The organism is Roseateles sp. FW305-36, from assembly GCF_058787015.1.
This window is the reverse complement of sequence record NZ_JBYSZK010000008.1, coordinates 16178-71722: the sequence shown is the minus strand read 5'-3', so window position 1 is coordinate 71722 and position 55545 is coordinate 16178. Positions and strand designations below refer to the sequence as shown.

At 69.2% G+C, this 55545-nt stretch carries 52 protein-coding genes, 2 tRNA genes and 2 pseudogenes (1 of these 56 running past the window's edge); 19 read left to right on the top strand and 37 right to left on the bottom strand.

The window, feature by feature from the left end; all coding sequences use genetic code 11:
• Positions 1-1326, bottom strand: the start of a protein-coding gene (locus AC3WOE_RS16025; RefSeq protein ID WP_492691765.1) for a protein kinase domain-containing protein. Its footprint begins 1575 nt before the window's first position; only the first 1326 of its 2901 coding nucleotides appear in the window; the start codon lies at positions 1324-1326; the stop codon falls past the left edge of the window.
• Positions 1327-1442: 116 nt separating this feature from the next.
• On the opposite strand from AC3WOE_RS16025, the gene AC3WOE_RS16020 reads away from it, so the two are divergent.
• The 3 genes from AC3WOE_RS16020 to acs all read left to right on the top strand — a co-directional run bounded on the left by AC3WOE_RS16020 (position 1443) and on the right by acs (position 6239).
• Entirely contained in the window at positions 1443-2003 is a 561-nt protein-coding gene (locus tag AC3WOE_RS16020) for an ECF-type sigma factor (protein WP_492691763.1), read from the top strand.
• A 69-nt stretch (positions 2004-2072) separates the two neighbouring features.
• Positions 2073-4100 carry an amidohydrolase family protein gene (locus AC3WOE_RS16015; RefSeq protein WP_492691762.1) on the top strand — a complete coding sequence of 676 codons (2028 nt, stop codon included), beginning with the start codon at positions 2073-2075 and terminating at the stop codon, positions 4098-4100.
• Positions 4101-4277: 177 nt separating this feature from the next.
• On the top strand, positions 4278-6239 hold the full coding sequence (gene acs / locus AC3WOE_RS16010) for an acetate--CoA ligase (RefSeq protein ID WP_492691761.1): 1962 nt from the start codon (positions 4278-4280) through the stop codon (positions 6237-6239).
• 184 nt (positions 6240-6423) lie between these two features.
• Here acs and AC3WOE_RS16005 read toward each other — a convergent pair.
• The 3 genes and pseudogenes from AC3WOE_RS16005 to AC3WOE_RS15995 form a co-directional block, all read right to left on the bottom strand.
• Positions 6424-6516: pseudogene (locus AC3WOE_RS16005) on the bottom strand (PEP-CTERM sorting domain-containing protein); the annotation flags it as partial.
• Between the two features lie 81 nt (positions 6517-6597).
• Positions 6598-7683 (bottom strand): annotated as a pseudogene (locus AC3WOE_RS16000) (esterase-like activity of phytase family protein); the annotation flags it as partial.
• A 277-nt stretch (positions 7684-7960) separates the two neighbouring features.
• Positions 7961-8263, bottom strand: coding sequence for a c-type cytochrome (locus tag AC3WOE_RS15995; RefSeq protein ID WP_492691760.1), 303 nt, complete (start codon positions 8261-8263; stop codon positions 7961-7963).
• 59 nt (positions 8264-8322) lie between these two features.
• On the opposite strand from AC3WOE_RS15995, the gene AC3WOE_RS15990 reads away from it, so the two are divergent.
• Positions 8323-8583: a TIGR04438 family Trp-rich protein gene (locus AC3WOE_RS15990; protein ID WP_492691759.1), complete on the top strand. Its 261-nt coding sequence runs from the start codon at positions 8323-8325 to the stop codon at positions 8581-8583.
• 298 nt (positions 8584-8881) lie between these two features.
• Here AC3WOE_RS15990 and ilvD read toward each other — a convergent pair whose 3' ends face one another.
• On the bottom strand, positions 8882-10552 hold the full coding sequence (gene ilvD / locus AC3WOE_RS15985; protein WP_492691758.1) for a dihydroxy-acid dehydratase: 1671 nt from the start codon (positions 10550-10552) through the stop codon (positions 8882-8884).
• Positions 10553-10643: 91 nt separating this feature from the next.
• Between ilvD and AC3WOE_RS15980 the strand changes: the two genes are divergently transcribed.
• From AC3WOE_RS15980 to AC3WOE_RS15955, 6 genes are all read left to right on the top strand, one after another.
• Positions 10644-11528 (top strand): LysR family transcriptional regulator, encoded by an 885-nt coding sequence (locus tag AC3WOE_RS15980; RefSeq protein WP_492691757.1) that lies wholly within the window; start codon positions 10644-10646, stop codon positions 11526-11528.
• Between the two features lie 44 nt (positions 11529-11572).
• Positions 11573-12544: a tetratricopeptide repeat protein gene (locus AC3WOE_RS15975; RefSeq protein WP_492691756.1), complete on the top strand. Its 972-nt coding sequence runs from the start codon at positions 11573-11575 to the stop codon at positions 12542-12544.
• A 55-nt stretch (positions 12545-12599) separates the two neighbouring features.
• Positions 12600-13409 carry a prolipoprotein diacylglyceryl transferase gene (gene lgt, locus AC3WOE_RS15970; protein ID WP_492691755.1) on the top strand — a complete coding sequence of 270 codons (810 nt, stop codon included), beginning with the start codon at positions 12600-12602 and terminating at the stop codon, positions 13407-13409.
• On the top strand, positions 13406-14134 hold the full coding sequence (gene dnaQ, locus AC3WOE_RS15965) for a DNA polymerase III subunit epsilon (protein WP_492691753.1): 729 nt from the start codon (positions 13406-13408) through the stop codon (positions 14132-14134). Before lgt ends, dnaQ begins: the two co-directional genes overlap by 4 nt.
• Positions 14135-14168: 34 nt before the next feature.
• Positions 14169-14243, top strand: a tRNA-Val gene (locus AC3WOE_RS15960).
• 40 nt (positions 14244-14283) lie between these two features.
• Positions 14284-14358: transfer RNA gene (locus tag AC3WOE_RS15955), tRNA-Val, on the top strand.
• Between the two features lie 11 nt (positions 14359-14369).
• On the opposite strand, the gene AC3WOE_RS15950 is transcribed toward AC3WOE_RS15955, so the two are convergent.
• Positions 14370-14633 carry a hypothetical protein gene (locus AC3WOE_RS15950; RefSeq protein WP_492691752.1) on the bottom strand — a complete coding sequence of 88 codons (264 nt, stop codon included), beginning with the start codon at positions 14631-14633 and terminating at the stop codon, positions 14370-14372.
• A 108-nt stretch (positions 14634-14741) separates the two neighbouring features.
• Positions 14742-15830, bottom strand: a complete 1089-nt coding sequence (locus AC3WOE_RS15945) for a hypothetical protein (RefSeq protein WP_492691750.1) — start codon at positions 15828-15830, stop codon at positions 14742-14744.
• A 203-nt stretch (positions 15831-16033) separates the two neighbouring features.
• Here AC3WOE_RS15945 and AC3WOE_RS15940 point away from each other — a divergent pair, with 203 nt between their 5' ends.
• Positions 16034-16333 (top strand): antibiotic biosynthesis monooxygenase, encoded by a 300-nt coding sequence (locus AC3WOE_RS15940; protein ID WP_492691749.1) that lies wholly within the window; start codon positions 16034-16036, stop codon positions 16331-16333.
• 24 nt (positions 16334-16357) lie between these two features.
• Here the strand turns inward: AC3WOE_RS15940 and AC3WOE_RS15935 are convergent, their stop codons facing one another.
• From AC3WOE_RS15935 to AC3WOE_RS15915, 5 genes are read right to left on the bottom strand one after another with little or no spacing between them, the layout of a single operon-like run.
• Positions 16358-17329 carry a YeeE/YedE thiosulfate transporter family protein gene (locus AC3WOE_RS15935; RefSeq protein ID WP_492691747.1) on the bottom strand — a complete coding sequence of 324 codons (972 nt, stop codon included), beginning with the start codon at positions 17327-17329 and terminating at the stop codon, positions 16358-16360.
• Between the two features lie 7 nt (positions 17330-17336).
• Positions 17337-18476: a patatin-like phospholipase family protein gene (locus AC3WOE_RS15930; RefSeq protein WP_492691746.1), complete on the bottom strand. Its 1140-nt coding sequence runs from the start codon at positions 18474-18476 to the stop codon at positions 17337-17339.
• A 53-nt stretch (positions 18477-18529) separates the two neighbouring features.
• Positions 18530-19006, bottom strand: a complete 477-nt coding sequence (locus AC3WOE_RS15925; protein ID WP_492691745.1) for a cupin domain-containing protein — start codon at positions 19004-19006, stop codon at positions 18530-18532.
• 47 nt (positions 19007-19053) lie between these two features.
• Positions 19054-19836, bottom strand: a complete 783-nt coding sequence (locus tag AC3WOE_RS15920) for a 3-hydroxybutyrate dehydrogenase (protein ID WP_492691743.1) — start codon at positions 19834-19836, stop codon at positions 19054-19056.
• A 12-nt stretch (positions 19837-19848) separates the two neighbouring features.
• Complete coding sequence (locus AC3WOE_RS15915) at positions 19849-21180, bottom strand: NAD(P)/FAD-dependent oxidoreductase (RefSeq protein ID WP_492691742.1); 1332 nt, start codon at positions 21178-21180, stop codon at positions 19849-19851.
• A 143-nt stretch (positions 21181-21323) separates the two neighbouring features.
• Between AC3WOE_RS15915 and AC3WOE_RS15910 the strand changes: the two genes are divergently transcribed.
• From AC3WOE_RS15910 to AC3WOE_RS15900, 3 genes are all read left to right on the top strand, one after another.
• Positions 21324-22220, top strand: a complete 897-nt coding sequence (locus AC3WOE_RS15910) for a LysR family transcriptional regulator (protein ID WP_492691740.1) — start codon at positions 21324-21326, stop codon at positions 22218-22220.
• Positions 22221-22290: 70 nt separating this feature from the next.
• Positions 22291-22857: a sigma-70 family RNA polymerase sigma factor gene (locus AC3WOE_RS15905; RefSeq protein ID WP_492691738.1), complete on the top strand. Its 567-nt coding sequence runs from the start codon at positions 22291-22293 to the stop codon at positions 22855-22857.
• Positions 22854-23069 carry a zf-HC2 domain-containing protein gene (locus tag AC3WOE_RS15900; protein ID WP_492691737.1) on the top strand — a complete coding sequence of 72 codons (216 nt, stop codon included), beginning with the start codon at positions 22854-22856 and terminating at the stop codon, positions 23067-23069. Before AC3WOE_RS15905 ends, AC3WOE_RS15900 begins: the two co-directional genes overlap by 4 nt.
• 23 nt (positions 23070-23092) lie before the next feature.
• On the opposite strand, the gene AC3WOE_RS15895 is transcribed toward AC3WOE_RS15900, so the two are convergent.
• The 24 genes from AC3WOE_RS15895 to mutL form a co-directional block, all read right to left on the bottom strand.
• A complete protein-coding gene (locus AC3WOE_RS15895; protein ID WP_492691735.1) occupies positions 23093-24067 on the bottom strand; it encodes an ACP S-malonyltransferase in 975 nt (324 codons plus the stop codon).
• Between the two features lie 86 nt (positions 24068-24153).
• The gene (locus AC3WOE_RS15890; protein WP_492691733.1) at positions 24154-24975 is read right to left on the bottom strand and encodes a triphosphoribosyl-dephospho-CoA synthase; all 822 of its coding nucleotides are present in this window, start codon (positions 24973-24975) and stop codon (positions 24154-24156) included.
• Positions 24972-25607, bottom strand: a complete 636-nt coding sequence (mdcG, locus tag AC3WOE_RS15885) for a malonate decarboxylase holo-[acyl-carrier-protein] synthase (protein ID WP_492691731.1) — start codon at positions 25605-25607, stop codon at positions 24972-24974. Before mdcG ends, AC3WOE_RS15890 begins: the two co-directional genes overlap by 4 nt.
• Positions 25604-26305, bottom strand: a complete 702-nt coding sequence (locus tag AC3WOE_RS15880) for a biotin-independent malonate decarboxylase subunit gamma (RefSeq protein ID WP_492691730.1) — start codon at positions 26303-26305, stop codon at positions 25604-25606. Before AC3WOE_RS15880 ends, mdcG begins: the two co-directional genes overlap by 4 nt.
• A complete protein-coding gene (locus AC3WOE_RS15875) occupies positions 26305-27168 on the bottom strand; it encodes a biotin-independent malonate decarboxylase subunit beta (RefSeq protein WP_492691729.1) in 864 nt (287 codons plus the stop codon). Before AC3WOE_RS15875 ends, AC3WOE_RS15880 begins: the two co-directional genes overlap by 1 nt.
• A complete protein-coding gene (mdcC, locus tag AC3WOE_RS15870) occupies positions 27165-27485 on the bottom strand; it encodes a malonate decarboxylase acyl carrier protein (protein ID WP_492691728.1) in 321 nt (106 codons plus the stop codon). Before mdcC ends, AC3WOE_RS15875 begins: the two co-directional genes overlap by 4 nt.
• 4 nt (positions 27486-27489) lie before the next feature.
• A complete protein-coding gene (gene mdcA, locus AC3WOE_RS15865) occupies positions 27490-29154 on the bottom strand; it encodes a malonate decarboxylase subunit alpha (protein WP_492691725.1) in 1665 nt (554 codons plus the stop codon).
• A 10-nt stretch (positions 29155-29164) separates the two neighbouring features.
• The gene (locus AC3WOE_RS15860; RefSeq protein ID WP_492691724.1) at positions 29165-30526 is read right to left on the bottom strand and encodes a TRAP transporter large permease; all 1362 of its coding nucleotides are present in this window, start codon (positions 30524-30526) and stop codon (positions 29165-29167) included.
• A complete protein-coding gene (locus tag AC3WOE_RS15855) occupies positions 30523-31095 on the bottom strand; it encodes a TRAP transporter small permease (protein ID WP_492691723.1) in 573 nt (190 codons plus the stop codon). Before AC3WOE_RS15855 ends, AC3WOE_RS15860 begins: the two co-directional genes overlap by 4 nt.
• A gap of 7 nt (positions 31096-31102) precedes the next feature.
• A complete protein-coding gene (gene dctP, locus AC3WOE_RS15850) occupies positions 31103-32122 on the bottom strand; it encodes a TRAP transporter substrate-binding protein DctP (protein ID WP_492691722.1) in 1020 nt (339 codons plus the stop codon).
• Positions 32123-32241: 119 nt separating this feature from the next.
• A complete protein-coding gene (locus AC3WOE_RS15845) occupies positions 32242-33159 on the bottom strand; it encodes a LysR family transcriptional regulator (RefSeq protein ID WP_492691720.1) in 918 nt (305 codons plus the stop codon).
• Positions 33160-33193: 34 nt separating this feature from the next.
• On the bottom strand, positions 33194-33772 hold the full coding sequence (locus AC3WOE_RS15840; protein WP_492691719.1) for a DUF4337 domain-containing protein: 579 nt from the start codon (positions 33770-33772) through the stop codon (positions 33194-33196).
• Between the two features lie 4 nt (positions 33773-33776).
• Positions 33777-34271, bottom strand: a complete 495-nt coding sequence (locus tag AC3WOE_RS15835) for a dihydrofolate reductase (RefSeq protein WP_492691718.1) — start codon at positions 34269-34271, stop codon at positions 33777-33779.
• Positions 34268-35083 (bottom strand): thymidylate synthase, encoded by an 816-nt coding sequence (locus AC3WOE_RS15830; RefSeq protein ID WP_492691717.1) that lies wholly within the window; start codon positions 35081-35083, stop codon positions 34268-34270. Before AC3WOE_RS15830 ends, AC3WOE_RS15835 begins: the two co-directional genes overlap by 4 nt.
• 47 nt (positions 35084-35130) lie before the next feature.
• On the bottom strand, positions 35131-35268 hold the full coding sequence (locus tag AC3WOE_RS15825; protein ID WP_492691716.1) for a hypothetical protein: 138 nt from the start codon (positions 35266-35268) through the stop codon (positions 35131-35133).
• 10 nt (positions 35269-35278) lie between these two features.
• Positions 35279-37108, bottom strand: coding sequence for an ABC transporter transmembrane domain-containing protein (locus AC3WOE_RS15820; RefSeq protein WP_492691715.1), 1830 nt, complete (start codon positions 37106-37108; stop codon positions 35279-35281).
• A gap of 49 nt (positions 37109-37157) precedes the next feature.
• Complete coding sequence (locus AC3WOE_RS15815; RefSeq protein ID WP_492691714.1) at positions 37158-38192, bottom strand: lipocalin-like domain-containing protein; 1035 nt, start codon at positions 38190-38192, stop codon at positions 37158-37160.
• Positions 38193-38194: 2 nt separating this feature from the next.
• Positions 38195-40738: an ABC transporter permease gene (locus AC3WOE_RS15810; protein WP_492691713.1), complete on the bottom strand. Its 2544-nt coding sequence runs from the start codon at positions 40736-40738 to the stop codon at positions 38195-38197.
• The gene (locus tag AC3WOE_RS15805) at positions 40735-41388 is read right to left on the bottom strand and encodes an ABC transporter ATP-binding protein (protein WP_492691712.1); all 654 of its coding nucleotides are present in this window, start codon (positions 41386-41388) and stop codon (positions 40735-40737) included. The genes AC3WOE_RS15810 and AC3WOE_RS15805 overlap by 4 nt, the downstream gene beginning before the upstream one ends.
• Complete coding sequence (locus AC3WOE_RS15800; RefSeq protein ID WP_492691711.1) at positions 41385-41594, bottom strand: type II toxin-antitoxin system antitoxin; 210 nt, start codon at positions 41592-41594, stop codon at positions 41385-41387. Before AC3WOE_RS15800 ends, AC3WOE_RS15805 begins: the two co-directional genes overlap by 4 nt.
• 10 nt (positions 41595-41604) lie before the next feature.
• Entirely contained in the window at positions 41605-42486 is an 882-nt protein-coding gene (locus AC3WOE_RS15795; RefSeq protein ID WP_492691710.1) for an SPFH domain-containing protein, read from the bottom strand.
• Positions 42487-42565: 79 nt separating this feature from the next.
• On the bottom strand, positions 42566-43495 hold the full coding sequence (gene miaA / locus AC3WOE_RS15790) for a tRNA (adenosine(37)-N6)-dimethylallyltransferase MiaA (protein ID WP_492691709.1): 930 nt from the start codon (positions 43493-43495) through the stop codon (positions 42566-42568).
• On the bottom strand, positions 43480-44748 hold the full coding sequence (locus AC3WOE_RS15785) for a pseudouridine synthase (protein WP_492691707.1): 1269 nt from the start codon (positions 44746-44748) through the stop codon (positions 43480-43482). Before AC3WOE_RS15785 ends, miaA begins: the two co-directional genes overlap by 16 nt.
• 12 nt (positions 44749-44760) lie before the next feature.
• Entirely contained in the window at positions 44761-46620 is a 1860-nt protein-coding gene (mutL, locus tag AC3WOE_RS15780) for a DNA mismatch repair endonuclease MutL (protein ID WP_492691705.1), read from the bottom strand.
• A 57-nt stretch (positions 46621-46677) separates the two neighbouring features.
• Here mutL and AC3WOE_RS15775 point away from each other — a divergent pair, with 57 nt between their 5' ends.
• Positions 46678-47325 carry a DedA family protein gene (locus tag AC3WOE_RS15775; RefSeq protein ID WP_492691704.1) on the top strand — a complete coding sequence of 216 codons (648 nt, stop codon included), beginning with the start codon at positions 46678-46680 and terminating at the stop codon, positions 47323-47325.
• 11 nt (positions 47326-47336) lie between these two features.
• Here the strand turns inward: AC3WOE_RS15775 and AC3WOE_RS15770 are convergent, their stop codons facing one another.
• Complete coding sequence (locus AC3WOE_RS15770; protein WP_492691702.1) at positions 47337-48011, bottom strand: glycosyltransferase; 675 nt, start codon at positions 48009-48011, stop codon at positions 47337-47339.
• Positions 48012-48138: 127 nt separating this feature from the next.
• Here AC3WOE_RS15770 and AC3WOE_RS15765 point away from each other — a divergent pair, with 127 nt between their 5' ends.
• The 4 genes from AC3WOE_RS15765 to AC3WOE_RS15750 form a co-directional block, all read left to right on the top strand.
• The gene (locus AC3WOE_RS15765; RefSeq protein WP_492691700.1) at positions 48139-51486 is read left to right on the top strand and encodes a S41 family peptidase; all 3348 of its coding nucleotides are present in this window, start codon (positions 48139-48141) and stop codon (positions 51484-51486) included.
• Positions 51486-52829 carry a cache domain-containing protein gene (locus AC3WOE_RS15760; RefSeq protein WP_492691698.1) on the top strand — a complete coding sequence of 448 codons (1344 nt, stop codon included), beginning with the start codon at positions 51486-51488 and terminating at the stop codon, positions 52827-52829. The genes AC3WOE_RS15765 and AC3WOE_RS15760 overlap by 1 nt, the downstream gene beginning before the upstream one ends.
• Entirely contained in the window at positions 52826-53464 is a 639-nt protein-coding gene (locus AC3WOE_RS15755) for a response regulator transcription factor (RefSeq protein WP_492691697.1), read from the top strand. The genes AC3WOE_RS15760 and AC3WOE_RS15755 overlap by 4 nt, the downstream gene beginning before the upstream one ends.
• A 191-nt stretch (positions 53465-53655) precedes the next feature.
• The coding region (locus AC3WOE_RS15750) for a HAMP domain-containing protein (RefSeq protein WP_492691696.1) at positions 53656-55545 on the top strand (1890 nt) is incomplete at its 3' end.

Genomic DNA, 55545 nt, shown 5'->3' with positions numbered 1-55545 from the left:
GGGCGTCGGGCGGCGTGCGTCGGTGCGGGCGAAGAAGGCCGCCTGGTCGGCGCGCAGCAGGGCCGCCGCGAAGCTGGTGGCCATCTGCTGGCGCTGTGCGGCCAACTCAGCGCGCTGGTTCTGGCGCAGGGCCAGGCCGCCACCGACGGTGAGCGCGGCGGCGATGGCGGCCGAACTTGCAAAGGCCAGCCGGTGGCGGCGTACGGTGCGCCCCAGGCGATACCAGGCGCTGGCCGGCTTGGCCAGCACGGGCTCGCCGCGCAGATGGCGCTCCAGGTCCTGGGCGAAGGCGTCGACGCTGGCATAGCGCTGGGCGGGGTCGCGCCTCAGGGCCTTGGCGAGGATGGCGTCGAGGTCGCCACGCAGGGCCCGGGCCGTCGCGCGGTCCTCACAGCGGCTGCTGGCCCGCTCGGGCTCGTCGGCCAGCACGGCCTCCTCCCAGGCGGCGCGACTGGGACGGGCCAGGCGGTAGGGCGTCTGGCCGGCCAGCAGCTCGAAGGCCAGCACGCCCAGGCTGTAGACGTCGGTGGCCACGGTCACCGGCTCGCCGCGCAGCTGCTCGGGCGAGGCGTAGTGGGGCGTCAGGCGGCGGGCGCCGTCCTCGGTCACGCCGGCGGAGGCGTCGCTCAGCAGCCTGGCGATGCCAAAGTCCAGCAGATGGGCCTGGCCGTCGGGCGTCACCAGCACATTGGAGGGCTTGATGTCGCGGTGCACGATGAGGCGGCCGTGGGCATAGCCGACGGCGCGCATGATCTGCAGCAGCAGCTCGAGCCGCTCCGCCACGCTGGCGTTGCGCTCCCGGCACCAGATGTCGACGGGCTGTCCGGCAACCAGCTCCAGCGCCAGATAAGGCCAGCCGCGCGCATCGATGCCGGCGTCGTAGAGCCGGGCGATGTTGGGGTGCTCCAGCATCGCGCCGATGTCGCGCTCCTGGGCCATCAGCCGGGCCAGGCCCTCGCCCCAGGTCAGGCGCGGCAGCTTCAGGGCCACCTCGCGCTGGTAGCTGCCGTCGGCGCGCTCGGCCCGCCAGACGCTGCCCATGCCGCCGCGGCCGATCTCCTCGAGGAGGCGGTAGGGGCCGATGCGGTCGCCGGCCTGGATGGCGGCGCTGTCGTCGCCTTCCCACGCACCGATGCGGGGCAGGGTGCGCAGGCGGCCGTCGTGGGTCAGGCCGGCTTCGCGGGCCAGCATCTCGCGCAGCGGGTCGGCCAGGTGGGCGTTCTCGGGCGGCAGGCCGGCCAGCCAGGCCTCGCGTTGCGCGGGCGCCAGGGCCAAGGCTTCGTCGAGCAGGCGGCTCAGGCGGATCAGGTGGTCCGCAGACAGCATGGAAGGATTCTCGTCATCGGGTCGACACGCTAGGTCAGACGCGAAGCTGTCGCCAGACCGGACATCCCCAGTCTGAATGATTTGCGCCGGCCGGACTGCTGGCAGCATGCGAGCCCGTGAGCACCGACACCATCGATGGCCTGATCGAGCAGGTCAATTCCGGCGCCCCCGGCGCCCAGGATCGTCTCTTCGCCGCCGCCTACGACGAGCTGCGCAAGCTGGCGCGTTCACGGTTGCGTGACGGCGGCCGCAACACGGTGCTGGACACCACGGCCCTGGTACACGAGAGCTATCTGCGCCTGCTGGGCAGCGGCCGGCTGCGGCCCGACAGCCGGCGCGCCTTCTTCGCCTATGCCTCCCAGGTGATGCGCTCGGTCATCATCGACGCGGTGCGCGAGCGCCAGGCCCAGCGCCGCGGCGGCGACCTGGCCCGGCTGACGCTGGACACCCATATCGCCGACAGCACGCCGGCCGAAGAGGAAGAGGTGCTGCAGGTGCACGAGGCCCTGGACGCCCTGGCCGCCGCCGAGCCGCGCCTGGCCAAGGTCGTCGAGATGCGCTATTTCGGCGGCTACAGCGAGACCGAGATCGCCGAGGCCCTGCAGATCACCGATCGCACCGTGCGAAGGGACTGGGACAAGGCGAGGCTGCTGCTGGGCGTGCTGCTGGGGCAATAGATGTCCGGATAGGCGGTTGCATTGCGTCCGTTCTGGCGTGGGCAGGTGGCCCACGGATCGGAGCCCACCATGCGCCTGCCTTGCCTGCCGACCCTGCTGCTGTGCGCAGCCTTGGTGCCCGCCCTGGCCCGGGCTGCCGACTACACCGTGCTGGCCCAGGACCATGTGGCCGGCCATCTGAGTGTCCAGACGACCGCCGATGGCAGCATCGAGACGGACTACAGCTACCGCGACAACGGTCGCGGGCCGGACCTGAAGGAGAGCTTTCGCCTCGCCGCCAACGGTGCGCCGCGCGACTACCGCGGTCGCGGGCGCAGCACCATGGGCGCCGAGATCGCCGAGGACTTCGACGTGGCCGACGCGCGGGCACGGTGGCACTCGCGGGCCGACAGCGGCGAAGCGCCGGCGGCGGAGGACTTCGTCTTCATCCCGCTCGAGGCCTCCCCGGGCTATTACGGCGCCTTGGTGAGCATGCTGCTGGCCCGGGCCGACGGCAGCGCGGCGACGCTCGGGGGGCTGCGCATCCGCGCCGAGATCCTGACCCGCCTCACACCCGATGCCGCGACCGGTCCGCTCGCCCTGGTGGCCGTGACCGGCGCCGACGCCCAGCCCTGGTATTACTGGGTGCGCGACGACGCGACGCATGCGCTGGTCGCCATCACCTGGCCATCCTGGGCCGTCCTGCTCAAGGGCAGCGAGGCCATCGCGCCGGCGCTGTTGGCGCGTCAGCAGCAGGCCGCCGACGAGCGCCTGATGCAGCTGCGCCAGCGCCTGGCCCGGCCGCTGGACGGTGTGACGCTGATCCGCAATGTGCGCTGGTTCGACGCCCCGGCGGCGCGCATGCGCGGGCCCAGCGACGTGTGGATCTCGCAGGGGCGCATCGACGCCATCACCGAACCCGGCGCCCTGCGCGTGCTGCCCGAGCGCGCCATCGATGGCCGCGGCCAGACCCTGCTGCCCGGGCTGTGGGACATGCATGCCCATCTGTGGAGCGAGGACGGCCTGGCCCATCTGGCGGCGGGCGTGACCAGCGTCCGTGACCCCGGCAACGACAACGTCGAACTGCAGCGCCTGCGCACTCGCATCGAGCGCGGCGAGGTCATCGGCCCGCGCGTCCATGCCGCCGGCTTCATCGAGGGCAAGAGCCCGTATTCGTCGCGCAACGGCATCGTCGCCGACACGCTGGAGGAGGCGCTGGACGCGGTCAGTTGGTATGCCTGCCACGGCTATGTCGGCGTCAAGCTCTACAACTCCGTCAAGCCCGAATGGGTCAGGCCGCTGACCGACAAGGCGCACCGCCTGGGCCTGCACGTGAACGGGCATGTGCCGGCCTTCATGCTGGCCGAGCAGGCGGTGCGGAGCGGCTATGACGAGCTGACCCACATCAACCAGGTCATGCTGAACTTCGTCACCCAGCCCGGCGACGACAGCCGCACCCTGCTGCGTTTCCAGCGTGTCGGCAGCGACGCCCGGGCCGTGGACTTGGCCAGCCCGGCCGTGAAACGCTTCATCGCGCTGCTGCGCGAACGCCACACCGTCGTCGATCCGACCCTCGCCGCCTTCGAGGCCATGTTCACCCAGGCCCAGGGCGAGCTCGACCCGACGCTGGGCAGCGTCGCTGGGCATCTGCCGGTGCTGTGGCAGCGCCAGATGCGCTCGGCGCCGATGGACTTGGGCGGTGACAAGCTGGCCAGCTACCGCGCCTCCTACGCCAAGATGCTGGCCCTGACCCGCGACATGCACCGCGGCGGCGCCACCCTGGTGGCCGGCACCGACACGACGGCCGGCCTGGGCCTGCACCGCGAGCTGGCCCTCTATGTGAAGGCCGGCATCCCGGCGCCCGAGGTGCTGCGCATCGCCACCTGGAACGGCGCTCGTGTCGCGAAGGCCTCCGAGCAACGCGGCCGCATCGCGCGCGGCCAGTCGGCCGACCTGGTGCTGGTGGACGGCGACCCCAGCGTCGACATCGAGCAGCTGCGCCGCGCCAGCCTCGTCATCCAGGGGCAGGTGGCCTATGTGCCGGCCGAACTCTACGAGGCCATGGGCTTCAAGCCCTTTGTCGGCGGCCCACGCATGCTGCTGCGGCCCGTCGACTGAAAGCCCCCGGCGCGCAGGCATCGTTTCTGGCGAACCGAGCATGCGCAGGCGCCGGCGACCTGCGGGCCGGGGCTGCGCCGCCCCTCTAGACTCCGATGATCGGACGGACACGCCGTCAGGGCATCGTCAGATGCCCCAAGCACAGTCCGCGCCGAGCAACATCAGGAGACACAGGTCATGAGCACGCTGAACACCTATCCGCCCAGCCCCGAGTGGGTCGCCAATGCCCACGTCAAGGGCGAGGCCGGCTACGCGGCGCTGGTGGCGGAGGCCGAAAAGGACTACGCCGGCTACTGGGCCCGCCTGGCCCGTGAGCTGCTGAGCTGGCAGACGCCCTTCACCAAGACGCTGAACGACAGCGATGCGCCGTTCTTCAAGTGGTTCGAGGACGGCAAGCTCAATGTCTCCTACAACTGCCTGGACCGCCATGTCGAGGCCGGCAAGGGGGGCAAGACGGCCCTGATCTTCGAAGCCGACGACGGCACCGTCACCCACGTCACCTATGCCCAGCTGCTGGACAAGGTCGGCCAGCTGGCCAATGCGCTGAAGGCCCGCGGCATCAAGAAGGGCGACCGCGTCGTCATCTACATGCCGATGTCCATCGAAGGCGTGGTGGCCATGCAGGCCTGCGCCCGCATCGGCGCGACGCATTCGGTGGTGTTCGGCGGCTTCTCGGCCCAGTCGCTGCGCGACCGCGTGCAGGACGCCGGGGCCGTGGCCATCCTCTGTGCCGATGAGCAGGCACGCGGCGGCAAGGCCCTGCCGCTGAAGGCCATCGTCGACGAGGCCCTGGACGGCGGTTCCTGCCCGACGCTGAAGGACGTCATCGTCTACAAGCGCACCGGCGGCAAGATCGCCTGGGTCGAAGGCCGCGACCTCTGGCTGCACGAGCTGATGGCGGCGCAGTCCGCCACCTGCCCGCCGGAATGGGTCGAAGCCGAGCACCCGCTGTTCCTGCTCTACACCTCCGGGTCCACCGGCAAGCCCAAGGGCGTGCAGCACAGCACCGGCGGCTATCTGCTGCATGCAGCGCTGACCACCAAGTGGACCTTCGACCTGAAGGACAACGACGTCTTCTGGTGCACGGCCGACATCGGCTGGGTCACCGGTCATACCTACATCACCTATGGCCCCCTGGCCCTGGGCGGTACCGAGATCGTCTTCGAGGGCGTGCCCACCTACCCGGACGCCGGCCGCTTCTGGCAGATGATCCAGAAGCACAAGGTCACCATCTTCTACACGGCGCCCACTGCCATCCGTTCGCTGATCAAGGCAGCCGAGAGCAACGAGGCCGTGCACCCGAAGAAGTACGACCTCTCCAGCCTGCGCCTGCTGGGCTCGGTGGGTGAACCCATCAACCCGGCCGCCTGGGAGTGGTACCACCAGCACGTGGGCGGCAGCCGCTGCCCCATCGTCGACACCTTCTGGCAGACCGAGACCGGCGGTCACATGATCACGCCGCTGCCCGGCGTGACGACGCTGGTGCCTGGCTCCTGCACGCTGCCCTTCCCGGGCATCACGGCGGCCATCGTCGACGAGACCGGCAACGACGTGCCCAACGGCCAGGGCGGCATCCTGGTCGTCAAGAAGCCCTGGCCGTCGATGATCCGCACGATCTACGGCGACCCCGAGCGCTTCAAGAAGAGCTACTACCCGTCCGAGCTCAAGGGCTATTACCTGGCCGGCGACGGCGCCATCCGTGACGCCGAGACGGGCTACTTCACCATCACGGGCCGCATCGACGACGTGCTGAACGTGTCCGGCCACCGCATGGGCACGATGGAAATCGAATCGGCCCTGGTCAGCTGCACCGAGCTGGTGGCCGAGGCCGCCGTGGTGGGCCGCCCCGACGACACCACCGGCGAGGCCATCTGTGCCTTCGTCGTGCTGAAGCGCCCCCGCCCCACGGGCGACGAGGCCAAGGCCATCGCCAAGCAGCTGCGCGACCATGTGGCCAAGGAGATCGGCCCCATCGCCAAGCCCAAGGACATCCGCTTCGGCGACAACCTGCCCAAGACCCGCTCGGGCAAGATCATGCGGCGGCTGCTGAGGTCGGTGGCCAAGGGAGAGAGCGTCACTCAGGACACGAGTACGTTGGAGAACCCAGCCATCCTGGAACAGTTGGGCCAGGCTTACTAGCCTGGACTGGCTGTTGCGGGCCGCGCCGTGCGCGGTCGGCGCAGCCGAGGGGCGGGGTTCGGGGCTCGCTCATATCGCTTGCGATGTGAGCGAGCACCAGAATCCCGCAATCCTCGAACAGTTGGGTCAGGCTTACTGACGTCCTGCCTCGCAGAGAAAGGCCGCCTTCGGGCGGCCTTTTGTCTTACTGGCGACGACGCAGCTTGAAACCGATCAGCCCCAGTCCGCCCAGCAGCAGCGCGTAACTGCCGGGCTCCGGCACGGCTGACACGTTCAGCGCCTGGTCCAGATGGATCTTCAGGAACTCGGTGTTGTCCGAGCCGAGGTTGCGGCCGCCGGTACCGGGATAGTTGTTGTCGTTGGCCACCAGCAGCGTGTGCGAGTCCAGCACCAGCACGCTCTCGATGGTCACGAAGGGGAAGGTGAATTTGGCGCTGCCGTCGCCATTCAGGTCATGCGGGTCGGCGATGTTCATCAGGTCGACCACCTCGGTCTTGCTGACGTTGCCGCTGGCATCCAGCTGGTTCAGGTCGATCTTGAAGATCTTCTTGAACGGCGTGCCGCCGCCGGTGGCCGTGGCGCCATTGCGTTCGATGACGAGGAACTCGTGGTCGTTGATGGCCGTCATGTCGCCGATGTTGGTGCCGGCGGCGTCGAGCTTGTAGTGCCACTGCTGGCCCGTGTAGGCCTCGGTGTCCACGTTGAAGGCATTGATGCGCAGGGTGCCGGCCGGATCGCCGTTGACAGTGCCTTCCAGCAGCGTGTACAGGCGGTCGCCGTTCTGGTTGATGGCCATGCCTTCGAAGCCGCGCGAACTGCCCAGTGTCGCGCTGGCGCTGCCGTTGATGACAGCCTCGTTCTGCGGCGACAGCACGCCCAGCATGCCGATCTCGCGGCGCATCACCTGGCCCTGGGCGTTGGTCTTGACGAGATAGGGGCCGAACTCGTCGCCGAACCACAGATTGCCGTTCTTGTCCTTGCGCACCGACTCGATGTCGAGGTCGGCGCCGGTCAGCAGCCGGTTGCTGCGGATGCTGGAATCGACCAGCGGGTTTGCGGCGCTGTTGTAGTAGCGGCTGTAGTCGGCCTGGATCTTGATGGACAGCAGGTTGTTGGGGTCGGACAAGCCCAGATAGCTGCCGGCCGTGAAGCCGGGCATGGCGGCGCCGGTCTTGAAGTTGGCGGCCGAGACCGTGCCGCTGCCCCCCAGGGCGGTCTTGAAGTCCGGCGTGACGGCATACATGCGCAGCAGGGCGTCGGCCGAGTTCTCCTTGGTGCCGAAGCCGTTGTCGGGCATGAAGAGATAGCTCCCCGCCGTCGGGCCGGCCAGCACGGCGGAGAAGCCCTGCACCGACTGCTTGTCCAGCAGGGGCAGGGGGTTGCCGCCGGCGCCGCTGGCGAACTGGCCGGTCGTCGGGCCTTCGGCAAAGGTGTTGGCCGGCATCAGGGCCCAGCCTTCCAGCGTGGCCGAGGCGGCCTGAGCGGCGCCCGCGGCGAACACGGCAGCGACGGTTGCCGCGATGGCGGAGAGTTTCGGGATGCGGTCGTGGGTCATGGGCAGCGCCGGCAGAGCGCGCAGACAGCCTGCGCGCGTCAGATTCTTGGCAGCGGCCATGACCGGGCCGTGAAGCCGGCCCATGCGCCGAACGGACGTTCTAGGGATTCGTCGGCTTGAAAAGCAAACAGGCCCCGCAGGGCCTGTTTTCAGGAGAGCGAGGGTCTCACTTGACCGTCAGCACCCACTTGGCCAGCGTCTCGGCCTCGGCCGGGCTCACCTGGGTATTGGCCGGCATGGGCACGGGACCCCAGACGCCGGAACCACCCTTGACGATCTTGTCGGCCAGCTTCTTGTAGGCGTCCTTGTCCTTCGCATACTTGGCGGCCACGTCCTTGTAGGCCGGGCCGACGAGCTTCTTGTCCAGGGCATGGCAGGCCATGCAGTTCTTCTTCTGCGCCAGTTCCTGGTTGGCGAAGGCGGCGGGGGCGATGACGAGGGCGAGGCTGAGAATCAGAGCTTGCTTCATGCGAACCTTTCGGGGCGTTGGACTACAGTGGTTGCAAAGATACCTGAAGGAGAGGCCGAATGGCGTTCGTGTTGTTGGGTGTATTGCTGTTGGTGCTGAAGTTGGGCGGCTGGGTTCAGTTCAGCAAGGACGAGTTCTGGGCCTGGGTCATCGTGCTGTCGCCCTTTGTGCTGGCCGCGATATGGTGGTCGTGGGCAGACTCCAGCGGTTTGACCCAGCGCAAGGCCATGGATGCCCTGGATGAAAAGAGGGAAGCCCGTCGCCAGCAGCTGATGGAAGGGCTGGGGCAGGCGAAGCCGGGGACGAAAAAGAAGCGTTGATGTGCGCCCCTCGCCCGGTCTCGCCCTGCTGAACGCAGGCGCGCCCAGCCGGTCTTGCAGACCGCGCAGCCGACGGAGCGGCTGCTCTTCGGCAGGCACAACAAGTCCACAGGACTTGCCGTGTCCGGCCTCAGCCCCCGAGGGGACGGCGATGCTTGCGGCGTCGAGTCGCAAGCACATCGCCAGAGCGGCCGGCTAGGTGAACTGGAGTCGGACACAAGCAGTCCCTGTGGACTGCTTGTGCCTACGAAAGGCCATGGGCCTCTGACCCATGGCAGGCCCGGCGCTCGGCCCGAAATCAATCCAATACCGCGCCTGTGCTTGCGCTGGATGCATTCTTCGCGAACTTGGCCAGCACGCCCCGCGTGTAGCGCGGCGCCGGCTTGACCCAGGCGGCGCGGCGCTTGGCGATTTCCGCATCGCTGACGTTGAGCTGCAGCACCAGCTGGTGGGCATCGATGGTGATGGAGTCGCCCTCCTGCACCAGGGCGATGACACCGCCTTCATAGGCCTCGGGTGCCACATGGCCGACGACCATGCCCCAGGTGCCACCGGAGAAGCGGCCGTCGGTGATGAGGCCGACGCTTTCGCCCAGGCCCTGGCCGATCAGGGCGCCGGTGGGGGCCAGCATCTCGGGCATGCCGGGGCCGCCCTTGGGGCCGAGATAGCGCAGCACCATGACGTCGCCGGCCACGATCTTGTTGGCCATGATGGCGGCCAGGGCCGACTGCTCGTCGTCGAAGACGCGGGCCGGGCCGGTGATGACGGGGTTCTTCAGGCCGGTGATCTTGGCGACGCAGCCTTCGGGGCTGAGGTTGCCCTTCAGGATGGCCAGGTGGCCTTCGTCGTAGATGGGCTTGGCAACGGGCTGGATGACGTCCTGCTCGGCGCTCAGGGCCGGCACGTCGGCCAGGTTCTCGGCCACCGTCTTGCCGGTGATGGTGATGCAGTCGCCGTGCAGCAGGCCGGCCGTCAGCAGCTCCTTCATGACGGCGGGCACGCCGCCGGCCTTGTGCAGGTCCACGGCCAGGTATTTGCCGCTGGGCTTCAAGTTGCACAGCACCGGGATCTTCTTGCGCATGCGCTCGAAGTCGTCGATGGTCCAGTCCACCTCGGCCGCGTGGGCGATGGCCAGGAAATGCAGCACCGCATTGGTGGAGCCGCCCGTGGCCATGATGACGGCGACGGCGTTCTCGATGGCCTTCTTGGTGACGATGTCGCGCGGCTTCAGGTCGGCCTTGACGGCCTCGACCAGGTACTTCGACGCCAGCTTGACGTTCTCGACCACCTCGTCCTCGACATTGGACATGCTGGACGAATAGGGCAGGCTCATGCCCAGGGCCTCGAAGGCCGAGCTCATGGTGTTGGCCGTGTACATGCCGCCGCAGGAACCGCTGCCGGGGATGGCGCGCTTCTCGATCTGGCAGAAGTCTTCCTCGCTCATCTTGCCGGCGCTGAACTGGCCGACGGCCTCGAAGACGCTGACGATGTTGAGGTCCTGGCCCTTGTAGTGACCGGGCTTGATGGTGCCGCCATAGATGTAGATGGCCGGCACGTTGGAGCGCAGCATGCCCATCATGCCGCCGGGCATGTTCTTGTCGCAGCCGCCGATGACCATGACGCCGTCCAGCCACTGGCCGCCCACGCAGGTCTCCACGCAGTCGGCGATGACCTCGCGCGACACCAGCGAGTACTTCATGCCCTCGGTGCCCATGGCCATGCCGTCGGAGATGGTGGGCGTGCCGAACAGCTGGGCATTCGCGCCGGCCGCCTTCAGGCCGATGACGGCCGCGTCGGCGAGCTTTTGCAGGCCGGAGTTGCAGGGCGTGATGGTGGAGTGGCCGTTGGCGATGCCGATCATGGGCTTGCCGAAGTCGGTCTCCTGATAGCCCATGCCGTAGTACATGGAGCGATTGGGGGCGCGGGCCACGCCCTCGGTGATGTTCTTGCTGCGGCGGTTGAAGCTCATGGCGGTCTCCTGGAGAAGCCGGCAGTTTGGCGCGGGGCGGTACGCTTTTCAAATATATTGTTCTCTCTGCATTGATATGCATGGTGAATCAATGATCGAGCTGCGCCCCCTCCAGCAATTCCTCGCCGTGGCCGAGCTGCTGCATTTCGGCCGGGCCGCCGAGCGCCTGCACATGAGTCAGCCGCCGCTGACCCAGGCCGTGCGCAAGCTGGAGGGCCAGCTCGGCGTGCAGCTCTTCGAGCGCAGCAGCCGCAGCGTGCGCCTGACGCCGGCCGGCGCGGCCCTGCAGGTGTCGGCGCAGAAGCTGCTGGCCGACGCGGCCGCCCTGCCAAGCGAGGTGAGGGCGGTCGCCGATGGCCTGGCCGGGCGGCTGCGCCTGGCCTTCGTGTCCACCGTGGGCTTCGGTGGCCTGCCTCAATGGCTGCGCTCGTTTCGCGAGGCCTGTCCCCAGGTGGCCCTGGCCCTGCGCGAGGCGACGCTGGACGTGCAACTGCGCGAATTCGAGGCCGGCAGCATTGATGCCGGTTTCGTCATCCACACGCCCGGCGCTGCGCCGGCGGGCTACCAGCGCCTGTCCATCGGCGTCGAGCCCCTGGTGCTGGCCTTCCCGAGCAGCGACGAGACGCCCAGCGACGCCCAGTGCCGCGCGGCGCCGCTGGTGATCTTCCCGCGCGAGGTGGCGCCGTCGCTCTACGACGCCATCCTGGCCCACCATGGCGGCGCGGGCGTGGCCCAGGAAGCCATCCAGATGCAGACCATCATCAACCTCGTCTCCGCCGCCATCGGCGTCGCCTGGGTGCCGGCCAGCCTGCAGGGCCTGCAGCGCGCCGGCGTCAGCTATCGCGACATGCCCGGCGCCCCGCAGGTCGAGACCAGCCTGATCTGGCGCAGCGACGCGCCGCCTGTGGTCGCGCGCTTCGTCGGGCACGTCGCAGCCATGCCTGAAGTCACAGCGGGCAAACCCGGGCATCCGTGAACTGCTTCACGGCGTTGTGCCCCCATCTTCAAGGAGCCTCCTGCATGACCCTCCGTTTGCTTCCCCTCGCGCTGGCCCTGCTCGCCGGCGCCGCCCAGGCCGACCTGCTCAAGGACCCGCAATGGCAGGTCTGGCTCGACGCCGGCAAGACGGCCGACCTCGTGCGCGCCGCCAAGGCCAAGGGCGACGACGACCAGGCCGCGATCGCGCTGGCGATGGCCGCCGTCGACGACAACGACGGCGCGCGCCTGGAGGCCGCCATTGCGTCCCTGCAGGCCTGCATCGACAAACGCCCCCAGGCTGCCTGCGCCTACGCCCTGGGCCGCGTCTACGGCCAGCAGGCCATGACGGCCAGCGTCTTCAAGATGCCGGGCCTGGCCACCAAGACCAAGGAGCAGTTCGTCAAGGCCGTCGAGCTGGACCCGCAGCTCTTCGAGGCCCGCAGCGGCCTGACCCAGTTCTATCTGATGGCGCCGGGCTTTGCCGGCGGCAGCACGGCCAAGGCCAAGGAACTCGCCGTGGAGGTGCAGCCGCGTCAACCCGAGCAGGCCAAGCTGCTGCGCGCCATGCTGGCCATGAACGACAAGGACTGGGCCGGCGCCGAGCGTGAACTGGCCAGCACCAAGGCGGGGGATGACCACACGGTGGCTCGCGAACTGCGCGGCCAGTGGACGCGGCTGGGCTTCGAATTCATGGACCAGAAGAACCTGCCCAAGGCCCGCAGCATCTTCGAGGCGCTGCAGCGCGACTACCCGGCGCATGCCGCCGGCGCCTATGGCCTGGGCCGCGTGCTGACCGAAATGGGCCAGCCGGAAGAGGCCGTCAAGTCGCTGGAGCGGGCCCGCACCCTCGAAGGCGCCGATCGCATGCCCATCGACCACCGCCTGGGCCAGGCCCTGATCGCCAAGGGCGACAAGGCCGCGGCCAAGGTGGCGCTGGAGCGCTTCGTGCAGAACAAGCGCGCCAATCCGCGCAACGTCGACGAGGCCAAAAAGCTGCTGGCCGGCCTGGCCTGAGGGGAAAGGGAAGGGCGCTGGCTATGATGCCGGCCGCTCTTCTCTGTACCGAGCCATGCTGGTTCATCCTCAGTTCGACCCCATCGCCATCCACATCGGCTCCAAGGGCATCCATTGGTATGGCATCACCTACCTGATTGCCTTCGGCCTCTTCCTGTGGCTGGCCACGCTGCGCTCGCGCATGCCCCAGCACGTGGCTGTCGGCTGGACCAAGCGTGACGTCGACGACGTGCTCTTCTACGGCGTTCTCGGCGTCGTGCTGGGCGGGCGCCTCGGCTATTGCTTCTTCTACAAGCCTGGCTACTACATCCAGCACCTGACCGAGATCATCCGGGTCTGGGACGGTGGTATGTCCTTCCATGGCGGCCTGCTCGGCGTGCTGCTCGGCCTGTACTTCTTCGGGCGCCGTCGTGGCCGCAGCTTCCTGGAGGTATCCGACCTGGTCGCCCCCTGCGTGCCCACCGGCATCATGGCCGTGCGCCTGGGCAACTTCATCAACGGTGAACTGTGGGGCCGCCCCGCGCCCGCCGACCTGCCCTGGGCGATGATCTTCCCCCAGGCCAACGACGGCGGCATCGCCCGCCACCCGTCGCAGCTCTACCAGGCCGCCGGCGAAGGCCTGCTGCTCTTCATCATCCTGTGGTTCTACGCCCGCAAGCCCCGCGCGACGGGGCAGATCTCCGGCGTCTTCATGATGGGCTATGGCGTGCTGCGCTTCGCGGCCGAGTACTTCCGCGAGCCCGACGACTTTCTGGGCCTGCGCGCGCTGGACTGGAGCCAGGGCCAGTGGCTGAGCCTGCCGATGGTCATCGTGGGCGCCGCCATCTTTGCCTGGGCGACCAAGCGCAACGCGAGACCGGCATGAGACAGATCTTCTTCGACACCGAGACCACCGGCCTGGAGGCCGACAAGGGCGACCGCGTCATCGAGGTCGGCTGCGTCGAGATGGTCAACCGCCAGCTCACCGGCAACCACCTGCACCTCTACATCAACCCCGAGCGTGCCAGCCACGAGGACGCGCTGCGGGTGCACGGCCTGACCGAGGCCTTCCTGTCGGACAAGCCCAAGTTCGCCGAGATCGTCGACCAGCTGCTGGCTTTTCTCGCCGGCGCCGAGCTGGTCATCCACAACGCGCCTTTCGACATCGGCTTCGTCAACGCCGAGCTCAAGCGCCTGAAGCGCGGCGTGCTGACCGATCACGTCGGCAGCGTGCGCGACACGCTGCTGATGGCCCGCGACCTCTTCCCCGGCAAGGCCAACTCCCTGGATGCGCTGTGCCGCCGCCTGGAAGTCGACAATTCCAAGCGCACTTTCCACGGCGCCCTGCTGGATGCCGAACTGCTGGCCGACGTCTACATCCGCCTGACGCGCGGCCAGGACGCGCTGCTGATGGACGAGCACGGTGACAGCAGCGGCAGTGATGGCCACGCCGCCATCGAGGCCGTGGACCTGAGCCGTTTCGCGCTGCCGGTGCCGCGCGCCAGCGACGCCGAGGCCGAGGCTCACACCAAGCTGCTGACCGACCTCGACAAGGCGGCCGGCGGCGCCTGCAAATGGCGCGCGCTGGAGCCCGCCCAACCCGTGGCATAATCGCGGGCTTCCCGGAAACGGGTCCGTTTTTCCAGGGCGGTTAGCTCAGCGGTAGAGCACTGCCTTCACACGGCAGGGGTCGCAGGTTCGAACCCTGCACCGCCCACCAAGCCTCGCTTGGAACCTGAAAAAACGGCCACCGAACACCCGGGCGGTTAGCTCAGCGGTAGAGCACTGCCTTCACACGGCAGGGGTCGCAGGTTCGAACCCTGCACCGCCCACCAGACAGACCCCCTCAGCCCTGCGGCGAGGGGGTTTTGCTTTTTCCGACTCGCTGCACGCATGCACGCTGGCTTTCTTCCGGCCGGCCGTGGTCCTCGAGCGGCTGCGGCGACACGACCGCGGCGCGGTAGCGGCCCGCATTCAGCAGGCGCATGACGCCGCGCCGTGCCCGGCTCGCCAGGCGTTCGCTGTCGTAGGGGCCGAGCCGCTTGACGGGGAACAGCCCCAGCTCGTCGATGACCTCGACCCAATGCGCCTTGTCGCTGCCTGTCTCCATGGCGATTCCTCTCGAAGTCGGGCGTTGCAGGACTTCGAGTCTGCGGACCTCGGGTGAGGCCGCTGAGAGGAGGGTGAGGCCAGCGTGAAGTTCAGGCGCCGGTGGCTGTCACTGGCTGAACGCGACGCCGTTGAAGTTGGAGATGCCGATGGCGCTCGTCGTGGCTGCGGCCGTCAGGTCACCGTAGGCGTCGATGGCATACACGGCGATGTGGGCACCGTCCGCGGCGCTGTAGATGACGGCCAGCCATTTGCCGTCCGGGGAGACCGTGAGATCGGTCGGCGCACCAGGCAGCGGCACCGACTTGTAGAAGGAGCCGCCCATGCCGTCGCTGAAGAAGATCGAGATCGCCTTAGCCGGCGTGTTGCCTGAATACCAGAGGTTGCCCGGCCCCTTGACCAGCCAGCAGGGCGCGTTGCCGTTGGGGAAGGCGGGTGTCGGGCCGGCGATGGGGTAGACCATGCGATCGGCGTTGACCAGGGCCAGGCTGTTGGGGCTGTGGGCCGGGTTGAAGCCCAGCATGTCGCCCCAGAAGGCGGCGCCCAGCGGCGTGTCGTTGGCGCCGGCGGGCAGGGCGACCGCGGTGCCGGTGCCGGCCAGCGCGCCCTGCTTGTTCAGCGGCAATTGCATGACAGAGCCGGCCTTCATCGTCACGGCCGCCCAGCTGCGGCCCGCCACGATCTGGGCCGCCGACGTGTTGGGCAGCGCGACCGCCGTGCCCTCCAGCTTGCCCGACGGCCAGTCGTGGGCCTCGGCGCAGTTGGCGCCGGCGACGAAGAGGTGGTCGTGCTTCAGCGCGACGGACACGGGCTTGGTGCAGCCGGCTGCGAGGCCGAGGGTTCGGCCGATGTGCACGAAGTCGCCCTGGCGAACCAGTTGGGTCACGGTGTTGGACCCGTAGTTGGCGACCGCGCCGACGCCGTCGTGGAATTGAACCAGGCCGGCGTTGCCGCCGGCGCCGCCCGCGCCGCCCGTGGCCAGCGACGTGACGTAGGACAGCGAAGCCGCCCCGCCCGTGTCGAGGCGGAAGACGACGATGTTGTTGGCCGTGGCGTTGTTGGTGCTGGTCACCAGCAGGGTGGCGCGACCCGTGCCGTGGTCGTCGTGGCCGTCATGGGCGAGGGCCGGGCTGCTGGTGAGCGCCGTGGCGAACAGTGCGCCGACGACGGTGGAGAGAAGGGAACGTTGCAGTGTCATGTTGGCTCCTTGGGAAGCGATGGGGGCGACGCGCCTGCGGTCGTGTGGAGGAGGGCGCTGGGCTTGGTCCGCCGAGGGCGGCGGTCCTTACGGGGCCGGATGAAGCGTGAACCGGTGACAGCGGGGGTGTAAGGCGCCGGCTCGTGGCCCGACCACCGCGCAGGCGGGCGCCCTGTCGCCGGCCTTCAGCAAGGAGAACTGCCATGACGACCGCATTCAATGTCGTTCGCTTTCGCGTCAAGCCCGGCCGCGAGCAGGCCTTCATCGACGCCCACCGCCGCGCCGATTTCTCGGCCGAAGGCTTCCGGGGCGGCGCGCTCGTCCAGACCGGCGAGCACAGCTTCTGCATCATTGGCGAGTGGGCCTCGATGGAGGCGCTGGCCCAGGCGCGGCCGACCATGATTGGCGTGCTCGACAGCTTCCGCGCCGAGCTGGAAGACCTGGGCGGCGGCCTGGGCGTGACCGACCCGGTCTCGGGCGAAGTCGTGCTCACGCTGCGCTGAGACGCGCCTCCTGCCGAGGGGCTGTCAGGCCGGCGCCTCGGTTCCCCACCATGCCTGCACGCGCATGGCCATCGCGATGACGAGAAACATGCTGCCCAGGGCCAGCCAGGCATAGGGCCGCAGCAGCGGAATGCCGATCAGGATCAACCCGTCGTTGGAGCCGGGTATCAGCAGGCTGCCCCAGGCCATCAGCACGCCGCCGGCGAAACAGCGCCGAAACTGGGCGAGCACCGGCCACGCCGAGCGCCAGCGGCCGGCGGTGAGGCCACCGAGCAGGGCGCCGACATACAGCGCCGCCAACAGCAGCAGCGGCAGCAGGCCCGGGCCGGCCCGGGCGGGACCGACCCTCCTCGCCAGGTCGGCGAGCACGTCGGTATAGGCCCAGTTGCCGGCCAGCAGCAGCGTGACGACGAAGCTCGCGCCGATGACGATGGTGGCGGCATGTGGTGACCAGACCTGCCGCGCCAGCGTGCGCAGGCGGCCCGGCGCCCTCAGTGCCAGCAGCGCCGGCCACAGCCGCCAGCAGGCATAGGCGATGAACAGCGGCCCGAGCACGGTGGCCGAGCCGGCGATGGGCGAGGCGTGAGCCAGCGCCTGCGCGGCCGGGCGCGAGAACAGCGGTTGCACGCTCAGGCAGCCGGCGTAGAAGCCCAGCGGCGTGGCGGCATAGGCCCAGTCCCCCGAGCCCAGGCGGGCGATGGCGCCGAAGACGCAGGCCTGGTTGAGCCAGGCGCCCAGGCCCAGCAAGGCGCCGCCCAGCACCGTCCAGGCATTGCTGGCAAAGCCGGCGGGCATGCTGCCGGCCAGGTGCATGAGCTCGGCCAGCGCCAGGCCGCCGGCCACCCACAGCGAGGCCTCCAGCATGGCCGCCAGGCGGTGGGCGCGGCCGTGGTTGAGCACTTCGTCCACCGCGGCCACCATGCAGGTGCCGCCGCGCTGGATGGCATAGCCCATGGCGCCCACGCAGAGCAGGGCGGTGAACCAGATGGCAGTCATGGCGGGCTCAGACGTGCTCGACGACGCCTTCGATGGGATCGGTCGGCTCGCGCCAGGGCGAGCGCTCGATCATGCGCAGCGTGTCGGCATAGCCCGCCTCGCGGCGCGCCTTGACGCCGGCCGGCGTGAAGTCGATGTCCTTGGTGTGGTCCTCGCCTTCCAGGCGCGGCGCCAGCAGATGGGCCACGTGCATGGTGGTGCCGCAACCCCAGGATGACAGCTCCTTGATGGCCGCATCGGCCTGCTTGTTCGCAGGCAGTTGCTGCGTGAGCTGGCGGATGATGTGGCGCAGGCGGTGGATCTGCTTCTGCCTTGCGATATGGCTGTCGGCGCGGCTGGCGAACTGGATGTCCTTCTGCCGGCCCATCACCTGCCAGATGGACTCGGGCTCGGGCGCCGTCTGGTGCCAGACGTTGACGGCGAAGATCAGCGAGTCGCGGCGGCGCCGGTCGTCCAGCACGGCCTCGATGGGCGTGTTGGAGTAGAGGCCGCCGTCCCAATAGGGCTCGCCGTCGATGCGCACCGCCGGAAAGGCCGGCGGCAGCGCGCCCGAGGCCATGACGTGTTCCACGCAAAGCGGCTCGTACTGGCTGTCGAAGTAGCGCATGGCGCCGCTGCAGGCGTTGACGGCGCCAACCGTCAGCCGCGTCGCGCCGGCTTGCAGGCTGCCGAAGTCCACCAGCTCGGCCAGCGTCGCGCGCAGCGGCTCGGTGCTGTAGTAGGCCGCCGACTCCACGCCCACGTTGGCGCGCACGCCGCGCAGCGCTGCCATGCTGGGCTCGAAGAAGGCCGGGATGCCGCGCATCACCGTCGTCATGTTGGCGACCCAGTTGCCCATGCCCAGCCAGTCCAGCGGGCCGGCCGTGGTGGCCGGCTGCTCCACGTGCTCCCAGAAGGCATTGAGGCGGCCCATGCGGTCAGCCGGCGCGTTGCCCGCGATGAGGGCCGCGTTGATGGCACCGATGGACGTGCCGATGACCCAGTCGGGCTCGATGCCCGCGTCGTGCAGCGCCTCGTACACGCCGACCTGGTAGGCGCCCAGGGCCCCACCGCCTTGCAGCACCAGCACCACCTGGCCGGGCAGGCCGGGGGGTGAGGCGGTACGCGCTTTGCGGGCCTTGGTGGCGGTGGGGGCGGTGGCGTTCATCGGCTGTCTCTTCTGGTTGGCGTGGGCAGGGGTCGTTGACGAAGGCCGCGGCCTTACATCATCTTTTCCATGGTGGCCGGCTTCTTGTCGTTGACGACGTCGGCGATGGTCAGCTCGACGGGCATCGAGCCGACGTTCTTCCACCAGTGCCGGGTGCCGAGGAACTCGCGCGCGATGTCGCCGGCCTTGTGCAGGACGGGCACGCTGCACTTGCTGCTGTACTCAAAGATCTCGCCGCTGTTGACCATGATCAGCGCGGGCCGGTCCTCGTGGCTGTGCAGGGGCACGACGCCACCGGGGGCGATGGTCATGTGGCGCATGCGCAGGCGGCGCTGGTCGAGCTTGACGTTCTCCTTGGACAGGTCGATGGAGGCCAGTTCGGTGTCGGTCACGCCGACCGGTGCATTGGCTGCACCTGGCAGGGCGTTGGCTGCGGTCTTGTCGGCCGGGCATTCACCGGCGAAGGCGGTGCTGGCCAGCGACAGTGCTGCCGCAGAGGTGATGCAGAGGAAGCGAAGGGTGGGGTTCATGGGAGTTCTCCTTGGGAGTGGGGGGGTGAATGGGCGAAGCCCGGGGCTCATTGCGCCGTCCAGCCGCCTTCGAGGGGCAGGATGGCGCCGGTGATGGAAGCGGCGTCGTCGGAGCACAGGAAGGAGGTCAGGGCGGCGACCTGTTCCACGGTGACGAACTTCTTGGTGGGTTGGGCGGCCAGCAGCACGTTGCGCACGACCTCTTCAGGCGTGATGCCGCGTGCACGCGCCGTGTCGGGGATCTGCTGCTCCACCAGCGGCGTCAGCACATAGCCAGGGCAGACCGCATTGACGGTGATGCCGCCCTCGGCCACTTCCAGCGCGACGGACTTGGTGAAGCCGGCGACGCCATGCTTGGCCGTCACATAGGCCGACTTGTAGGGGCTGGCCACCAGGGCATGGGCCGAGGCAATGTTGACGATGCGGCCAAAGCCCTTCTTCTTCATCGCCGGCAGCGCCAGGCGGGTGGTGTGGAAGCAGGCCGACAGGTTGATGGCCAGGATGGCGTACCACTTGTCGACGGGAAATTCGTCGACCGGCGCCACATGCTGGATGCCGGCGTTGTTGATGAGCAGGTCGATGCAGCCGAACTCGGACAGGGCCTTGCCCATCATGTCTTCGATGGCCTCGGGGCGGCTCATGTCGGCACCGTCGTAGCGCACCTGCACGTCGTAGCGTTCGGCCAGCTCGTCGCGCAGCCGCGTGATGGCGCCGGCGTCGCCGAAGCCGTTGAGGACGATGTTGGCGCCCTGGGCGGCCAGGCTGCGGGCGATGCCCAGGCCGATGCCGGAGGTCGAGCCCGTGACGAGGGCGGTCTTGCCGATGAACATGATGGAAGGCTCCTAGAGGTGCTGGGGATCGTTGGCAGCGCTGTGCGGTTGCCGCGGGGGATCGACGTCGCTGGTGCGCGTGAAGCGCAGGTGGGTGATGTCGGCGGGGAAGAAGAGGCTCCAGGTCCACTCGACCCAGATGCGCACCTTGCGGCCCAGGGTGGGCATGCGCATCAGGTAGTAGGCGCGCCAGGCCAGCCAGGCCGGCAGGCCCGTGAGCGGCACGCCCAGCACCTGAGCCACGCCGCGGTGATGGCCGGTGGTGGCCATCATTCCGCGCGAGCTGTAGTTGAAGGGGCGGGTCGGCTGGTCGGCGAGATGCCTGAGCAGGTTGCTCGCGAGCTGCCCGGCCTGGGCGACGGCGAATTGCGCCGTGGGCGGGCAGGGCTTGCCGTCGGCCAGGTTCAGCGTCGCGGCGCAGTCGCCGAGAGCCCACAAGCCCGGGCGGTTGGGCACCTGGCCGTCGGGGTCGGTCACGATGCGGCCCCGCAGGGTCTCGACGCCCAGCGTCTCCACCAGCGGGTTGCTGCGCGCGCCGATGGTGCAGACGACGGTGGCGCTGGTGATGCGCTCGCCGCCGGCCAGGTCCACGCCGTGGGCGTCGATGCTGGCGGCCTTGGCGCCCAGGCGCACGTCCACGCCGCGCTCGCCGAGCGACTTCGCCGCCGCGGTGCCGAGCGCGGCCGGCAGTTCGGGCAGCAGGCGGTCGCCGTCGTGCAGCAGGGTGACGCGCAGCTCGTGCGCCTTGACGCGCGGGTAGCAGCGGTGGGCGCTGCGGATGAAGTCCACGACGGCGCCGGCCACCTCCACGCCCGAGAAGCCGCCGCCGATGACGACGAAGTGGCCCAGAGAACGTCGGTGCGCCTTGTTGTGGCACAGCTCGATGTGGGCCAGGCGCTGCAGCAGGCGGTTGCGGATGTGCATGGCATCGCCCACCAGCTTCAGCGGCAGGGCGTGCTCGGCCAGGCCCGGGATGATGCCGAGGTTGGCGCGCTGCCCGAAGGCCAGCACCAGGTGGTCGAAGTGCATCTCCAGCGGGCCGGCCAGCGTGGAGCAGGTCAGCGTCCTGCCGGCGTGGTCGACGCGGTCGAGCCGGCCCATGATGAAGCGGGTGGTGAGCAGCATCTCGCGGATCGGCGCAATGACGTGTTCGGGGAACACGGCCGCGCCCACCACCTCGGCCAGCATGGGGTTGAAGGTCGTGTAGCTCTCCTCGCTGAGCAGCACGAGCTGCCAGCCCGGCGGCAAGCGGGCTTCGAGGGCGCGGGCCAGGGTGGTGCCGGCAAAGCCGCCGCCGGCAATCACGAGGGTCTTGAGGGCTGGGGTGGAGGTGGGAGTCGTCATGGGGCTTCTCGGCAATGGGGAGAAGCTTAGGAATCGGGCCTCCAACGCGGAAATCGCAACAATTCATCGCGCCATCGGCCGCGGTTATCGGCGATGTGCTTTTTCACTGAAAGGTTTGGCGCTCGGCCGCGACCGATGCGCCCATGGAGCTCTACCAGATCCGCTATTTCCTGGCCGTGGCCGACACGCTGAACTTCACGCGTGCGTCCGAGCGGTCCTTCGTGTCGCAGCCGGCCCTCACCAAGGCCATCCAGCGGCTGGAGGAGGGCATCGGCGGACGGCTCTTCGACCGCACCAAGAACTCCGTGCAGCTGACCGATCTCGGTCGGGGCATGCTGCCCAACTTCAGGCAGATCTACGAGACCGCCAACCATGCACGCGAAGAGGCCCGGCGTCTCATGCGGGCGCAGCGTGAGGTGGTGCGCGTGGGTGTCATGTGCACCATCGACCTGCACCAGGTGCTGCCGGGCTTTGTCGAGAGCCAGGAGGGGCGCACGGAGGTGGAGCTGAGCTTTCGCGAGGGCAACCTCGAGGCGCTGACCGACGCACTCGACCAGGGGGACGTGGACGTGGGCATCATGTGCTCGCCCTACGAGATGCCCAAGCGATTCGCCGCCACGCCGCTGTTCAGCGAGGACTATGTGCTGGCCATCGGCGACGACCACCGCTTCAGCGGGCGCGCCAGCGTGGAGATGGCCGAGCTGAACCGCGAGCGCTATTGCGAACGCGTGATGTGCGAGTTCTCCACCTATATCGAGCGCCTGCTGCGCGACCGCAGCGTCAGGCTGGAGGTGGTGCAGCAATCCTCCCGCGAGGACTGGATCCAGGCCCTGGTGCGCGCGAACTTCGGGGTCGCCTTCATGCCCATCTCCATCGCGCGGGCCGCGCGGCTGGCCTTCGTCACGCTGTCGGACGTGCCCATCGTGCGCGAGGTCAGCGTGCTGACCCAGGCCGGGCGGCTCCGCAGTGCGGCCCAGCAGGCCGTCATCGACTCCCTGGTGCGTCATGACTGGGACGCCTCGCCTGCACTCACCCCCTAGAAGCGCTTGGCAAGCCAGCCGCAAGCCAACGCTTTGTAAACTGGCGCATCGTGATTGCCATGCTTCACCCGTGACCGACTTTGCGCTTCAGGTCGAATGCCTGCGCCCGCAGTTGCTGCGGTTCGCCCGGGCCCAGTTGAGGAACGATGCCTGGGCCGAGGACGCCGTCTCCGAATGCCTGCTGGCCGCGCTGGAGCGCCCCCAGGCCTTTGGCGGGCAGTCGCAGCTCAAGACCTGGCTGATCGGCATCCTCAAGCACAAGCTGATCGACCAGCTGCGCCGCAACACCCGCGAGGCCACCGTCCTCGTCGGCGAGGACGGCGAGGATCTCTTCGACGACCTCTTCCAGCCCGATGGTCATTGGCGCGAGGCGCCGCGCGACTGGGGTGACCCCGATGCGGCCTGCAGCCAGAAGCAGTTCTTCGAGGTATTGCAGGCCTGCTGCGAGCACCTGCCGCCCACCCAGGCGCGCGTCTTCATGATGCGCGAGTGGCTGGACCTGGACTCCGACGAGATCTGCCGCGAGCTGGCCATCACCTCGGCCAACCTGTGGGTGCTGCTGCACCGTGCACGGATGCGCTTGCGCGACTGCCTGCAACTGCGCTGGTTCGATGCCGCCGGGGCGGCTTCCGCATGAAGAACACGCTGACCTGCCGCGAAGCCACGCGCCTGCTGCTGGAGGACGAGGACCGCGAGCTGCCCGCCGCGGACCGCCTCGCCCTGCAGGTGCACGTCAAGATCTGCTTTGCCTGCCAGCGTTTCGTCGCCCAGCTCAATCTGATGCGCCGCGCCACACGGGCCTGGCGCAAGCACAGCGAGACCGAAGACGACGAGGGCCTGGTCGGCTAGGCGCCTCAGTGCGCATGCCGCCCTCAGGCGAGTTGCTGCCGGGTCCAGGCCAGCACGCCGCCGGGGCCCTGGAATTCATCGATGGAGCGCACCGGGATGTGCGGGTGCCGGTCCCGCCACATGGCCGCCAGCGCGCTGCCTGGGCCGATTTCCAGCACACAGCGCACGCGGCGCTCGGCGATGCTGTCCATGCAGTCGTCCCAACGCACCGTGCTGGCGATCTGGCCTGCAAGCGCTGATGCAAGCGCTGCCGGGCTGCGGGCAGCGCTGCCGGTGAAGTCGCAGACGACGGCAGTGTTTGCGGGCTTCAGGTCGACGCGGGCGAGGCGCTGCGAAAACGCCTGGGCCGCAGCGGCCATGGCCGGCGTGTGCGAGGCGATGGCAATGGGCAGGCGGGTGCATTTCATGCCGGCGGCGGTCCAGCTTGAGGCGTTGGTGTCGAGCTCGGCCGCCGCGCCGCCGACGATGACGCGCTCGGCGCTGATGCGGATGGCGATCGACAGTGCCGGCACGGCCTCGGCCAGCGCCAGCGCGCGAGGCCCCTGCAGGGCAAGCAAACCGGTGTGCTGCCCCGCCACGCTGTCGTTCATGGCCTGGGCGCGGGTGGCGGCGAGGTCGAGGGCCGTGCCGGCATCGAAGACGCCCGCAGCGGCGAAGGCGGCGAGTTCGCCGACGCTGTAGCCGGCGACGGCCGTCGGCCGCGGAAGTTGGGCTGCGAGCACCTGCCAGGCGGCGATGGCCATGCCCGTCAGCAGCGGCTGGGCGACGACGTTGGCATGCAGCCAGTTCGTGTCATCCAAGCTGTTACGCCAGTCCGGTCCCAGCCGCCGGGCCATGGCGTCCAGGGCCGGCCGGGCTTCGGGCTGGGCGTCCAGCCAGGGCAGCATCTGCGGGTGCTGGGCACCCTGCCCGGGGAAGAGCAGGGCCAGACTCACTGGCGCACCCTTCGGCCTGCGGCCCTGCCTGGCCGACAGCGCGGCCAGGCGTTCACCAGGCATGGGATGCCCTCAGGGCATCCCATGTCCGGGCTCACTCCCGCCGAGCGGGAGCGAGCTTGCTTGGGGCGGCCCGGCGCGGCGCTCATTCAGCCCAGGCGGTCCAGCCAGCAGGCCGCGGCGAGGGTGTCGGCGGCACCGCCGGGCGACAGGTTGCGGCACACGAACTCGGCGGCGATGGCTTCGGCGGCTTCGAGGCCTTGTGAAGCGCCGCCGGCGGCGAGGAAGTCACACGCGGCCGTCTGGGCGAAGCGCAGGCCTTCGAGGCCGCCGCGGTGGGCGAGGTTGCTGTCGTCGAGCGCGGCGATGACGGCGAACAGGGCGTCCAGGCGGGCAACCTGAACCGGCAGGCCTCTTGCCTTTTGCAGCGCCGGCACGGCGGTTTCGAACAGCGTCGGAAAGCCCATCGCGGCTTCGGCCGAGGCGCTGCGCAGATTGAAGCGCCGTGCGGCCAGACCGCCGGGCAATGTGGAGCTGCGTTGCGCACGAGCGGCGAGTGCTTCGCCCCAGCGGTCCAGCAGTGTCTGGCGGATCAGCGCAGGCGTGGGCCGTTGGCCCAGCGCCCCCGCCGAGGCACAGAGCAGCCCCAGCATGAAGATGGCACCCCGGTGGGTGTTGATGCCGCCGGTGGCTGCCAGCATGCGCGCTTCCGCCGCGATGCCGCAGCGCTCCAGGGCCTCGAAGGGCGCGCCGACGGCGCCCAGCTCGGCGATGCGGACGAAATAGCTGCGCAGGGCGAACAGGCTGCGCATGAAAGTGTGAGCGTCCATGTCGGCATGGCTGCCGCGGTCGGTCAGCGTGACGAGGCCGGGCTTGGGCGACAGCGCGAGCTCGTCGTACAGCGCGAGCGTGGCGGCGCGGCCGATTTCCGTGGCCGTCGGCGCGGTCGAGCGGGGCGCCAGAGCCCTCATGCCAGGGCCTCCATCGAGGCGCCATGAAGCCGCTTCACGAGCAGGGCATTCGCGCGGCCGGCGCGACCGGCCAGCCATTCGCGCCAGGCGATGGCGGCGTCGCCCTCGAAGACCAGTTCACCGTCCAGGCGGCGGGAGGGCGACCCGAAGGCGTTCAAGGCGGCGGCGACCGCATCGGCCTGCTCCTCGCTGATCACGCTCACCCAGACGTCGATATCCGAGCCGTCGCGTACATGCTGCAAGCCGGTCAGGTGTTGCCAGCCGTGGCTGCCGTAGACCCGGGCCGTCGCGCCGCAGGCCTGCAGGGCGAGGGCGAGCTGGCGGGCCGGCGTTCGGGCGCTCTGGGGCAACTGCGTGACGAGCTGATCCAGGCGCGGGAACTCGTCGAAGTAAAGCACCTCGGTCTTGTCGACGCGGAGCGCGAGGCGCCTATGGCTCCAGCGGCGCGGTGCGCTGAGGCCCATGGCGACGCCGTCGTCCTCATCGCGTTGACGCGTGACGACCAGCGGCAGGCCGTGCGCTGCCCAATAGCGCAGGCAATCGCGCGCCTCACGGTCCCAGTCGCGATCCAGCAGGCGCTGCCAGCCGGCCACCGTCAGCCTTGCGATCTGGTGGCGGTGCAGGGCAGTCATGCGGCATCCAGCACGCGCTGCACGACGCTGGCGGCCAGGCGCCGGCCACCGCGAGCGGCACCATCCTCGGCGCGGCGATCCGTCGTCGGTGCATCGGCCAGCGCCTCGCGCAGGGCCTGGGCGAGGTCGCCCTGCCAGAGCTTGCGCACGCCACCCATGGCGACGTAGTTGCCCACCCCCGGCGCGAACACCGGGTTGGATTCGGACAGCTGGGCCAGCAGCGCCTCGGGCAGCTTGGTGACGCGGGCCATGGCCGGCAGGCGCATGACGCGGATCTCGGCTTCGGGCAGGGCGTCGCAGGCGTCGGCAATCAGGCCGGAGGTGATGAAGCCGCCGGACAGGGCCTGGTCGTAGACAAGGCCGATGACGCGGTGGCCGCGGCGGCGCGCGAAGTCGATGCACATGCCGAGGTGGGCCATGGCGCGGTTGATGCCCAGCAGCTCGTCGCGGCGGCGCAGCTGCTGGCCTTGCGTGTCGATGAGCAGCAGGATGGCGCGCCCCGGGTGTTGCGTGACGACGTCCAGCACCGCACGGGCCTGGGCCAGGGCCAACTGCACACCGATGGGCGCGTGGGCCGTGGTGCCGATGACGGCCAGCGCTTCGCCGTCGAACTCGACGGTGCCTTGCAGGAAGTCACCGTCGCGCGTGATGGCGTGGGCTTCGCCGAAGAGGCGCTCGGCCAGCAGGGTCCAGTCCATCAGCGCACTCCCAGGCCGCGCAGGGCGGCGACGTCGAGGTCGGGAACCTGGGCGGCGTCGGTCACGCCGAGCGAGGCCCACAGCGGGATGGCCTCGGCGCCTTCATAGCTCAGACGCGAGGCGAGCAGGGCGTGTTCCTGCTCCAGGGCTGCAAGCGTGATCGGCTTGGCCGCATCCAGGGCCGCAAGCGCCGCCGCGCGGAACTCGGCAACATCGTCTTCCACCAGCGCATCGCAGTCACCGCTCAGCCAGCGGTGCTTGCCGCCGGTCGTGCGCCACACCAGCGCCCGGTCGCGCGAGTCGAATTCCTCGACGCCATGCGAGGCCTCGATGACCTCGGGGCCGGACATGGCCAGGCGTCCGATGTCGCTCATGACGACGTGGTCGGCGCAGCGCGCGACGATGCCCATGCCGCCGAAGCAGCCGTTGGCACCGCCGATCAGCACGATGACGGGAATGCCGGCGGCGCGCACGTCTAGCAGGGCGCGCATGACTTCGGAGACGGCGATCAGCCCGGCATTGGCCTCGTGCAGGCGCACGCCGCCGGACTCGGCCAGCAGCAGCACCGCGTCGGGTTTCTCCAGCAGGGCGCGCTTGAACAGGCCGACGAGCTTGGCGCCATGCACCTCGCCCACGCCGCCGCCCATGAACTCGCCTTCCTGGGCAGCGATGAAGACCTGGCGACCAGCCAGCGTGGCGCGGCCGATGGCGATGCCGTCGTCAAAGGCAGCGGGCAGGCTGAGCTGGCCGAGATGAGGGCTGGTCAGGCGCTGGGCCGGGGGCAGCCATTCATGGAAGCTGCCGGTGTCGACGAGTTGGGCCAGCCGCTCGCGGGCGGAGCATTCAGCGTAAGAAGTGCTCATGGTTGCAGCTCCTGGGCCGCCTGGTCCAGGCGCAGGCTGACGACGGCGGGGGTGGCGCCCATGTCGTGGATGGAAAGTTGCACGCCGGCGAGCTGGTGGCGGGCATGGAAGTCATGCACGACGGCGGCCCAGATGGCGCCGAAGCCGCGGGCCGAGGTTTCGATGTGGACACGGCAGTCGTTGCCGGCCGCCGGTTCCAGCAGTACCTCGAGATTGCCCGAGCCGACGACGCCGACCAACACGGGCGTGAAGACGCCGGCGGGGCGAGTGCCGGCAAAGGCGTAGTCCAGGGTTTCAAGTCCAGGAGAGCTGCTCATGGCATCACCAGTTGCGAAAGCGCTTGGGCGGGCTGTAGAGGCCGCCGGAGGCGCGCACGAGGTCGCGCATGCTGCGGGCGGCCAGCAGGTTGCGCGTGGCCTCGCGCGGGTCGATGCCGAGGTCGGCCGGCCGCTTGATGACGCCGCGGTCGCGCAGGTTCTCCACCATGCGGGCGTCGCGTGCCAGGCCCACCGCCGTGTAGCCGGCCACGCCGCGGATGGCCTGCTCGCGCTCCTCGTCGCTGCGGCACAGCAGCAGGTTGGCGATGCCTTCCTCGGTCAGGATGTGGGACACGTCCTCGCCGTAGATCATGATGGGCGGCAGGGCCATGCCGGCCTGCTGCTGCAGCGTCCAGGCGTCCAGGCGCTCGACGAAGGCCGGCTGCATGTGCTCGCGAAAGGTCTCGACCATCTGCACCACCAGCTTCTGGCCGCGCGGCGTGCCGGTGGCGCCTGGCCGGCCGGCGCGGGCTTCCTCTCCGGCTTTCAACCATGCAGGGCTTGCGTGCCGCCGGCCACGGGCGTCCGCGCCCATGTTGGGCGCGCCGCCGAAGCCTGTGATGCGGCCCAGCGTGGCGGTGGAGGAATTGCCCTGCAGGTCGATCTGCAGCGTCGAGCCGATGAAGAGGTCGCAGGCGTAGTGGCCGGCAGCCTGGCAGAAGGCGCGGTTGCTGCGCAGGCTGCCGTCGGCGCCGGTGAAGAAGACGTCCGATCGGGCGCGGATGTAGTCCTCCATGCCCAGCTCGGAGCCGAAGGAGTGGATGGACTCCACCCAGCCGGCCTCGATGGCGGGGATCAGCGCCGGGTGCGGGTTCAGCGCCCAGTGCTTGCAGATCTTGCCCTTCAGGCCGAGCTGTTCGCCATAGGTGGGCAGCAGCAACTCGATGGCCGCGGTGTCGAAGCCGATGCCGTGGTTGAGCCGCTGCACGCCGTATTCGGCATAGATGCCCTTGATGGCCATCATGGCCATCAGCACCTGGATCTCGCTGATCTGGGCCGGGTCGCGGGTGAACAGCGGCTCGACGAGATTAGGGCGCGGTGCCTTGACCACAAAGTCCACCCAGTCGGCGGGGATGTCGATGCGCGGTAGGGTGTCGACGATCTCGTTGACCTGGGCGATGACGAGGCCGCCTGAGAAGGCGGTGGCCTCGACGATGGCCGGCGTGTCTTCGGTGTTGGGGCCGGTGTAGAGATTGCCTTGGCGGTCGGCGGCGTGAGCGGCGACGAGGGCCACCTTGGGCGTCAGGTCGACGAAGTAGCGGGCGAAGAGCTCGAGATAGGTGTGGATGGCGCCGATCTCGATGCCGCCGCTTGTCACCAGTTTGGCCAGGCGGGCGCCCTGGGGGCCGGAAAAGCTGAAGTCCAGCCGCTTGGCGATGCCGGTCTCGAAGACGTCCAGATGCTCGGGCAGGGCGAGCACCGACTGCACCATGTGCAGGTCGCGCACGCGCTGCGGGTCGACCTGCGTCAGCGACTGCGCCAGGAAGTCGGCCTGCTTCTGGTTGTTGCCTTCCAGGCAGACGCGGTCGCCGGGTTGCAGCACCGCTTCCAGCAGCGCGACGGCGGCGTCGGTCGCAACGTGCCGGCCACGCACGCCGGGCACTTCGGCCGCGCGGGCCAGGCGCTCGCGGCGCTGGCGGTCGCGCAGATTCCAGGCGGGGGCGTTCATCGTGGCCTCCTCAATGCGCGGCGTTCACAGCGCCCATGACCATGTCGGGCAGGGCGGTCGCAATGCCCGGGAAGATGCAGATCAGCAGCACCGCCAGCAGCATCAGGATCACGAAGGGGAGGACGCCCCAGATGATGTCGCGCAGCTCGATGTCGGGGGCGATGTTCTTGATGACGAAGATGTTCAGCCCCACCGGCGGGTGGATGAGGCCGGTCTCCATGACGATGGTCATCAGGATGCCGAACCAGATCAGGTCGAAGCCGGCCGCCTTCAGTGGCGGCAGGATGATGGGCGCCGTCATCAGGATGATGCTGACCGGCGGCAGGAAGAAGCCCAGCCCGATGACCATCAGCAGCACCGCCGCCAGCAGCACCCATTTGGACAGCTGCATGCCGACGATCCACTCCGCCGCTGCCTGGCTGATGTGCAGATAGCTCATCACATAGGAGAACAGCAGCGACATGCCGATGATGAACATCAGCATGGTCGACTCCTTCAGCGTCGACGTGAGGATGGGCGCGACGTCCTTGGGCCGCCACACGCCGTAGATGGTGGCGATCAGCAGCAGGGCCAGCAGGGCGCCGAGGCCCGCCGTCTCGGAAGGCGTCGCGAAGCCGCCATACAGCGCCACCATGACGCCGATCAGCAGCAGCACGAAGGGCACGACGCGCGGCAGCATCTCGAACTTCTGGCGGCTGGTGAAGGTCTCCTGGGCCAGCAAAGCCGAGGCGGCACCCGTGCGCTTGAACTCGGCCTCGGCCAGTGCGTGCTCCTTGCGGTAGCGCAGGGCCGCGTAGACGGCGAACAGCACCACCAGCAGCACGCCCGGCATGATGCCGGCGAGGAAGAGCCGGCCCAGCGACTGCTCGGCCGCCACCGCGTACAGGATCATGGTGATGGACGGCGGCAGCAGGATGCCCAGGGTGCCGCCGGCCGCGATGATGCCGGCCGCGAAACCAGGCGAGTAGCCGCGCTTGCGCATCTCCGGAATGCCGGCGCTGCCGATGGCCGAGCAGGTGGCCGGGCTGGAACCGGCCATGGCCGCGAACAGCGCGCAGGCGAACACGTTGGCAATGCCCAGGCCGCCGGGGATGCGGCCCATCCAGACGTGCATGGCCGCATACAGGTCCTGGCCGGCGCGTGACTTGCCGATGGCCGCACCTTTCAGGATGAACAGGGGAATGGAGAGCAGCGTGATGCTGGCCATCTCCTCGTAGACGTTCTGGGTGACCGTGTCGAGGGCCGAGGCCGGCATGAAGATGGCCATGAACAGCACCGCGACACTGCCCAGCGCGAACGCGATGGGCGCGCCCGAGAACATGAACAGCAGCGTGACGACGCCGAACAGCGAGCCCAGTAGAAGCATGCTCATGCCGCGACTCCTTGCGTGGGTTTGAACAGGCCGTTGAGTCGGGCGGTGAGCTGCACCAGCAGCTGCAGGCTGAGCAGGGACATGCCGAGAGCCATCAGCACATAGGGAATCCACAGCGGCGGCGCCCAGGACGACGACGTCGTCTGGCCCTCGGCCCAGGCCTCGTGGAACAGCGTCCAGGACTTCCAGGCGAAGAAGGCGCAGAAGGCGGTGCACATCAGGTCCACCAGCATCAGCCGCAGGCGATTGAGCGAGCGCGGCAGCAGGCCGGCGACGGCCTCGATGCCGACGTGGCCGCGCAGCTGCTGCACGAAGGCGCCGCACATGAAGGTGGCGCCGACGAGGCAAAACACCGCTGCCTCGTCCTGCCAGTCGGTCGAGGCCTTCATCACATAGCGCGAGATGACGCTGTAGGTCAGCACGCAGGAGGCCACCAGCAGGGCCAGCATGCCCAGCACCACCATGGCCTGGTTGATGAAGTGCAGCAGCCGGGCGATGGGCCGCAGCAGGGCCGGCGTGTCGGGGTCGACGCCGGCGACCGCCGGCTTGAGTTCGAAACCGTGGCTCATGGCGGCCTCAGAGCAGCTTCTGGGCGGCCTTGAGGATGGCGGCGCAGGACTCGTTCTTCTCGCCGAAGTCCTTCCACGCGGTGTCGCGCGCGATGGCCTGCCACTTCTTCAGCGTCGGCTCGTCCATGTCGTAGATCTTGGCGCCGGCCTTGGCATAGATCTCGGCCGCGGCCTTGTCGTCGGCTTTGGCGGCGTCGCGGGCAAAGACTTCCATCTCCGCGCCGACGGCCATGACGATGTCCTGCTGGGCCTTGGGCAGCTTGTTGAAGACCTCCTTGGAGATCATCAGCGGCTCGAACATGAACCAGTAGGTGCGCTGGCGGCCCGAGGTCAGGTGCTTGGCGATCTCCTCCAGCTTGAAGGAGATGAAGCTGGTGGACGAGGTCATGGCCGCGTCCATGGCGCCGGTCTGCATGGCGGCGTAGATCTCGTTGGAGGGCAGGGTGATGACGGAGGCACCGGCCTGCTTCAGCATCATGTCCATCTCGCGGCTGCCACCGCGCACCTTGAGCCCCTTGGCGTCGTCCGGTGTCACCAGCGGGCGGGCGCGGCTGGCCACGCCGCCGGCCTGCCAGACCCAGCTGACGACGATGACGCCCTTGTCGTCCAGCACCTTGGACAACAGCTTGCCCACCTCGGCCGTCTTCCAGGCCGCCCCCTGCTCGTAGCTGGGCACGAGGGCCGGCATCAGGCCGGCATTGGTCTCGGCGACCTCACCGCCGGCATAGGACAGCGGCACCAGGCTCATGTCCAGGGCGCCCTTGCGCATGGCGGAGAACTGGGCATTGGTCTTCATCAGCGAGGAGCCCGGATAGACCGAGGCCTTCAGCGCCCCGGCGCTGCGTTTTTCGACCTCGGCCGCGAACTTGCGGCAGAGACGGTCGCGGAAGTCGCCCTGCTCCAACGTGCCGCTGGGGAACTGGTGCGAGATCTTCAGGCTGGCGGCCTGGGCGAAGGCGTCGGTCCAGCCGGCGGTGGCGGTGGCAGCGGCGGTGGCGGCCATCCAGTGGCGTCGGGTCAGGGTCATGGCTGTCTCCAGAGTTCCGCCTTGGATCTGGCGGTATGCGGCCGCAGTTTCTGGGCGGCCCCTCTGGCGGTCAATCAGTCTGACCGGGCGACGTTTACGCCCGCTGAAACGATGGCGGGTTAACCCTTGAGTTCGGCGGCGTGGCTGCGGCAGGCAGCCAGCAGCGACAGCAGGTTGGGGTCGCGTTCGCGCGTGCGCAGGAAGACGACGCTGATCTTCTGACGCATCTGGTAGCGCGGCTGCAGCGGCACCAGCACCACGTTGCGCGGCAGCACGCTGCGGATGCGCCCTGGCAGCAGGGTGCAGCCGATGCCGCCGCCCACCAGGTTCATCAGCGAGAAGATGTCGTTGGTGGTCATGACCACGTTGGGCTCGAAGCCCGCGACGCGGAAGGCGTCGATGAAGCGGTCGTGGGTCACATAGCCTTCGTTCAGCGACACGAAGCGCTCGTCGGCAAAGGCGCTGAGGTCGATCTCGGCCTGCCTTGCGTGCGGCGACTCCGCTGGCGCGGCGAAGAAGATGTCGTCCTCGAACAGCAGTTGCGACTCGACGTCGCCCGCGCCTTCGGGAAAGCCCATGACGGTGGCGTCCAGGGCACCCTCGCGCAGCTTGCGCAGCAGGTCGTGGTTGGAGCCCAGCACCAGCTCGGTCTGGATGTCGGGCTTGCGCAGGCGCAGGCCCATGATGAGGGCCGGCACGGTCACGCTGGTCAGCGAATAGAGCGAACCGATGCGGATGCGGTCGGCCGCGTAGCCGGCGATCTCGCGCGTGGCGCGGATGCCGTGGGACATGGTCTGCAGCACCTCGCGGGCCACGTCGGCCAGCGCGTGGGCCGCGTCGGTGGGCTGCAGGTTGCGGCCTTCCAGGCGGAACAGGCTGCAGCGCGTGCCGGTCTCCAGCGAGTGCAGGGCGCGGTGCACGCTGACGGCACTGATGCCCAGGCGCTCGGCCGCACGCGCGAGGTTCCCGCTTTCCAGGAAGGCGAGCAGGATCTCGAGCTTGCGGAAGGTGATCTCTTCGTCGATGCGGTGGAGCATGGCGCCATCGTAGCCAGCGCCGGCCGCCACAGCGTCAGACGTGCATCCAGGCCGCGCCGCCCAGCGCAAAGCCGACGAGGCCGGCGGCGATGGTGGCCCACTCCATCCAGCGCTTCTTGGTCAGCAGCGTGATGGCAGCCAGCGCGATGGAGACCTGCAGGGCGGTCGTCGCCTGGGCCCAGCGGTGGTGCAGATGGATCTGCTCGGCGCTCTCCTCGTCGAAATGCTTGGACTCTTCCTCCAGCTTCTCGGCGTTGAGCTTGATCTCGGCCTTTTCCTTCTCGTAGCGCGCGATCTTGTCGCGGTACTTGGCCTTCTGCTCCTCGCTGGTGCTGAGATCCAGGGCCAGCTCGGACAGGTTCTGCTTGCTGCTCTTGGCCTGGTAGAAGGCCCATTGGTTGCTGGCCTCGGTCTTCTTGATGGCCGCGTCGTTCTTGTACAGGGCCGCGTTGACCTGGGTCACGCCGCCCGTGTACGAAAAGAAGGCGCCGACGGTGGCCAGGATGGCCGTGATGACGGCCAGCTTGCCGGCAAAGCCCTTGGGCTCGTGGTGGGCCGCATGCTCCATCTCGTGGTCGTGCGGGCCGTGGACGTGGAAGCCGTGTCCGGACATGGTTTTATTCCTTGCGTAAGTAATCGACGAAGTCGAAGCGCATGCCGTTGGCGCTGCTGCGCGTCTCGCGGGTGGCTTCGATGAATTGATCGCGCGGCCAGGCCGGGAAATGCCGGTCCGCATCGGGGAAGACGACATCCACCTCGGTCAGCGCCAGTTTGTCAGTCCGCGGCAAGGCCAGCGCGTAGATCTCGCCGCCGCCGATGACGCAGGTCTCGGGCTCGGCGGCGCAGGCGGTGAGGGCCGCGTCCAGGCTGGCGAAGACCTCGGCGCCGGGCAGTTCGGCTGCCGAGCGGCTGACGACGAGGTTGCGCCGCCCGGGCAGCGGGCGGAACCTGGCCGGTATCGAATCCCAGGTCTTGCGACCCATGACGACAGGCTTTCCCATCGTCAGCGCCTTGAAGCGGGCCATGTCCTCGGGCAGATGCCAGAGCAGGGCGTTGTCGCGGCCGATGGCGCCATCCTTTGCGACAGCCGCCACCAAGGTGATCTTGCTCATACGGCGACGGGCGCCTTGATGGCGGGGTGCGGGTCGTAGCCACTCAGTTCGAAGTCTTCGTACTCGTAGTCGAAGATGGACGCCGGCCGGCGCTTGAGGGTCATCGTCGGGTAGGGCCGCGGCTCGCGGGCCAGCTGGGTCTGCACCTGCTCGACGTGGTTGTCGTAGATGTGGCAGTCGCCGCCCGTCCAGATGAAGTCACCCAGCTGCAGATCGCATTGCTGGGCCAGCATCATGGTCAGCAGGGCATAGCTCGCGATATTGAAGGGCACGCCGAGGAAGATGTCGGCGCTGCGCTGGTAGAGCTGGCAGCTCAGTTTTCCGTCGGCCACGTAGAACTGGAAGAAGGCGTGGCAGGGCATCAGCGCCATCTTGGGCAGGTCGGCCACGTTCCAGGCGCTGACGATGATGCGGCGCGAGTCGGGGTTGGACTTCAGCGTCTTCACCACGTCGGCAATCTGGTCGATATGCCCGCCGTCCGGCGTGGGCCAGGACCGCCACTGCACGCCGTAGACCGGGCCGAGGTCGCCGTCGGCGCGCGCCCACTCGTTCCAAATCGTCACGCCGCGGTCCTGCAGCCACTTGACGTTGCTGTCGCCGCGCAGGAACCACAGCAGCTCCAGCACGATGGACTTCAGGTGCACCTTCTTGGTCGTCACCAGCGGGAAGCCCTGGGCCAGGTCGAAGCGCATCTGGTGACCGAACACGCTGCGCGTGCCGGTGCCGGTGCGGTCGCTTTTCTGCACGCCATGCCCGAACACATGGCGCATGAAGTCTTCGTATTGCTGGGGAGGGCGGGGCGGAGTGCTCATGGACGGCATTGTCTCCGCTACGTCGTCGGTTCCGCGGCGAGCCAGTCTCAGATCAGGCGCGCGAGCCCGAAGATGGCCAGCCCGCCCGAGACGATCAGGAACAGGGTCTTGGCCGTGCGGTCGGAGACGACGGCGCCCGTGATGTTGCTCAGCAGGATGAGGGCGAAGATGTATACGGTTTTCACGGCGTGGGTTCTAGGTCTCTGGATGGCTGTGGGTCGCTTGGCGAGCGCTGGGTTCCGTCTCCAGCCCGAACTGCATCGCGGCCAACTTGGCATACAGCCCGCCTCGCGCCACGAGCGCTTCGTGCCGGCCGATGTCCACGATGCGTCCCGCATCCAGAACCACGATGCGGTCCGCCTTCTGGATGGTCGCCAGCCGGTGCGCGATGACCAGGGTCGTGCGGTGCTGCATGGCGGCCTCCAGCGCCGCCTGCACGACGCGTTCGCTTTCGGCGTCCAGGGCGCTGGTGGCTTCGTCGAGCAGCAGCAGCGGCGGGTTCTTCAGCATGGCGCGGGCGATGCTGATGCGCTGGCGCTGGCCGCCGGACAGGCGCACGCCACGCTCGCCCAGGAAGCTCGCATAGCCCTCGGGCAGGGCGCGGATGAAGTCGTCGGCGAAGGCGGCCTTGGCGGCGGCCATGACTTCCTCGTCGGTCGCGTCGGGGCGGCCGTAGCGGATGTTTTCCATGGCCGTCGTCGAGAAGATGACGCTGTCCTGCGGCACCAGCCCGATGCTGGCGCGCAGGTCCTTCAGCGTCAGCTGGCGGGTGTCGACGCCGTTCAGGCGGATGACGCCCGACTGCGGGTCGTAGAAGCGCAGCAGCAGCTGGAAGACCGTGCTCTTGCCCGCGCCGCTGGGGCCGACCAGGGCGACGGTTTCGCCGGGCTCGACGCTGAGGCTGAGCCTGTCCAGGGCTGCCGTGGCGGGCCGCGAGGGGTAGTGGAACTGGATGGCATCGAACTCGACGCCGCTGCCGCCTGATTTCTGGGCCAGGGCCTGCGGCGCGGGCGGGTCGGCCACCGGCGAGCGGGCTTCCATCAGCTCGATGAGTCTCTCGGTCGCGCCGGCGGCGCGCAGCACATCGCCCCAGACTTCGGCCAGCACGGCCACGCTGCTGACCAGCAGGGTCACGTAGACGACGGTCTGCCCCAGATGGCCCGCCGAGATCTTGCCGGCGATGACGGCCTGGGTGCCCTGGTACAGGCCCCACAGCATGGCGCCGAAGACGGCCGTGATGATGAAGGCCACCATGAAGCTGCGGATGCGGGTGCGCTTGCGGGCCGTGTCGAAGGCGGCCTCGCTGGCCTTGGCGAAGCGTTTGGCCTCGGCGCCTTCCTGGGTGTAGCTCTGCACGACGGTGACGGCGTTCAGCACCTCGGCGGCGATGGCCGAGGTATCGGCCACGCGGTCCTGGCTGGCGCGCGACAGCTTGCGCACGCGGCGGCCGAAGAACAGGGCCGGCGCCACCACCAGCACCAGGATGCCCAGCACCTGGCCCATCACATAGGGGTTGGTGACGACGAGCATGATCAGGGCACCGACGCCCATGACCATGTTGCGCAGGCCCATGGACAGGCTGGAGCCGACGACGGTCTGCACGACGGTGGTGTCGGTCGTGATGCGGGACAGCACCTCGCCCGTCTGCGTCGTCTCGAAGAACTCGGGGCTCTGGCGCAGCACATGGGTGTAGACGGCATTGCGCAGGTCGGCCGTGACGCGCTCGCCCAGCCAGGTGACCATGTAGAAACGCGAGGCCGAGAACAGGCCCAGGGCCGCGCCGACGCCGAACATGGCCAGGAAATGCTCGCGCAGGGCCATCAGCCGCTCGCCTGCATTGCCGGCGGCGAAGCCGGCGTCGATGAGGCCGCGTAGCGCGATGGGGAAGGCCAGCGTGGCCAGGGCGGCCAGCAGCAGGGTCAGCAGGGCCAGCGCGATGCGGCCGCGGTAGGGGCGCAGGAAGGGCGCCAGGCCGCTCAGGGAGCGGGCCTGCTTGGAGGCGGGGCGGTCGGAGGTGGAGCTCATGTCTTCAGGGGGCGCCATGCCTGGCGTTGCTTTCGGCGGGCATTGTGGGTCACGGCAAGGGCGGCCTGCCGCCGTAACCGGTCAATTCCAGATAGCCGGCGCCGAGCGGCCGCTTTTGGGCGTCGAACAGCCGGGAGGCGCCTTCCCAGTAGATGAGGCCGCTGCTGTTGCGGGCGTCGATCTCCTGGGCGTCGAAATACGCGCTCAGCAGCATCTCGCCGGCCGGGCTCTTCAAGCGCCATTCGACGGGGTAGCGGGCGCCGGTGACGGGGCTGGTCCAGTGGCGCAGCGGGGTCATCTCGACCTCCTCGGGCCTGAAGCTGCGGTCGGGCTGGCCCGGCGTGCGCGCACTGCCGCCGGCCCAGGCGCGGCTGCCGTCCTTGCGGCGCAACTGGAACAGGGTCAGCGCGCGCCCGTCATCGAGGTTGAGGCCCAGCCAGTCCCAGCCGGCGGTCTCGCCGAGATAGCGGTCGCTCCATTCGTGGTCCAGCCAGGCGCGGCCGGTCAGCGCCTGGCGCTGTCCGTCCAGGGTCAAGGTGGCCTGGGTCGCGAGCTGGGGGCGGGTGTAGTAGTGGCTGAATTGCTCGGGATCGGGGCCTTTGCGCGAGATGCCGCCGTCGCCCTGCAGCAGGGGGGCGTCAGGTGCCGCCAGGTTGAGCGCCAGGGCGAAGCCGGGGCCGCTGAAGGCGGCCTGGTAGCCGTCGGCCGTGCGCTTCAGGGTCCAGTCACGGAGCTTGACGTCGCAGTCGCCCCGCATCGCCTGCACGGCCCCGGGCAGGGCGCGCAGCAGGCTTTGGGCATGGCGCTGCTTCTGCGCGCTGATGTCGGACAGTGCGACATGGCCGAGCAGCAGCTCCTTGGCGGCCAGGCCGCTGGGGTGGTCAGCCGCCGCCGGGCCGGGCAGGCGGAAGAAGGTCAGCTGGTAGCCGAAGCGCGGCGGGCCACCGGTGGCGTCGCCGAGCAGGCCCGTCAGATACCACCACTCGATGCTCTGGGCCGGGTGGGCGCCGAAGTCGGACGGGAATTGCATCGCGGCCCGCGCGTGAAGCGGCAGGGCGGCGAGAAGCAGGGCGCGGCGTTTCATCTTCAAGCGTCCTCCCTTACGGCGCGCACGGCGTCCTGGCCGAGGGCGCGGCGCCCGGCCAGCAGCGAGGCGCCGACGGCCGCGGCAAAGGCGAGGCCGACAAGGGCGGCCAGGCGGCCCAGCGGCAGATGCATCTCCATGCTCCAGTGAAAGCTCTGCGGGTTGACGACGTAGACGAGGATGGCGCTCAGGCCCAGTCCCAGCCCCAGGCCCGCGAGGGCGCCGGCGCCGCCCTGCAGGCTGGCTTCGATCAGCAGCAGTCGCATCAGCTGGCGCCTGGACAGGCCCAGATGCCGCAGCAGGCCGAACTCGCGCCGGCGCGCCAGGGCCTGGGCCGACTGGCTGGCGATGACGCCGAACAGGCCCACGGCCAGGGCCACGGCCTGCAGCCAGACGGTGATGGCAAAGCTGCGGTCGAAGATCTTCAGCGACAGCGCGCGCAGCTCGCCCGCGGCGGCCATCTCGACGTTTTCGCCGCCCAGCTTGCGCACCGCGGTGCGGGCGGCGTCCAGTGAACGGCCCGGCGCCAGCCACAGGGCCAGCTCGGCCGTGCTGTTGTCGCCGCTGGCACGGCGGTAGTCGTCCAGCGCCATCCACAGCGCCGTGTTCTGGCGCGAATAGTCGCGCCACACGCCCAGCACCTGCAGCTTCAGCACGCGGTCGCCGTCGAGCAGGGTGCCTTCGAAGACGTTGCCGGGCTTCAGTCCGTCGCGATCGCGCGCGGCCTCGTTGACCCAGACGCCCAGCGTGCCCGCGGCCGCCGCGCCGCTCCAGCGCTCGACCAGCGGCAGGCCGCCGGCCTTGACGTCGCGCGCGGTCAGGGCCACGGCCTCGCCGCTGGACGCCAGGCGCAGCCGGGCCGTCAGTTGGGGCGAGCTGCGGGCGACTTCGGGCAATTGGGCGAGGGATTGCAGCAGAGCGGCAGGCAGCGGCGCGGGAACGCCGTTGGCGCCGCGCAGCGAGCTGCGCACATAGAGATCGGCCGGCAGGGCCTGGTCCAGCCAGCGCATCAGCGATTCGCGGAAGCTGCCGATCATGACCGTCATCGCCACGGCCAGGGCCAGGGCGACGAGGACGCCGGCCAGCGAGCGGCGCGCCTCGGTGGCCTGGTCGCGGCTGCGCTCGCGGGCCAGCAGCAGCAGGGCGCCGGCCGGAAGGCGCGTGAGCAGCGCCGTCATGCCCTGCACCCCGGCCGGCACCAGGGCCAGGCCGCCCATCAGCAGGAAGAACATGGCGGCATAGGCGGCGACGGGCGTGTCGTTCCAGACCGGTGGCAGCCAGGCCAGGGCGGCGCCCACGGCCAGCAGGGCGAGGCCCGCCCAGGCCGGCAGCGTGCGCCCGGCCGGTAGGCCCAGGCCCTTGAGCACCAGGGCGGGTGCGATGCGGCGCACGGTCAGCGCCGGCGCCAGCGCGGCGACCAGGGCCGCGGCCAGGCCCAGGGCGCCGTACACCAGGGCGGGCATCAACAGGGGCTGGTTGAAGAGCAGGTCGATGGACGAGCCGTTGGCCCCATGCAGGCCGAGGTCGCTGCCCATCAGCTTGAGCGCACCCGCCGCCAGGCCCACGCCCAGGCTCAGGCCCAGTGCCGTGCCGGCGACGCCGATGGCCGCGCCTTCGGTCAGGATCAGCCGCCAGCGCATGCGCGCCGACACGCCGAGCACGCCGACAAGGGCCCATTGCGACAGGCGCTGGGCCGTGGCGAGGGACAGCACGGCGTAGACGAGGAAGCTGCCGGTGAAGAGGGCCATCAGGGCCAGCAGGCCGAGGTTGACGCGGTAGGAGCGCGTCATGTCGGACAGGCGCGCGCCTTGATCGACCGGCGGCGTGGCCTGCCAGCGGTCGGGCAGGTGGGCGGCCCAGGTGGTGGCGTCGGTGCCGGGGACGAGCTGTACGTCGATGCGGTCCAGGCTGCCGAGGCGGCCGAGCAGGCTTTGCGCGTCGGCGATGTCCAGCACGCCCAGCGGCGTGTTGTCCGCAGCGACGCGGCCGCCGATATTGAGTTCGATGTCGCGCGCCGTGCCGCCTGCCTGGGGCAGGCGCAGCTTCAGGGTCCTGGCGTCGGCGGGCAGCAGTTTGCGGGCGGCCTCGTTCAGGTGGACGATGTTGGCGCCCAGCATCGCCGCCGGGCCGCCGTGGACTTGGGGCGTCAGCTCGGGCGCGAGCGGGTGGCCGGCATGGGCCGAGGCGAGCAGGGCCAGCGGGTCCAGGCCGATGAGCTGGATGGACAGGCCGCGGCCGCCCGGACCGACCTGGCCGGGCCACAGGGCCAGGGCCTCGACGACGGGACTGGCGGCAGCCACCTCGGGGCGGTTCAGCAGCTCGACGAGATCGGCGTCGGCCAGGGAGCCCGCGCGGGCCGTCAGCACCAGATCCGGTTGGCCGTTGACGCCGCGTGCCGCGCGGGCGAACTCGGCCAGGGCTGCGCCGTTGAGCAGGTGCACACCGAAGGCCAGGGCGACGCCGAGCATGACGGCGACGATGGCGAGCACGACGCGGCCGGGCTGGTCGCGCCAGGCGGGCCAGCTGAAGTGGCGCCACAAGGTCATACGGGATGCAGCCCGCTGTCGTCCAGCCTCACGCGCCGGTCGGCCGCCTCGGCGGCGCGTTCCGAATGCGTCACCAGCAGGCAGGCCGCGCCGGCCTCCTGGGTGCAGCGCCTCAGCAGTTCCAGCACTTCGGCGGCATGACGCGGGTCGAGGTTGCCGGTGGGCTCGTCCGCCAGCACGAGACGGGGGCGGTGCACCAGGGCCCGCGCAATCGCGACGCGTTGCAGCTGGCCGCCCGAGAGCTGGCGCGGCATGCGTGTGGCCAGAGCTGCCAGTTCGACGGCCGCCAGCATCTGGTGCACGCGCTCGTCGTCACGCTGGCCCAGCAGGCGCAGCGGCAGGGCGACGTTGTCGGCGACGCTCAGATGCGGCAGCAGGTGGAAGGCCTGGAAGATGAAGCCCAGCTCGCGGCGGCGCAGTGCCGAGCGGGCCTCGTCGTCCAGGGCCCGCAGGTCCTGGCCGGCCAGGGTGATTGTGCCGGCATCGGCCTCGTCCAGCCCGGCCAGGCAGTTCAGCAGCGTGGACTTGCCGCTGCCCGACTCGCCGAGCAGGGCCACGATCTCGCCGCTTTCCAGGTCCAGGTCCACATCGGAAAACACCGCCACCTCGCCGTAGGACTTCGCGAGGCGGCGCGCACTCAAAAGACTCATGGACCGGATTCTGGGTCCTTGCGCGCGGCGCTGGCCCGACCCTGGGGTGGCGCGAGCTTGATGCCGCGTCGGGCCAGGGCTTCGCGCAGCAGCAGTTCGGCCTGGGCATTGGCGCTGCGCAGCTCCGTCGCCGCGAGCCGCTCGACCTCGGCCCACAAGGCCGGGTCGATGCGCAGCGGGAAGGATTTCTTGTCGGGGCTGGCCATGCCTGCAGGATCAGGTGTACAGGGTGCCGGTGTTGACGACCGGTTGAGTTTCGCGGTCGGAACACAGCACGACCAGCAGATTGCTGACCATGGCCGCCTTGCGCTCGTCGTCGAGCACGACGATCTGGCGCTCGCTCAGGCCCTGGAGGGCCGTCTCGACCATGGTGACGGCGCCCTGCACGATCTTGGCGCGCGCGCCGATGATGGCCTCGGCCTGCTGGCGGCGCAGCATGACCTGGGCGATCTCGGGCGCATAGGCGAGGTGGCTGATCTTGGCGTCCAGCACGTCGACGCCGGCGTCGTGGAAGCGCGCCTGCAGTTCCTTGCGCAGGGCCTGGGCGACGGCGTCCTGGCCACCGCGCAGGGTCACGCTGTTGGTGTCGGCCTCGTCGGAGTGGTCATAGGCATAGCAGGTGGCCAGGTGGCGGATGGCGGCCTCGGCCTGCACTCGCACATAGGCTTCGTAGTCGTCGACCTGGAACAGGGCCTGGGCCGTGTCGCGCACCTGCCAGACGATGACGGCGGCGATCTCGATGGGGTTGCCACGCTGGTCGTTGACCTTGAGCACCGGCGCATTCAGGTTGCGGTCGCGCAGGGACACGCGCTTCTTGACCGACAGCGGGTTGGCCCAGCGCAGGCCGGCACCGCGGTCGCTGCCGGTGTAGGCGCCGAACAGCGTCAGCGCAGCGGCCTGGTTGGGGTTGAGCATGTACAGGCCCGCCATGACCAGCACACCCAGCACGCCCAGCGGCAGGCCCAGCACCGGCAGGCCGCGGCTCAGCGCGAGCCCGCCCATGGCGCCGAGGGCGAGGCCGACGGCGGCCATCACATAGCCGTTGCCGGCACGGGCGGGGCGTTCACTCAGAAGAGGGCGCGACGGGGAGGCGTTCATGGCTGAACCTGTCTCAAAAGTAAATCAAAGTGATATCACTTTAGCGAGGCTTTGGCCGATCCGCAAGCGGCTGTGAAAACTAACCGAGAAGGCGTTGCAGGCCGGCCAGCAACTCGGCGATGGGCTGGGCGCCGTCGCAGGCGATGACGCGGCGCTGGGGCATGCTGCGCAGCCAGGTGACCTGGCGCTTGGCCAGCTGGCGGGTGGCGGCGATGCCGCGGTCGCGCAGGTCGGCGAAGTCCTTGCTGTCGAGCGCCTCCCAGGCCTGGCGGTAGCCGACGCAGCGCATGGAGGGCAGGGCCAGGCTGAGGTCGCCACGGGCGCGCAGGGCCTTCACTTCTTCGACAAGGCCTTGCGCCAGCATGAGGTCGAAGCGCTGGGCCAGGCGCTCGTGCAGCCAGGCGCGGTCGGTGGGCTCGAGCGAGAACAGCGGCCAGTCGACCCCCTCGTCGCGTGAGGCGGCATGCAGGGCGCTCAAGGGCTGGCCGGTCAGTCGGATGACCTCGAGGGCGCGCTGGATGCGCTGGCTGTCGTTGGGGGCCAGGCGTGCGCCGGTCTCGGGATCGAGCTTGCTCAACTCGGCGTGCATGGCCGGCCAGCCGCGCTCGGCGGCTTCGGCGTCGATGGCGGCGCGCAGCTCGGCATCGGCCTGGGGCAGGGTCGACAGACCATCGAACAAGGCCTTGAAGTACAGCATGGTGCCGCCCACCAGCAGCGGCAGTCGGCCGCGCGCGCTGATTTCGGCGGCGAGCCGCTTGGCATCGCGCACGAACTCGGCGGCCGAATAACTCTCGGTCGGGTCGAGGATGTCGATGAGGTGGTGCGGCACCGCGGCCTGCTCGGCAGCGGTGGGCTTGGCCGTGCCGATGTCCATGCCGCGGTAGACCAGAGCCGAGTCGACGCTGATGATCTCGACCGGCAGCACCTCGGCAATCGCGAGGGCCGCCGCCGTCTTGCCGCAGCCGGTGGGGCCGGCCAGGCAGATCGGTGTGTTCAGAATTTCTCCCATGGAGCCAGATAGCGCCATTGACCGACGGGCAGGTGACCCAGCGGAATGCGGCCGATGCGCACGCGCTTCAGGCCGACGACCTTGAGGCCGACCAGCTCGCACATGCGGCGGATCTGGCGCTTCTTGCCCTCGCGCAGCACAAAGCGCAGTTGCTGCTCGTTCTGCCAGCTGACCTTGGCGGGCTTGAGCAGCTCGCCGTCGAGTTCGAGGCCATGGTTGAGCAGGGCCAGCTTGTTGTTCGACAGCGCTGCGTTGGGCAGCGTGCCTTCGGGCACCGGTTCGGCACCGGCCAAGCCGACGAACTCGACGCGGACGAGGTATTCCTTCTCGATGTCGGAGTCGTCACCGATCAGCACGCGGGCGATGCGCCCGTCCTGGGTCAGCACCAGCAAGCCGGTGGAGTCGATGTCCAGGCGGCCGGCGGGAGCCAGGTTGCGATGGTGGCCGGCGTTGGGCTTGATGCCGGACGGGTCTTCCTTCCAGCGGTTCTCGGGCTGGAACAGCACGACGGCCGGCTCGTAACCGTCCTCGGCCTGGCCGGAGACGTAGCCGATGGGCTTGTGCAGCAGCACGGTGACGAGCTCGGCCTGTTGCTGGCGGGCGGCGGGGTCGATGGTGATCTCGACGTCAGGGCCGACGCGCTGGCCCAGCACGGCCACCTTGCCGTTGACGCGCACCCAGCCGGCGGCGATCCATTCATCGGCCTCGCGGCGGGACGCGAGCTTCAACTCGCCCATGCGCTTGGACAGGCGCTCGCCATCTTCGGGCGCGACTTCACGGGCGGGGTTGTTGCGCTGCTGCGGCCGCTGCGGTGGCTCGAAGCCGGGGCCGCGGTTGGAGGAACGGCGCTGGTCGACGCGCGGTGGGCGGTCCGCCGGCGGGCGTTCATCGGGGCGCGAGCGAGGGCCCCGTTCGGCACGCTGTGGCGGCGCATCGTCCCGGTAGGGCGGGCGCGGGCCGCGTTCGGGCCGCTGCGGGGCGTCGCCGCGCGGCCCCTGCGGGCGCTCCGGCTTGAAGGCACTGCCGGTCTTGGGCCGTGCCGGGCGATCTTCTCGCATCGGAGCGGGCCGCTCACGCTTCTGCTGCGCCTTCTGGAACTGCTCTTCGCGCTCGGCGCGGTCGGCCTGGGCCTTGGCCAGCGTGGTGCGCGGCTTGGAGACGCCCTTGCCGCGCACCGGGGCGCGCTTCTCGCCCTCGGCATTGCGGGTCTTGGCGGCGGGCTTGGGTTTGCCCTTGAGGGTGATGGTGGCCATGTCGGTCTTCTTTCAGCGGCCGCGCAGGAACAGGGCGTCCAGCTCTTTCATGTCGAGCTGGCGCCAAGTCGGGCGGCCGTGGTTGCATTGGTCGGCGCGTTCGGTGGCTTCCATGTCGCGCAGCAGGGCGTTCATCTCGTCGAGGTTGAGCTGGCGGTTGGCGCGCACGGCGCCGTGGCAGGCCATGGTGGCGAGGATCTCGTGCTGGGCGCGCTCCAGCACCGAGCTGGCGTCGAACTGGGCCATCTCGGCCAGCAGCTCGCGGGTCAGCGCGACGAGGTCGCTGGCGGCCAGCAGGGCAGGGCGAGAGCGCACGGCGAGAGTCCGCGTCGACAGCGGCGACACGTCGAGGCCCAGCTGGCTCAGGGTCTCGGCATGCTGCTCGGCAGCGGCGACCTCCTCGGCCGTGGCGGCGAAGCTGACCGGGATCAGCAGCGGCTGGCTTTCTATGGTCGTCGAGCCCAGCTTGGCCTTGAGCCGCTCATAGACGACGCGCTCATGGGCGGCATGCATGTCGACGATGACCAGGCCCTGCCGGTTCTCGGCCAGGATGTAGACGCCCTGGATCTGCGCGATGGCGCGGCCCAGCGGCCAGTCTTCCTTCTTCGACAGCGCCGGCAGGTCGATCAGGGGGGCGGGACCGGTATCCGGCAGCGTGGTGGCGACGATGGGCTTGGGCGATTCCCACAGGGCCTCATGCTGCACCAGCGACAGGCGCACTTGCTCGGCCGTCGGCGGCACCGGGGGCGTGAAAGCCGGCTGGGCCTGGTAGCTCGGGCGCGGCTCGGCAACGAAGAGGGTGGCCGGCATGGTCGGCTCGAAGCCCAGCGGCGCCATGGCCGACTCGACGCCGGCGGCTTCCGCGCGGGACTGGGCCAGCGCATCGATGAAGGCGCGTCGCACCGACTGGTGGATAGCGCGACCGTCGCGGAAGCGCACCTCGATCTTGGTCGGGTGCACGTTGACGTCGACCAGCTCGGGCGCGATCTCGATGAACAGCACATAGCTGGGCTGGCGCTGGCCGTGCAGCACGTCCTCGTAGGCCGAGCGGATGGCGTGGCTGATCAGCTTGTCGCGCACATAGCGGCCGTTGACCCAGACATATTGCTGGTCGGCCCGCGAGCGTGCCGCTTCGGGCAGGCCGGCGCGGCCGGTCAGGGCCAGCGGCCCGGCGCTGTGCTCGAAGGGGCGGCTCTCGGCGATGAAGTCCTCGCCCAGCACGTCGGAGATGCGCTGCTCGCTGGAGGCGGCCCGCCACTGGTCGACCAGCTTGCCCTCGTGCCAGATGGCGAAGCCGACGTCGGGCCGGGCCAGCGCGTGGCGGCGCACGGCCTCCACGCAGTGCGCCAGCTCGGTGGCGTCGGTCTTGAGGAATTTGCGGCGGGCGGGCGTGGCGAAGAAGAGTTCGCGCACCTCGACGCTGGTGCCGCGCGAGCGGGCGGCGGCCGACAGCTCGCCGCTGCGGGCGTCCAGGCGATGCGCATGGGCCGCGTCGGCCGTGCGGCTGGCAATGGACATCTCCGACACCGAGGCGATGGCCGCCAGGGCCTCGCCGCGGAAACCCATGGTGGCGACCGATTCCAGCTCGTGCAGCGAGGCGATCTTGCTGGTGGCGTGGCGCTTGAGCGCCAGCGGCAGCTGGGCGACGGGGATGCCGCAGCCGTCGTCCTCGACGACGATGCCGCGCACGCCGCCGGCCATCAGCTTGACGAGGACATTGCGGGCGCCGGCGTCCAGCGCGTTGTCCACCAGCTCGCGCACCACCGAGGCCGGACGCTCGACGACCTCGCCGGCGGCAATCTGGCTGATCAGCTCGTCGGGCAGTTCGCGGATGACGCGGGGCGGGGCAAGGTCGGGCAGGGACAAATCCATCCTGCGGATTATCGCGGCGGGGCAGACGTCACAGAGTCGTCCGGATAATGCCGCGCCATGGACTTCCTGCCCTTCCTCCTCGACTTCATCCTGCACGTCGACCAGCACCTGGCCAACTTCGTCGCCAGCTACGGCGCCTGGGTCTATGCGCTGCTGTTCCTGATCATCTTCGTGGAGACGGGTGTCGTCGTCATGCCCTTCCTGCCGGGCGACTCGCTGCTCTTCGTCGTCGGCGCCATGTGCGGGGTCGGCCTGATGGACCTGGGCCTGTCCATGGCGTTGCTGACGGCGGCGGCCATCCTGGGCAACCAGAGCAACTACACCATCGGCCGCCATTTCGGGCCACGCGTCTTCCAGTGGGAAAACTCGCGCTTCTTCAACAAGGCGGCCTTCGACAAGGCCCATGCCTTCTACGAGAAGTACGGCGGCATCACCATCGTCGCCGCGCGCTTCATGCCTTTCCTGCGCACCTTCGCCCCCTTCGTGGCCGGCGTGGCGCAGATGACGCGGCGCAAGTTCACGATGTATGACGTCGGCGGCGGCACGCTGTGGGTCTGCGGCATCACGCTGGTCGGCTATGTCTTCGGCAACGTGCCCTGGGTCAAGACGAATCTGGACAAGATCATCTGGGCCATGATCCTCATCCCCGGCCTCATCGTCATTGGCGGCAGCCTGAAATCCAGGTTCAAGCGGTCGGCGGGCTGAGGGCACCGGCCTCAGTCACCCCATTTGGCGAGGTAGGCCTCGTAGTTGCGCTGCCATTCGGGCGAGCCGGCACGTCCGCTGCTCTGGTGGGTGATGGCGATGGGCCAGGTGGCCAGCCACAGCCCGGCCTGGCGGGCGCTGCGGCAGAAATCCATGTCGTAGAAGTGGAAGTCGAAGCGCTCGTCGAAGCGGACCTGCCTGTCCCTGAGCAGGTCGCGCCGCGTGGCGAGCAGCACGCCGTCCAGCAGTTCGCAGCTGGCCGGTACGGCGCCGAAATGCGCGACCTTGCCGCAGGCCTGCTGCCCATGGCAGACCGTGCCGCTGAGGTGCTCGGGGGCATCCCATTCGAAGCGCGGCGTGGGGAAGGCCCATGAGGGCTGCCCCGGCACGCGGCGGCGGTTGCCCGCCACGCCGATGACGTCGACCGCGTTCACGGCGGCCGACACATGCTCGAAGAAGAAATGGTCGTCCAGCCAGACGTCGTCGTGGATGAACACCAGGATGGGCTCGGCGTCGGTGGCGGCGATACGCTCGTTGTAGACCGCGGACAGGCTGCGGCGGTTCTCGAAGGCGATGCGCGGTTTCAGGCGTCGGTCGTGCGACAGGCGTCGCAGGGACTGGCCCAGTGCCGAGCGGGTCCAGAAGTCATCGGCAGCCAGGCGCGTTGCGCAAATCAGATCCATCATGCGTGTCGCGTACCCAGGGAAACCCGTCGTCGTCGGCGAAGCGGCGTAGTCTAGCGATGACCTTCGGGACCCTGGATCCGAGCCGATACAGTGCCGGCCTTCACATTTGTGCGAACGGAGTTCCCCGGTGAGCCATTTCCGCCCCGCCCTTGTCCTGGCCTGTGCCTGGGCCGCCGCCGCCACGGCGCAAGCCGAGCCGACGCTGATGCTGCGCCAGCCGGCCGTGTCCAGGGACCACCTGGCCTTCGTCTATGCCGGTGACCTCTGGCTGGCCGACCGCAGCGGCGGCAATGCGCGCCGCCTGACCAGCCACGCCGCCAGCGAGTTCGCGCCGCGCTTCTCGCCGGACGGCAAGAGCATCGCCTTCTCGGCCAGCTATGACGGCAACACCGACGTCTACGTGATCGGCCTGGACGGCGGCGCGCCCAAGCGCCTGACCTGGCATCCCAGCCCGGACGTCGTCAGCGGCTGGAGCCCTGACGGCAAGCGCGTGCTGTTCGCTTCGCCGCGCGAGGTGCTGAACAACCGCAGCAACCAGCTCTACGAGGTCAGCGTCGACGGCGGCTACGAGCGCCAGGTCATGAAGGCCGTGGCCTACGAAGGGGCCTGGTCGGCCGACGGCAAGCAGCTGGCCTTCCGGCCCTGGCGCGCCGCCTATGTGGCCGAATCCGGCTGGCGCCAGAGCCGCGGCGGCACGACGCCGCCGGTCTGGATCATGGACATGGCCAGCCAGAAGTGGCAGCAGATCCCCCACGTCAACGCCAGCGATTCCGCTCCCGTCTGGGCGGGCGGCGAGGTCGTCTTCATCTCCGACCGTGCCGACGGCGCGGCCAATCTCTTCGCCTTCAACCCGGCCACGCAGTCGCTGCGCCAACTGACCCATGAGACGCAGTGGGACGTGCGCAGCGTCGATGCCTTCGGCACGACCCTGGTCTACGAGTCGGGCGGTCGCCTCAAGCAGATCGAGCTGTCCGGTGGCGAGCCGCGCGCGCTCGACATCCAGCTGGCCAGCACCGCGCCCCAGGCCCGCACGCAATGGAAGGATGCCGGCAAGGCCATCACCTCGGCCCGCCTGTCGGCCACCGGCAAGCGCGCCGTCGTCAGCGCCCGCGGCGAAGTCTTCACGGTGCCGGTCAAGGACGGCAGCGTGCGCAACCTGACCGAGACGTCCGGCGTGCGCGAGAAGGATGCGGTCTGGAGCGCCGATGGCCAGCGCATCGCCTATCTCTCCGACGCACCCGGCATGCGCCATGAAGTGGTGCTGGTGGCCCAGAACGGGCTGGGGGCCAAGGAGCACTTCCTGCTGCCCAAGGAGGGTTACTTCACGCTGGCCGACTGGTCGCCTGACGGCAACCAGCTCATCCTGGTTGACAACCACCTCAACCTCTACCGCATGGGCCTGGCGGCAGGCCCGCAGCGCGGCCAGCTCGTCAAGATCGCGACCGACGTGCGTCGCGGCGGCATCGATGCGTCCATCTCGCCGGACAGCCGCTGGCTGGCCTTCACGAGCTCGGGCGACAACTTCTTCGGCCGCATCTGGCTGCACGACATGACGACGGGCCGCAACCACGCGGTCACCGACGGCCTGAGCCATGCCGGCAGCCCGACGTTCTCGGCCAAGGGCGACTACCTCTACTTCACCGCCTCCATCAACACCGGCCCGACGGCCGTCGGCCTGGACCTGTCGACCCAGGAGCGCCCGCGGCGCGCCGGGCTCTACGCCCTGGTGCTGGCCGCCGACGGCAAGTCGCCGCTGGCGCCCAAGGCCGGTGACGAGGACGGCAAGAAGGACGAGAAGAAGGACGAGGCCAAGAAGGACGACGGCAAGAAGGCCGATGCCAAGAAGGACGACAAGAAGGACGACAAGAAGGACGACAAGAAAGACGAGAAGAAGGCTGACCCGGTCAAGCCCATCAAGGTCGACCTCGAAGGCCTGGCCGATCGCGTCGTGGCCCTGCCGGTGGCCGAGCGCAACTACGACAGCCTGTCGGTGGCGTCAGATGGCGCCCTGTACTACCTGCAGCATCCCCAGCCGGGCGCCAGCAACGAGCCGCCCCAGGCCGAGCGCCGCGCGACGGCCGAGCTGTGGCGCTTCGACTTCGAGGAGCGCAAGCCCAAGCTGCTGCGTACCGGCATCGCCGACTACTCGCTCAGCGAAGACCACAAGAAGCTGCTGCTGACCGTGGCCGGCGGCAAGCTCGAAGTGGGCGATGCCAACGACAAGGGCGACAGCAAGCCGCTGGACACCTCCGGCTTGCGCACCCGTGTCGATCTCAAGGCCGAGTGGAAGCAGATCTTCGACGAGACCTGGTGGATGGAGAAGGACTTCTTCTACGACCCCGGCATGCATGGCCTGAACTGGCAGGCCGTCTACGACCGCTATCTGCCGCAGCTGGCCCATGTGCAGCGCCGCGAGGACCTCAACGACCTGCTGGTGCAGATGATTGCCGAGCTGCAGGTCGGCCACAACCGCACCGGCGGTGGCGACGTGCACCAGGAGGCTCCGGTGGCCGTCGGCCTGCTGGGCGCCGACTTCGCCATCGAGCAGGGGCGCTACAAGATCGCCAAGCTCTATGCCGGTGACCGCCTGAATCCCAATCTGCGCTCGCCGCTGAGCGTGCCGGGCCTGGGCGTGAAGGAGGGCGATTTCATCCTGGCCGTCAATGGCCATGAGCTGGAGGACAAGACCAACATCTTCGCGCTGCTGGAGAACATGGTCGGCAAGCAGGTGGTCCTCGCAGTGGCGCATGACGCTGCCGGCAAGGGCCGCCGCGACATCACCGTCGAGCCCATCGCCAACGAGGGCCTGCTGCGCCGCTGGGCGTGGATCGAGGGCAACCGGCTGAAGGTGCAGCAGAAGACCGGCGGCAAGGTTGCCTATGTCTACATGCCCGACACCGCCGGCCAGGGCTTCGAGCACTTCAACCGCATGTTCTTCGCCCAGGTGGACAAGCAGGCCCTGATCGTCGATGACCGCCGCAACGGCGGCGGCCAGGCGGCCAACTACGTGACCGAGCTGCTGGCCCGGCCCTATCTGGGCAGCTGGAAGGACCGCGACGGCCTGGTCTTCGACACGCCGGGCGGCGCCATCTACGGCCCCAAGGCCATGCTGATCGACCAGGACGCCGGCTCGGGCGGCGACTTCATGCCCTATGCCTTCAAGCGCGTGGGCTTAGGGCCGCTGATCGGCAAGCGCACCTGGGGCGGCCTGATCGGCATCTCGGTCAACCCGCCGCTGATCGACGGCGCTTTCGTGACCGTGCCTTACTTCCGCTTCTACACGCCGGAAGGCGAGTGGCGCATCGAGAACGAGGGCGTGTCGCCGGACATCGACGTCGAACTCGACCCCGCCGCCGTCAATCGCGGTGACGATACCCAGCTGGATGCGGCGATTGCCGACGTGCTGAAGCGCCTGGAGGCCTGGAAGCCCATCCAGCGCAAGGCCGCGCCGGCTGCGGCGACGCTGGGGCGCTGATGAAAGCCTGGGCGGCCCTGTCCCTGCGGGGCCGCCTTTTTCTTCTCGCGCTGCTGCCGCTGCTCGCCTCGCTGGCCCTGATCGCGCTGGCCGTGCGCCAGCAGGAAAGCGAGCTGGCGGCCCGTGAACACGCCCTGGTGCGCGCCAGCTATATGGACGCGCGGCGCACCGAGCTCAAACACTACGTCGACCTGGCCGTCAGCACCATCCAGCCCCTGCTCGGCCAGCCCGGCGGGCCCGAGAAGGCGCTGGCCATCCTGTCCTCGCTGGACTATGGCCGCGACGGCTATTTCTTCGTCTATTCGCTGGATGGCCGGGTGCTGATGCATTCGCGCCAGCCCGAGCTGATCGGCCAGAACCTCTGGGAGCTGCGCGACCCCCAGGGCCGGCCCACCATCCAGCAGCTGATCGCTCAGGCCAAGGCCGGCGGCGGCTATGTCGAATACCTGTGGCGCAAGCCCTCCAGCAGCCTGCTGGCACCCAAGCTGGGCTATGTCGTCGCCGTGCCGCAATGGGACTGGATGCTGGGTACGGGCCTGTATCTGGACGGCATCGAAGCCACCATGGCCGAACTGGAGCGCGGTGCGCGCCAGAACATCACGGCCACCATGCTGTGGGTGGGCGCCGTGGCCGTCTTCGGCGTGGCGCTGATCAGTGCCGGCGCTCTGGTGCTCAACCTCAGCGAGCACCGCAGCGCCGAGGCCAAGCTGCGCGCCTTGGCCAGACAGGTGGTGCAAAGCCAGGAGGACGAGCGCGCGCGGCTGGCCCGCGAGCTGCACGATGGCGTCAGCCAGGCCCTGGTGGCCACCAAGCTGTTGATCGAGTCGGCCCAGCACGAACCTCAAGGCGCGGCGCGGCTGCAGGAGCTGGCCCTGAAGCAGCTCAACGGCACGCTGGCCGAGGTCAGGCACATCTCCCATGCGCTGCGGCCCGCCTTGCTGGACACCCTGGGCCTGGCGGCGGCCCTGCAGCATCTGGCCGGCGAGTTCGACGCGGCCGGCGGCACGCATTTCCAGGCGACGGTGGAGGGCGAGGAGATCGACCCGCCCGAAGCCGTCAAGACGGCGCTGTTCCGCATTGCCCAGGAGGCGCTGAACAACGCGGCCCGGCATGCGCATGCGACGACGGTCGCCGTGGTGCTGCGCTTTGAGGACTGCGGCATCACGCTGGAGATCCATGATGACGGCCAGGGCTTCGATGCCGAGGCCGCCCAGGCCGTGGCCGACCAGGGCCTGGGCCTGCGCAGCATGCGCGAGCGCGCCGCGGCCCTGGGCGCGCGGCTCAGCCTGGTCACTTCGCCTGGACTCGGCAGCCGGCTCACGGTCAAACTGGCGGCTGCATGACGACGCCGCCTCCCATCCGCATCCTGCTTGTCGACGACCATCCCATGGTGCGCGAGGGCCTGGCCGTGCGCCTGGCCTCGGTGCCGCGCTTCGAGGTCGTCGGCGAGGCGGGTGGCCGCGCCGAGGCCCTGGAGCAGCTCGCACGCACTTCGCCCGATGTCGTGCTGATGGACGTGGGACTGAAGGACGGCAACGGCATTGCCCTGGGCGCCGAGATGCTGGCCGTGCGGCCGGCCGTCAAGCTGCTGATGTTCAGCATGTATGACAACCCCGAGTATGTGCAGCGCGCCCTGACCGCGGGTGCGCGCGGCTATGTGCTCAAGGATGCGCCGGCGACCGAGGTCGTGTCGGCCATCGACGCGGTGGCGGCGGGCGGCACCTTCCTGAGTGCGGCGGTGTCGGGCCGGCTGTTCCGCGGCCAAGCGCCCAAGCCGGTGCTGACGCCGCGCGAGAGCGAGATCCTGAGCCTGCTGGGGCAGGGCGCCTCGAGCAAGCAGATCGCGCGTGACCTGGATTTGTCGGTGCGCACCGTCGAGGCCCACCGCCAGAGCATCAAGCGCAAGCTGGAGCTGGACGGGCAGGCGGAGTTGATCCGCTATGCGGTCGAGCATGCGCGCGAAACCGGCGTGAAATGACTCGTGGCGCCAGGTGAAATGACTCGCGTGAAATGACTCGCGCGAGCCTGCACGGTCACGCCGGACAAGGGACTTGATCCCCCTAAGTTGGCATGCTAGAAGCGGGCATTTTTCGTCCGCCAAGCACCGGTTTGAAATGACCCGCGCGCTGGAGGCGAGACTCACTCCTAATGACAGGATCGGGCGGGCTCATGAGTGTCGACATCGCGCAGCAACCTCGCAAGAAGCGCGTCAGCGCCAAGGCCGCACCCGCGGTCGCGGCAAGCAATGGAACTGAAGCCGGGCCGGAGTTGAGCGGACCCCGCCAGCGCCAGGTGCTGGCGGCCTTGTCGGCCTTTCGCGACGGCGACTTCTCCGTCCGCCTGCCCAACGACTGGGATGGCATCGACGGCCAGATCGCCGCGGCCTTCAACCAGATCACGGCGCAGGAGGCGCGCATTGCCGCCGAGGTGGCGCGGCTGAGCGCAACCGTCGGCAAGGAAGGCCGGCTCAAGCACCGCATGTCGCTGCCGGGCTCCATCGGCGGCTGGGCCACCAAGGTCGAGTCCATCAACACCCTGCTGGACGACCTGGTGCGGCCGACGGCCGAGATCGCCCGCACCATCGGCGCCGTGGCCAAGGGCGACCTGAGCCAGTCCATGGAGCTCGAAGTCGATGGCCGTGAGCTGAAGGGCGAGTTCCTGCGCTCGGCCAAGCTGGTCAACACCATGATCGACCAGCTGTCGGTATTCACGAGTGAAGTGACCCGCGTCGCGCGCGAAGTGGGTACCGAAGGCAAGCTCGGCGGCCAGGCCCAGGTCAAGGGTGTGTCGGGCGTGTGGAAGGACCTGACCGACTCCGTCAACCAGATGGCCGGCAACCTGACGGCCCAGGTGCGCAACATCGCCGACGTGACCATCGCGGTGGCCAATGGCGACCTGTCCAAGAAGATCACCGTGGACGTGCGCGGCGAAATCCTGCAGCTCAAGGAAGCCACCAACACCATGGTGGACCAGTTGCGGTCGTTCGCGTCGGAAGTGACGCGCGTGGCCCGCGAGGTGGGCACGGACGGGCGCCTGGGCGGCCAGGCCGTCGTGCCCGGCGTGGCCGGCACCTGGAAGGACCTGACCGACTCGGTCAACGCCATGGCCACCAATCTGACGGCCCAGGTGCGCAATATCGCCACCGTCACGACGGCCGTGGCGCGCGGCGACCTGAGCCGCAAGATCACCGTGGACGTGAAGGGCGAGATCCTGGAGCTCAAGGAAACCATCAACACCATGGTGGACCAGCTCAACGGCTTCTCTTCCGAAGTGACGCGCGTGGCCCGGGAGGTGGGCACCGAGGGCAAGCTCGGCGGGCAGGCGCAGGTGAAGGGCGTGTCCGGCACCTGGAAGGACCTGACCGACAACGTCAACTCCATGGCGTCCAACCTGACCGGTCAGGTGCGCAACATCGCCGACGTGGCCACGGCCGTGGCCAACGGCGACCTGTCCAAGAAGATCACCGTGGAAGTGAAGGGAGAGATTCTTGCCCTGAAGAACACCATGAACACCATGGTGGACCAGCTCAACGGCTTCGCCGGCGAGGTGAGTCGCGTGGCCCGCGAGGTGGGCACCGACGGCAAGCTCGGCGGCCAGGCCCAGGTGCCCGGCGTGGCCGGCACCTGGAAGGACCTGACGGACAACGTCAACTTCATGGCGTCGAACCTGACCGGCCAGGTGCGCAACATTGCTGAAGTGACCACCGCCGTGGCCAACGGCGACCTGTCCAAGAAGATCACCGTCGACGTGCGCGGCGAGATCCTGGAGCTGAAGAACACCATCAACACCATGGTGGACCAGCTCAACGGCTTCGCTTCGGAAGTGACCCGCGTGGCCCGCGAGGTCGGCACCGACGGCAAGCTCGGCGGCCAGGCCCAGGGCCGCGGCGTGGCCGGCATCTGGAAGGATCTGACCGACTCCGTCAACGCGATGGCGACCAATCTCACGGCCCAGGTGCGCAACATCGCCGACGTGACGACGGCCGTGGCCAACGGCGACCTGTCCAAGAAGATCACCGTCGACGTGCGCGGCGAGATCCTGGAGCTGAAGAACACCATC

Bases quoted from the DNA above. Each gene is read 5' to 3' on its own strand.
- AC3WOE_RS16015 (WP_492691762.1), top strand. From the start codon at position 2,073: ATGCGCCTGCCTTGCCTGCCGACCCTGCTGCTGTGCGCAGCCTTGGTG.
- acs (WP_492691761.1), top strand. From the start codon at position 4,278: ATGAGCACGCTGAACACCTATCCGCCCAGCCCCGAGTGGGTCGCCAAT.
- AC3WOE_RS15995 (WP_492691760.1), bottom strand. From the start codon at position 8,263: ATGAAGCAAGCTCTGATTCTCAGCCTCGCCCTCGTCATCGCCCCCGCC.
- AC3WOE_RS15990 (WP_492691759.1), top strand. From the start codon at position 8,323: ATGGCGTTCGTGTTGTTGGGTGTATTGCTGTTGGTGCTGAAGTTGGGC.
- ilvD (WP_492691758.1), bottom strand. From the start codon at position 10,552: ATGAGCTTCAACCGCCGCAGCAAGAACATCACCGAGGGCGTGGCCCGC.
- AC3WOE_RS15980 (WP_492691757.1), top strand. From the start codon at position 10,644: ATGATCGAGCTGCGCCCCCTCCAGCAATTCCTCGCCGTGGCCGAGCTG.
- AC3WOE_RS15975 (WP_492691756.1), top strand. From the start codon at position 11,573: ATGACCCTCCGTTTGCTTCCCCTCGCGCTGGCCCTGCTCGCCGGCGCC.
- lgt (WP_492691755.1), top strand. From the start codon at position 12,600: ATGCTGGTTCATCCTCAGTTCGACCCCATCGCCATCCACATCGGCTCC.
- dnaQ (WP_492691753.1), top strand. From the start codon at position 13,406: ATGAGACAGATCTTCTTCGACACCGAGACCACCGGCCTGGAGGCCGAC.
- AC3WOE_RS15950 (WP_492691752.1), bottom strand. From the start codon at position 14,633: ATGGAGACAGGCAGCGACAAGGCGCATTGGGTCGAGGTCATCGACGAG.
- AC3WOE_RS15945 (WP_492691750.1), bottom strand. From the start codon at position 15,830: ATGACACTGCAACGTTCCCTTCTCTCCACCGTCGTCGGCGCACTGTTC.
- AC3WOE_RS15940 (WP_492691749.1), top strand. From the start codon at position 16,034: ATGACGACCGCATTCAATGTCGTTCGCTTTCGCGTCAAGCCCGGCCGC.
- AC3WOE_RS15935 (WP_492691747.1), bottom strand. From the start codon at position 17,329: ATGACTGCCATCTGGTTCACCGCCCTGCTCTGCGTGGGCGCCATGGGC.
- AC3WOE_RS15930 (WP_492691746.1), bottom strand. From the start codon at position 18,476: ATGAACGCCACCGCCCCCACCGCCACCAAGGCCCGCAAAGCGCGTACC.
- AC3WOE_RS15925 (WP_492691745.1), bottom strand. From the start codon at position 19,006: ATGAACCCCACCCTTCGCTTCCTCTGCATCACCTCTGCGGCAGCACTG.
- AC3WOE_RS15920 (WP_492691743.1), bottom strand. From the start codon at position 19,836: ATGTTCATCGGCAAGACCGCCCTCGTCACGGGCTCGACCTCCGGCATC.
- AC3WOE_RS15915 (WP_492691742.1), bottom strand. From the start codon at position 21,180: ATGACGACTCCCACCTCCACCCCAGCCCTCAAGACCCTCGTGATTGCC.
- AC3WOE_RS15910 (WP_492691740.1), top strand. From the start codon at position 21,324: ATGGAGCTCTACCAGATCCGCTATTTCCTGGCCGTGGCCGACACGCTG.
- AC3WOE_RS15900 (WP_492691737.1), top strand. From the start codon at position 22,854: ATGAAGAACACGCTGACCTGCCGCGAAGCCACGCGCCTGCTGCTGGAG.
- AC3WOE_RS15895 (WP_492691735.1), bottom strand. From the start codon at position 24,067: ATGCCTGGTGAACGCCTGGCCGCGCTGTCGGCCAGGCAGGGCCGCAGG.
- AC3WOE_RS15890 (WP_492691733.1), bottom strand. From the start codon at position 24,975: ATGAGGGCTCTGGCGCCCCGCTCGACCGCGCCGACGGCCACGGAAATC.
- mdcG (WP_492691731.1), bottom strand. From the start codon at position 25,607: ATGACTGCCCTGCACCGCCACCAGATCGCAAGGCTGACGGTGGCCGGC.
- AC3WOE_RS15880 (WP_492691730.1), bottom strand. From the start codon at position 26,305: ATGGACTGGACCCTGCTGGCCGAGCGCCTCTTCGGCGAAGCCCACGCC.
- AC3WOE_RS15875 (WP_492691729.1), bottom strand. From the start codon at position 27,168: ATGAGCACTTCTTACGCTGAATGCTCCGCCCGCGAGCGGCTGGCCCAA.
- mdcC (WP_492691728.1), bottom strand. From the start codon at position 27,485: ATGAGCAGCTCTCCTGGACTTGAAACCCTGGACTACGCCTTTGCCGGC.
- mdcA (WP_492691725.1), bottom strand. From the start codon at position 29,154: ATGAACGCCCCCGCCTGGAATCTGCGCGACCGCCAGCGCCGCGAGCGC.
- AC3WOE_RS15860 (WP_492691724.1), bottom strand. From the start codon at position 30,526: ATGAGCATGCTTCTACTGGGCTCGCTGTTCGGCGTCGTCACGCTGCTG.
- AC3WOE_RS15855 (WP_492691723.1), bottom strand. From the start codon at position 31,095: ATGAGCCACGGTTTCGAACTCAAGCCGGCGGTCGCCGGCGTCGACCCC.
- dctP (WP_492691722.1), bottom strand. From the start codon at position 32,122: ATGACCCTGACCCGACGCCACTGGATGGCCGCCACCGCCGCTGCCACC.
- AC3WOE_RS15845 (WP_492691720.1), bottom strand. From the start codon at position 33,159: ATGCTCCACCGCATCGACGAAGAGATCACCTTCCGCAAGCTCGAGATC.
- AC3WOE_RS15840 (WP_492691719.1), bottom strand. From the start codon at position 33,772: ATGTCCGGACACGGCTTCCACGTCCACGGCCCGCACGACCACGAGATG.
- AC3WOE_RS15835 (WP_492691718.1), bottom strand. From the start codon at position 34,271: ATGAGCAAGATCACCTTGGTGGCGGCTGTCGCAAAGGATGGCGCCATC.
- AC3WOE_RS15830 (WP_492691717.1), bottom strand. From the start codon at position 35,083: ATGAGCACTCCGCCCCGCCCTCCCCAGCAATACGAAGACTTCATGCGC.
- AC3WOE_RS15820 (WP_492691715.1), bottom strand. From the start codon at position 37,108: ATGAGCTCCACCTCCGACCGCCCCGCCTCCAAGCAGGCCCGCTCCCTG.
- AC3WOE_RS15815 (WP_492691714.1), bottom strand. From the start codon at position 38,192: ATGAAACGCCGCGCCCTGCTTCTCGCCGCCCTGCCGCTTCACGCGCGG.
- AC3WOE_RS15810 (WP_492691713.1), bottom strand. From the start codon at position 40,738: ATGACCTTGTGGCGCCACTTCAGCTGGCCCGCCTGGCGCGACCAGCCC.
- AC3WOE_RS15805 (WP_492691712.1), bottom strand. From the start codon at position 41,388: ATGAGTCTTTTGAGTGCGCGCCGCCTCGCGAAGTCCTACGGCGAGGTG.
- AC3WOE_RS15800 (WP_492691711.1), bottom strand. From the start codon at position 41,594: ATGGCCAGCCCCGACAAGAAATCCTTCCCGCTGCGCATCGACCCGGCC.
- AC3WOE_RS15795 (WP_492691710.1), bottom strand. From the start codon at position 42,486: ATGAACGCCTCCCCGTCGCGCCCTCTTCTGAGTGAACGCCCCGCCCGT.
- miaA (WP_492691709.1), bottom strand. From the start codon at position 43,495: ATGGGAGAAATTCTGAACACACCGATCTGCCTGGCCGGCCCCACCGGC.
- AC3WOE_RS15785 (WP_492691707.1), bottom strand. From the start codon at position 44,748: ATGGCCACCATCACCCTCAAGGGCAAACCCAAGCCCGCCGCCAAGACC.
- mutL (WP_492691705.1), bottom strand. From the start codon at position 46,620: ATGGATTTGTCCCTGCCCGACCTTGCCCCGCCCCGCGTCATCCGCGAA.
- AC3WOE_RS15775 (WP_492691704.1), top strand. From the start codon at position 46,678: ATGGACTTCCTGCCCTTCCTCCTCGACTTCATCCTGCACGTCGACCAG.
- AC3WOE_RS15770 (WP_492691702.1), bottom strand. From the start codon at position 48,011: ATGATGGATCTGATTTGCGCAACGCGCCTGGCTGCCGATGACTTCTGG.
- AC3WOE_RS15760 (WP_492691698.1), top strand. From the start codon at position 51,486: ATGAAAGCCTGGGCGGCCCTGTCCCTGCGGGGCCGCCTTTTTCTTCTC.
- AC3WOE_RS15755 (WP_492691697.1), top strand. From the start codon at position 52,826: ATGACGACGCCGCCTCCCATCCGCATCCTGCTTGTCGACGACCATCCC.